Origin of the sequence: Streptomyces sp. NPDC020489 (assembly GCF_044386545.1) — a bacterium.
In the GTDB taxonomy this organism is placed as follows: domain Bacteria; phylum Actinomycetota; class Actinomycetes; order Streptomycetales; family Streptomycetaceae; genus Streptomyces.
The window spans coordinates 1-56412 of the sequence record NZ_JBIRUZ010000012.1 but is presented as its reverse complement, the minus strand read 5'-3'; the positions used below and the strand labels follow the sequence as shown (position 1 = coordinate 56412).

General features: G+C 72.0%; 50 protein-coding genes. 29 read left to right on the top strand and 21 right to left on the bottom strand.

Annotated elements, in window-relative coordinates; translation table 11 throughout:
• Positions 1-25: 25 nt before the first annotated feature.
• On the top strand, positions 26-919 hold the full coding sequence (locus ACH41F_RS29170) for an endonuclease/exonuclease/phosphatase family protein (protein WP_391242965.1): 894 nt from the start codon (positions 26-28) through the stop codon (positions 917-919).
• 63 nt (positions 920-982) lie between these two features.
• Here ACH41F_RS29170 and ACH41F_RS29165 read toward each other — a convergent pair whose 3' ends face one another.
• From ACH41F_RS29165 to ACH41F_RS29150, 4 genes are all read right to left on the bottom strand, one after another.
• Positions 983-1945: an FAD-binding protein gene (locus ACH41F_RS29165; RefSeq protein WP_391242962.1), complete on the bottom strand. Its 963-nt coding sequence runs from the start codon at positions 1943-1945 to the stop codon at positions 983-985.
• A gap of 57 nt (positions 1946-2002) precedes the next feature.
• A complete protein-coding gene (locus ACH41F_RS29160; RefSeq protein WP_391242959.1) occupies positions 2003-2791 on the bottom strand; it encodes an electron transfer flavoprotein subunit beta/FixA family protein in 789 nt (262 codons plus the stop codon).
• 211 nt (positions 2792-3002) lie between these two features.
• On the bottom strand, positions 3003-3512 hold the full coding sequence (locus ACH41F_RS29155; RefSeq protein WP_391242956.1) for a flavin reductase: 510 nt from the start codon (positions 3510-3512) through the stop codon (positions 3003-3005).
• A 208-nt stretch (positions 3513-3720) separates the two neighbouring features.
• Complete coding sequence (locus ACH41F_RS29150) at positions 3721-4134, bottom strand: thioredoxin domain-containing protein (RefSeq protein ID WP_391243073.1); 414 nt, start codon at positions 4132-4134, stop codon at positions 3721-3723.
• A 76-nt stretch (positions 4135-4210) separates the two neighbouring features.
• Here ACH41F_RS29150 and ACH41F_RS29145 point away from each other — a divergent pair, with 76 nt between their 5' ends.
• From ACH41F_RS29145 to ACH41F_RS29135, 3 genes are all read left to right on the top strand, one after another.
• Positions 4211-4627, top strand: a complete 417-nt coding sequence (locus ACH41F_RS29145) for a DUF4395 family protein (RefSeq protein ID WP_391242953.1) — start codon at positions 4211-4213, stop codon at positions 4625-4627.
• Positions 4628-4816: 189 nt separating this feature from the next.
• The gene (locus ACH41F_RS29140; RefSeq protein ID WP_398838167.1) at positions 4817-5545 is read left to right on the top strand and encodes a lysophospholipid acyltransferase family protein; all 729 of its coding nucleotides are present in this window, start codon (positions 4817-4819) and stop codon (positions 5543-5545) included.
• A gap of 124 nt (positions 5546-5669) precedes the next feature.
• On the top strand, positions 5670-8573 hold the full coding sequence (locus tag ACH41F_RS29135; protein ID WP_398838166.1) for an NACHT domain-containing protein: 2904 nt from the start codon (positions 5670-5672) through the stop codon (positions 8571-8573).
• Between the two features lie 4 nt (positions 8574-8577).
• Here the strand turns inward: ACH41F_RS29135 and ACH41F_RS29130 are convergent, their stop codons facing one another.
• Together ACH41F_RS29130 and ACH41F_RS29125 are read right to left on the bottom strand one after the other, a co-directional pair.
• Positions 8578-9279 (bottom strand): B3/4 domain-containing protein, encoded by a 702-nt coding sequence (locus ACH41F_RS29130; protein WP_398838165.1) that lies wholly within the window; start codon positions 9277-9279, stop codon positions 8578-8580.
• An 8-nt stretch (positions 9280-9287) separates the two neighbouring features.
• Complete coding sequence (locus ACH41F_RS29125; protein ID WP_398838164.1) at positions 9288-9881, bottom strand: transglutaminase domain-containing protein; 594 nt, start codon at positions 9879-9881, stop codon at positions 9288-9290.
• A 197-nt stretch (positions 9882-10078) separates the two neighbouring features.
• Here ACH41F_RS29125 and ACH41F_RS29120 point away from each other — a divergent pair, with 197 nt between their 5' ends.
• The gene (locus ACH41F_RS29120; RefSeq protein WP_398838162.1) at positions 10079-11446 is read left to right on the top strand and encodes a hypothetical protein; all 1368 of its coding nucleotides are present in this window, start codon (positions 10079-10081) and stop codon (positions 11444-11446) included.
• A 77-nt stretch (positions 11447-11523) separates the two neighbouring features.
• On the opposite strand, the gene ACH41F_RS29115 is transcribed toward ACH41F_RS29120, so the two are convergent.
• Genes ACH41F_RS29115 through ACH41F_RS29105 form a run of 3 tightly spaced genes read right to left on the bottom strand, consistent with a single transcriptional unit; the run spans position 11524 to position 14788 of the window.
• Positions 11524-12594 carry a threonine aldolase family protein gene (locus tag ACH41F_RS29115; RefSeq protein ID WP_398838161.1) on the bottom strand — a complete coding sequence of 357 codons (1071 nt, stop codon included), beginning with the start codon at positions 12592-12594 and terminating at the stop codon, positions 11524-11526.
• Positions 12591-13340, bottom strand: coding sequence for an SDR family NAD(P)-dependent oxidoreductase (locus tag ACH41F_RS29110; RefSeq protein ID WP_391242932.1), 750 nt, complete (start codon positions 13338-13340; stop codon positions 12591-12593). The genes ACH41F_RS29115 and ACH41F_RS29110 overlap by 4 nt, the downstream gene beginning before the upstream one ends.
• Before the next feature lie 50 nt (positions 13341-13390).
• Positions 13391-14788, bottom strand: a complete 1398-nt coding sequence (locus tag ACH41F_RS29105; RefSeq protein WP_398838159.1) for a DUF6421 family protein — start codon at positions 14786-14788, stop codon at positions 13391-13393.
• A 381-nt stretch (positions 14789-15169) separates the two neighbouring features.
• Between ACH41F_RS29105 and ACH41F_RS29100 the strand changes: the two genes are divergently transcribed.
• On the top strand, positions 15170-15853 hold the full coding sequence (locus tag ACH41F_RS29100) for a glycerophosphodiester phosphodiesterase family protein (RefSeq protein ID WP_391242926.1): 684 nt from the start codon (positions 15170-15172) through the stop codon (positions 15851-15853).
• Between the two features lie 15 nt (positions 15854-15868).
• Here the strand turns inward: ACH41F_RS29100 and ACH41F_RS29095 are convergent, their stop codons facing one another.
• On the bottom strand, positions 15869-16399 hold the full coding sequence (locus ACH41F_RS29095; protein ID WP_398838158.1) for a GNAT family N-acetyltransferase: 531 nt from the start codon (positions 16397-16399) through the stop codon (positions 15869-15871).
• Between the two features lie 71 nt (positions 16400-16470).
• On the opposite strand from ACH41F_RS29095, the gene ACH41F_RS29090 reads away from it, so the two are divergent.
• Positions 16471-16863, top strand: coding sequence for a VOC family protein (locus ACH41F_RS29090; protein WP_391242920.1), 393 nt, complete (start codon positions 16471-16473; stop codon positions 16861-16863).
• Between the two features lie 132 nt (positions 16864-16995).
• Here ACH41F_RS29090 and ACH41F_RS29085 read toward each other — a convergent pair whose 3' ends face one another.
• Together ACH41F_RS29085 and ACH41F_RS29080 are read right to left on the bottom strand one after the other, a co-directional pair.
• A complete protein-coding gene (locus ACH41F_RS29085; protein ID WP_398838156.1) occupies positions 16996-17532 on the bottom strand; it encodes a MarR family winged helix-turn-helix transcriptional regulator in 537 nt (178 codons plus the stop codon).
• The gene (locus tag ACH41F_RS29080; protein WP_391242915.1) at positions 17529-19139 is read right to left on the bottom strand and encodes an FUSC family protein; all 1611 of its coding nucleotides are present in this window, start codon (positions 19137-19139) and stop codon (positions 17529-17531) included. The genes ACH41F_RS29085 and ACH41F_RS29080 overlap by 4 nt, the downstream gene beginning before the upstream one ends.
• Positions 19140-19314: 175 nt before the next feature.
• Here ACH41F_RS29080 and ACH41F_RS29075 point away from each other — a divergent pair, with 175 nt between their 5' ends.
• The 5 genes from ACH41F_RS29075 (at position 19315) to ACH41F_RS29055 (ending at position 23246) form a co-directional block, all read left to right on the top strand.
• On the top strand, positions 19315-19845 hold the full coding sequence (locus ACH41F_RS29075; protein ID WP_398838154.1) for a DUF5134 domain-containing protein: 531 nt from the start codon (positions 19315-19317) through the stop codon (positions 19843-19845).
• Positions 19846-19920: 75 nt separating this feature from the next.
• Positions 19921-20856 (top strand): M56 family metallopeptidase, encoded by a 936-nt coding sequence (locus tag ACH41F_RS29070; RefSeq protein ID WP_398838153.1) that lies wholly within the window; start codon positions 19921-19923, stop codon positions 20854-20856.
• A 52-nt stretch (positions 20857-20908) separates the two neighbouring features.
• Positions 20909-21595 (top strand): phosphatase PAP2 family protein, encoded by a 687-nt coding sequence (locus ACH41F_RS29065; RefSeq protein ID WP_398838151.1) that lies wholly within the window; start codon positions 20909-20911, stop codon positions 21593-21595.
• Positions 21596-21720: 125 nt separating this feature from the next.
• Entirely contained in the window at positions 21721-22437 is a 717-nt protein-coding gene (locus ACH41F_RS29060; protein ID WP_398838150.1) for an HAD family hydrolase, read from the top strand.
• A gap of 152 nt (positions 22438-22589) precedes the next feature.
• On the top strand, positions 22590-23246 hold the full coding sequence (locus ACH41F_RS29055; RefSeq protein WP_391242901.1) for a TetR family transcriptional regulator: 657 nt from the start codon (positions 22590-22592) through the stop codon (positions 23244-23246).
• 113 nt (positions 23247-23359) lie between these two features.
• Here the strand turns inward: ACH41F_RS29055 and ACH41F_RS29050 are convergent, their stop codons facing one another.
• The gene (locus ACH41F_RS29050; protein WP_391242898.1) at positions 23360-24859 is read right to left on the bottom strand and encodes an LVIVD repeat-containing protein; all 1500 of its coding nucleotides are present in this window, start codon (positions 24857-24859) and stop codon (positions 23360-23362) included.
• A 64-nt stretch (positions 24860-24923) separates the two neighbouring features.
• Between ACH41F_RS29050 and ACH41F_RS29045 the strand changes: the two genes are divergently transcribed.
• Positions 24924-25586: a DUF305 domain-containing protein gene (locus ACH41F_RS29045; RefSeq protein ID WP_398838149.1), complete on the top strand. Its 663-nt coding sequence runs from the start codon at positions 24924-24926 to the stop codon at positions 25584-25586.
• A 25-nt stretch (positions 25587-25611) separates the two neighbouring features.
• On the opposite strand, the gene ACH41F_RS29040 is transcribed toward ACH41F_RS29045, so the two are convergent.
• Complete coding sequence (locus ACH41F_RS29040) at positions 25612-26076, bottom strand: DUF6214 family protein (RefSeq protein WP_391242893.1); 465 nt, start codon at positions 26074-26076, stop codon at positions 25612-25614.
• Positions 26077-26276: 200 nt separating this feature from the next.
• Between ACH41F_RS29040 and ACH41F_RS29035 the strand changes: the two genes are divergently transcribed.
• Both ACH41F_RS29035 and ACH41F_RS29030 read left to right on the top strand, forming a co-directional pair.
• Positions 26277-27620, top strand: a complete 1344-nt coding sequence (locus ACH41F_RS29035; RefSeq protein WP_391242890.1) for an FAD-dependent oxidoreductase — start codon at positions 26277-26279, stop codon at positions 27618-27620.
• Between the two features lie 89 nt (positions 27621-27709).
• Positions 27710-29086, top strand: coding sequence for a nucleobase:cation symporter-2 family protein (locus ACH41F_RS29030; RefSeq protein WP_398838147.1), 1377 nt, complete (start codon positions 27710-27712; stop codon positions 29084-29086).
• On the opposite strand, the gene ACH41F_RS29025 is transcribed toward ACH41F_RS29030, so the two are convergent.
• The gene (locus ACH41F_RS29025) at positions 29006-29359 is read right to left on the bottom strand and encodes a helix-turn-helix domain-containing protein (protein ID WP_391242885.1); all 354 of its coding nucleotides are present in this window, start codon (positions 29357-29359) and stop codon (positions 29006-29008) included. The genes ACH41F_RS29030 and ACH41F_RS29025 overlap by 81 nt on opposite strands.
• Positions 29360-29480: 121 nt before the next feature.
• Between ACH41F_RS29025 and ACH41F_RS29020 the strand changes: the two genes are divergently transcribed.
• Complete coding sequence (locus ACH41F_RS29020) at positions 29481-30560, top strand: tRNA-dihydrouridine synthase (protein WP_391242883.1); 1080 nt, start codon at positions 29481-29483, stop codon at positions 30558-30560.
• Positions 30561-31036: 476 nt separating this feature from the next.
• Here the strand turns inward: ACH41F_RS29020 and ACH41F_RS29015 are convergent, their stop codons facing one another.
• Complete coding sequence (locus ACH41F_RS29015) at positions 31037-32287, bottom strand: PHB depolymerase family esterase (protein WP_391243070.1); 1251 nt, start codon at positions 32285-32287, stop codon at positions 31037-31039.
• Positions 32288-32714: 427 nt separating this feature from the next.
• On the opposite strand from ACH41F_RS29015, the gene ACH41F_RS29010 reads away from it, so the two are divergent.
• A complete protein-coding gene (locus ACH41F_RS29010) occupies positions 32715-33695 on the top strand; it encodes a polysaccharide lyase family 1 protein (RefSeq protein ID WP_398838144.1) in 981 nt (326 codons plus the stop codon).
• Positions 33696-33736: 41 nt separating this feature from the next.
• Positions 33737-34540, top strand: coding sequence for a pectate lyase (locus ACH41F_RS29005; RefSeq protein WP_391242877.1), 804 nt, complete (start codon positions 33737-33739; stop codon positions 34538-34540).
• Between the two features lie 73 nt (positions 34541-34613).
• Here the strand turns inward: ACH41F_RS29005 and ACH41F_RS29000 are convergent, their stop codons facing one another.
• Positions 34614-35354 (bottom strand): PaaX family transcriptional regulator C-terminal domain-containing protein, encoded by a 741-nt coding sequence (locus ACH41F_RS29000; RefSeq protein ID WP_398838143.1) that lies wholly within the window; start codon positions 35352-35354, stop codon positions 34614-34616.
• A 65-nt stretch (positions 35355-35419) separates the two neighbouring features.
• Here ACH41F_RS29000 and ACH41F_RS28995 point away from each other — a divergent pair, with 65 nt between their 5' ends.
• A complete protein-coding gene (locus ACH41F_RS28995; protein WP_398838142.1) occupies positions 35420-37060 on the top strand; it encodes a DNA alkylation response protein in 1641 nt (546 codons plus the stop codon).
• Positions 37061-37177: 117 nt separating this feature from the next.
• On the top strand, positions 37178-39328 hold the full coding sequence (locus ACH41F_RS28990; protein WP_398838141.1) for a HEAT repeat domain-containing protein: 2151 nt from the start codon (positions 37178-37180) through the stop codon (positions 39326-39328).
• A gap of 542 nt (positions 39329-39870) precedes the next feature.
• On the opposite strand, the gene ACH41F_RS28985 is transcribed toward ACH41F_RS28990, so the two are convergent.
• Positions 39871-40452, bottom strand: a complete 582-nt coding sequence (locus ACH41F_RS28985; protein ID WP_391242866.1) for a hypothetical protein — start codon at positions 40450-40452, stop codon at positions 39871-39873.
• Positions 40453-40721: 269 nt separating this feature from the next.
• Between ACH41F_RS28985 and ACH41F_RS28980 the strand changes: the two genes are divergently transcribed.
• The 4 genes from ACH41F_RS28980 to ACH41F_RS28965 all read left to right on the top strand — a co-directional run bounded on the left by ACH41F_RS28980 (position 40722) and on the right by ACH41F_RS28965 (position 44778).
• Positions 40722-41807 (top strand): WD40/YVTN/BNR-like repeat-containing protein, encoded by a 1086-nt coding sequence (locus ACH41F_RS28980; RefSeq protein WP_398838138.1) that lies wholly within the window; start codon positions 40722-40724, stop codon positions 41805-41807.
• 72 nt (positions 41808-41879) lie between these two features.
• Positions 41880-42557, top strand: a complete 678-nt coding sequence (locus ACH41F_RS28975) for a uracil-DNA glycosylase (protein WP_391242860.1) — start codon at positions 41880-41882, stop codon at positions 42555-42557.
• Positions 42558-42778: 221 nt separating this feature from the next.
• Positions 42779-43738, top strand: coding sequence for an N-acetylglucosamine kinase (locus ACH41F_RS28970; RefSeq protein ID WP_398838314.1), 960 nt, complete (start codon positions 42779-42781; stop codon positions 43736-43738).
• Positions 43739-43857: 119 nt separating this feature from the next.
• Positions 43858-44778, top strand: a complete 921-nt coding sequence (locus ACH41F_RS28965; protein ID WP_391242857.1) for a sirohydrochlorin chelatase — start codon at positions 43858-43860, stop codon at positions 44776-44778.
• A gap of 336 nt (positions 44779-45114) precedes the next feature.
• Here the strand turns inward: ACH41F_RS28965 and ACH41F_RS28960 are convergent, their stop codons facing one another.
• Both ACH41F_RS28960 and ACH41F_RS28955 read right to left on the bottom strand, forming a co-directional pair.
• Positions 45115-46146, bottom strand: coding sequence for a beta-propeller fold lactonase family protein (locus tag ACH41F_RS28960; RefSeq protein WP_391242854.1), 1032 nt, complete (start codon positions 46144-46146; stop codon positions 45115-45117).
• A 582-nt stretch (positions 46147-46728) separates the two neighbouring features.
• Positions 46729-48222, bottom strand: a complete 1494-nt coding sequence (locus tag ACH41F_RS28955) for an FUSC family protein (protein ID WP_391242851.1) — start codon at positions 48220-48222, stop codon at positions 46729-46731.
• Between the two features lie 204 nt (positions 48223-48426).
• On the opposite strand from ACH41F_RS28955, the gene ACH41F_RS28950 reads away from it, so the two are divergent.
• Positions 48427-48903 (top strand): Lrp/AsnC family transcriptional regulator, encoded by a 477-nt coding sequence (locus tag ACH41F_RS28950; protein ID WP_398838136.1) that lies wholly within the window; start codon positions 48427-48429, stop codon positions 48901-48903.
• Positions 48904-48916: 13 nt separating this feature from the next.
• Positions 48917-49612, top strand: a complete 696-nt coding sequence (locus ACH41F_RS28945; RefSeq protein WP_398838134.1) for an HAD family hydrolase — start codon at positions 48917-48919, stop codon at positions 49610-49612.
• Between the two features lie 110 nt (positions 49613-49722).
• On the opposite strand, the gene ACH41F_RS28940 is transcribed toward ACH41F_RS28945, so the two are convergent.
• Positions 49723-50490 carry a LysR substrate-binding domain-containing protein gene (locus ACH41F_RS28940; RefSeq protein WP_398838132.1) on the bottom strand — a complete coding sequence of 256 codons (768 nt, stop codon included), beginning with the start codon at positions 50488-50490 and terminating at the stop codon, positions 49723-49725.
• Positions 50491-50548: 58 nt separating this feature from the next.
• Here ACH41F_RS28940 and ACH41F_RS28935 point away from each other — a divergent pair, with 58 nt between their 5' ends.
• From ACH41F_RS28935 to ACH41F_RS28925, 3 genes are all read left to right on the top strand, one after another.
• Positions 50549-50947, top strand: a complete 399-nt coding sequence (locus tag ACH41F_RS28935; protein WP_391242839.1) for a DUF5997 family protein — start codon at positions 50549-50551, stop codon at positions 50945-50947.
• A gap of 304 nt (positions 50948-51251) precedes the next feature.
• Entirely contained in the window at positions 51252-53033 is a 1782-nt protein-coding gene (locus ACH41F_RS28930) for an Ig-like domain repeat protein (protein ID WP_391242836.1), read from the top strand.
• A gap of 369 nt (positions 53034-53402) precedes the next feature.
• Complete coding sequence (locus ACH41F_RS28925; protein WP_398838312.1) at positions 53403-56321, top strand: glycosyl hydrolase 115 family protein; 2919 nt, start codon at positions 53403-53405, stop codon at positions 56319-56321.
• Positions 56322-56412: the final 91 nt, after the last annotated feature.

Below are 56412 nucleotides of genomic sequence, written 5' to 3'. Positions count from 1 at the left end.
TCCTGACCCGACGGGAGGAGATCACATGTCGCACACCAACAGGATGACGCGCCGCGTGGGGCTGAGAACCGCGGCGGCCGCCGCGCTCGCCGTGCCGCTGATGGCCACGCTGCCTGCCTCCGCCGCCCGGTCGGGCAAGCGCCGCCTCGACGTCATGACGTTCAACCTGCGCTTCGCGAGTACCTCCGAACCCAACAGCTGGGCCGCCCGCCGCCCGGTGATGCGCGAGCTCCTGCGCCGCGAAGCCCCCACCCTCATCGGCACCCAGGAAGGCCTCTACCGGCAACTGCGCGACATCCACGCCGACCTCGGCCCGCACTACGACTGGATCGGCACCGGCCGCGAGGGCGGCAGCCACGACGAGTCCACGGCGATCTTCTACGACGTCCGCCGGCTGTCCCCCCTCGAACACGACACGTACTGGCTGTCCGACACCCCCAGGGTCATCGGCTCCAACACCTGGGGAGCGGCGCTGCCGCGGATCGTCACCTGGGTCCGGTTTCGCGAACGGGTCCGGGGCGGGCGGGAGTTCCACGTCCTCAACACCCACTTCGACCATGTGAGCCAGTACGCGCGCGAGCGCTCCGCGTCCTTCGTGGCCGAGCGGATCGCCGAACTCGCCCGCTTCTCACCGGTCGTCGTGACGGGTGACTTCAACGCGGCGGCCGGGGACAACCGGGCCTACGACACCCTGCTCGGCGCCGGTCTCGTCGACACCTGGGACGCGGCGGCCGAGCGGGGCGAGCTGTACGGGACCTTCCACGGCTACCAGCCGCTGACGCCCGGCGGCGAGCGCATCGACTGGATCCTCGCCACGCCCGGCGCCACCGTCCATCGCGCGTCGATCAACACCTTCGCACGGGCCGGGCAGTTCCCGAGCGACCATCTGCCGGTGCAGGCGTCCTTGACCCTGACATGAGGGAAGGCCCCCGCGAACCGCCAGGACAGCGGTCGCGGGGGCCTTCGTCACGCCTGGGTGCGATCAGCCCTTGCGGGTGTTGATCTCCTCGGTGAGCTGGGGGACGACGTCGAAGAGGTCGCCGACGACGCCGTAGTCGACGAGGTCGAAGATCGGGGCCTCGGCGTCCTTGTTGATCGCCACGATCGTCTTCGAGGTCTGCATGCCCGCGCGGTGCTGGATCGCGCCGGAGATGCCGGAGGCGATGTACAGCTGCGGCGAGACGGACTTGCCGGTCTGGCCGACCTGGTTGGTGTGCGGATACCAGCCGGCGTCCACCGCGGCACGCGAGGCACCCACGGCCGCGCCGAGCGAGTCGGCGAGGGACTCGATGAGCGCGAAGTTGTCCGCGCCGTTCACCCCGCGGCCGCCGGAGACCACGATCGCGGCCTCGGTCAGCTCCGGGCGGCCGGTCGACTCACGCGGGGTGCGGCCGGTGACCTTGGTGCCGGTGGCCAGCGCGCCGAAGGACACCGACAGGGCCTCCACGGTGCCGGCGGCCGGGGCGGGCTCCACGGCGGCGGAGTTGGGCTTGACGGTGATGACCGGGGTGCCCTTGACGACACGGGTCTTGGTGGAGAAGGACGCGGCGAACACCGACTGGGTGGCCACCGGGCCCTCGGCGCCGGCCTCGAGGTCGACGGCGTCGGTGATGACGCCGGAGCCGATGCGCAGCGCGAGGCGGGCGGCGATCTCCTTGCCCTCCGCGGAGGAGGGGACCAGCACGGCGGCCGGCGAGACGGCCTCGTGGGCGGCCTGGAGGGCGTCCACCTTCGGGACGACCAGGTAGTCGGCGTACTCGGACGCCTCGTGGGTGAGGACCTTGACCGCGCCGTGCTCGGCGAGCACGGCGGCGGTGTCGGCGGCACCCGCGCCCAGCGCGACGGCGACCGGCTCACCGATCCGGCGGGCCAGCGTCAGCAGCTCCAGCGTGGGCTTGCGGACGGCACCGTCCACGTGGTCGACATAGACGAGAACTTCAGCCATGGGAATGCTCTCCTGCGGATTACGAGGGCTTGAGGGGCGGTGAGGGGGGGATGAGCCTCAGATGAACTTCTGGCTCGCGAGGTACTCGGCGAGCTGCTTGCCGCCCTCGCCCTCGTCCTTGACGATCGTGCCCGCGGTACGCGCCGGACGCTGCGCCGCGGAGTCGACCTTGGTGAAGGCACCCTCCAGGCCGACTTCCTCGGCCTCGATGTCGAGGTCGGACAGGTCCCAGGACTCCACCGGCTTCTTCTTCGCGGCCATGATGCCCTTGAAGGACGGGTAACGCGCCTCGCCCGACTGGTCGGTGACCGACACGACCGCCGGCAGGGACGCCTCCAGCTGCTCCGAGGCGGCGTCGCCGTCACGACGGCCCTTGACCGTGCCGTCCGCCACGGAGACCTCGGACAGCAGCGTCACCTGCGGCACGCCCAGCCGCTCGGCGACCAGCGCGGGCAGCACACCCATGGTGCCGTCGGTGGAGGCCATACCGGAGATCACCAGGTCGTAGCCGGCCTTCTCGATCGCCTTGGCCAGCACCAGCGAGGTACCGATGGCGTCGGTGCCGTGCAGGTCGTCGTCCTCGACGTGGATGGCCTTGTCGGCACCCATCGACAGCGCCTTGCGCAGCGCGTCCTTGGCGTCCTCGGGGCCCACGGTCAGGACGGTGACCTCGACGTCGTCGTCGGAGTTCTCCGAGATCTGCAGCGCCTGTTCGACCGCGTACTCGTCCAGCTCGGAGAGCAGACCGTCCACATCGTCCCGGTCGACGGTCAGGTCATCGGCGAAGTGCCGGTCGCCGGTGGCGTCGGGCACGTACTTCACGGTGACAACGATCCTCAAGCTCACGCCGGCTCTCCTACTGCTGCGTCGACATTTCCATGCTGCCTGCTTGCAGGCAGCATAGGCGCCCCAAGCGGCCGATCCCGATCGGGGCGACCCGCGCTCCGACCGAAATATTACTCGTCAGTACACCCAGTTCGTTCCCGCTAAGCAAGCGCTTTGAACTGTGACCTTCGCAACGCAGCGTAATCGGAACTCGACGGCTCCGCAGAAGGACTCAGTCCCGCAGGCCGCCGAACCGGCCCTGGTGGTACAGCAGCGGACGGCCGGGGCCCGCGGGGTCGCCGAGGACCACCTCGGCCAGGACGATGCGATGGTCACCGGCGGGCACGCGCGCGACGACCCGGCACACCAGCCAGGCCAGGACGTCGTCGAGGACCGGAACACCCTCGGGACCCTCGCGCCAGGCGGTGGGCGCGCCGAAGCGGTCGGCGCCGCTGCGGGCGAAGGTGGCGGCCAGCTCCTGCTGGTGCTCGCCGAGTATGTGCACGCCGACATGGTCGGCCTCGGAGATCACCGGCCAGCTGGAGGCGCCGGTTCCGATCCCGAAGGACAGCATCGGGGGCTCCACGGAGACCGAGGTGAGGGAGGTGGCGGTGAAGCCGACCGGGCCCGTCTCACCACCGGCGGTGATCACGGCCACCCCCGCCGCGTGCCGCCGGAAGACGGAGCGCAGGAGGTCGGCGGAGCCGCGCTGGGGAGTACGGAGGTCCGGGGAGGTCGTCATGGAGGGGTCCTTCGGCAAGGAGGGGCGAGGGTGGCCGTGGCTGCTCAACAACCCGGACAGCGCGCGCTCGCCGTGTGGGCGAGGTCGACGTGGACCCGCCCGAAGAGAAGAAGTTCCGAAGGCATACGGTCAGGCTGACGATAGGTGGTGCGCACAGTCAAGTGGGTCCCGGCATATGGGAGATGCCTCACCGTCCGTGCGAGCGGCGTCAAACCGCCTCCCCCAGTGCCGCGATGACGTCCGCCTTGCGCGGCTGTCCGGTGGCGCGCCGCACGACCCGGCCGTCGGCGTCAAGGACGAGCACCGTGGGCGTCTTGAGGATGTCGAGTTCACGGACGAGGTCGAGACGGGCCTCGGCGTCGATCTCGATGTGCGCGACGCCGGGGACGATCCCGACCACCTCACCGAGGACCCGCCGGGTGGCCCGGCAGGGGGCGCAGAAGGCGCTGGAGAACTGGACCAGGGTGGCGCGCTCGCCCAGCTCCCCGCCCAACTCGGCCGCGCCCAGCCGCTTGCCGTCGTCCCGTCCGCGCACCCGTACCCTCCCGCTCCGCCGCTTGTGCAGCACTCCATAGGCGCTCGCGATCACGAGCACCACCACGCACACCACGTATCCGGCCATCACCCGGCTCCAGCGTTCACAGGACTGCAAAGATTCCCGGCGCCACGCCGAGACCTGCTTGCGGAATGCTTGCTTCATGGACATCGACGTGCGGGGGCCGCGCTTCGGCGCGGCTGTGACGACCCTGGTACTGGCGGTCGTACTGATCACCGGCAGCGTGTGGCTGCTGGCCTGGCAGACGCTGGCGTTCGCGCTGGGCGCGGCCGGCGGGGTGGGGCGTTCGCCGTACGGCGTGCTGTTCCGCAGGGTCGTACGGCCCCGGATCGGTCCGCCCAACGCGTTCGAGGCGCCGGAGCCGCCGCGGTTCGCGCAGTCCGTGGGGCTCGCCTTCGCGCTCGTGGGACTTCTCGGCTACACGCTCGGGCCGCAGTGGCTGGGACTCGCCGCGACCGGGGCGGCGCTCGCGGCCGCGTTTCTCAACTCCGCCTTCGGGTACTGCCTGGGGTGCGAGATGTACCTGCTCGTACGGCGACTGGCGGTGCGCGCACGGTAAAGGCGCCGTAAAAGCACGAGGTGGATCAAGCAGCCGACGTGACAAGGATCTCGCCGTTCCCGGCCACCAGGACTGGCCACCGGTCCGTTCTTGGGGCACGATCTGCGACGTGCCGTAAACCTACGGCGCCGTAACTTTCCCCCCGGGAACCTCCTTTCCAGGGCAGAGAAGGAAGGGTCCACTCCGTCCATGGCAGAGCTTGTCTACCGCCCCGTCGTCGGTCTCGCCCTCACGTTGTTCAAGGCGTGGGACCTCAAGATCGACTGCCAGGGGTCGGAGAACATCCCGCGCTCGGGCGGCGCCGTGCTGGTGAGCAACCACATCAGCTACCTGGACTTCATCTTCGACGGCATGGCGGCGCTCCCGCAGAAGCGTCTCGTCCGCTTCATGGCGAAGGAGTCGGTCTTCCGGCACAAGATCTCCGGTCCGCTGATGCGCGGGATGAAGCACATCCCCGTGGACCGCAAGCAGGGCGAGACGGCCTACCAGCACGCGCTGGAGTCGCTGCGTTCCGGTGAGATCGTCGGGGTCTTCCCGGAGGCCACCATCTCGCAGTCCTTCACGCTGAAGAGCTTCAAGTCGGGCGCGGCGCGCATGGCGCAGGAGGCGGGCGTCCCGCTGATCCCGATGGCGCTGTGGGGCACCCAGCGGCTGTGGACCAAGGGCCGGCCGCGCAACTTCAAGCGCAGCCACATCCCGGTCACGATCCGGGTCGGCGAGGCGATCGAGGCGCCGAAGGACAAGTACGCGGGTGCCATCACCCGCCAGCTGCGCGACAGCGTCCAGCAGTTGCTGGAGGCCGCCCAGCGCGCCTACCCGGTCCGACCGAAGGACGCCGACGACACGTGGTGGATGCCGGCACACCTGGGCGGTACGGCGCCGACGCCGGAGGAAGTCCGCGCGTCCGAGGCCCGCTGAGACCGCCGACCTGAATTCCCGTCCGACGGACAGAAGTTCCTCTTTCCTGCCATCTGGACGCTCGGTCTGCCCATGGCTACCTTCGCCGTACCGGGCGATGCCCGGGAAAGGGGGACCGAGCCGCGTGCTTGCCGAGGTTGCGGCCGGCGTGCTCGTCGAGGCCATCGCCGGTACGGTTCGGTGGCTGCGGCGGGAGTCGGCGGGGGGTGGCGCCGCTGAACAGGCGCTGATCCGCTGGTTCGACACCTATGAGCTGACGCCAGTACGGGACGGTCTCGCGCTGCCGGACGGCGTGCCGGGCGAGCCTGTGGCGGAGTTCTTCCGCTGCGACGACAGTCAGGCGGTGCTGCATGAGCTGCTTGCGGCGCGCTTGACGGACGTGCCGGAGGCCGTGATCGGGCAGCTTCGGCAGGCGTACGTGGCCTGTGCACGGGCCGCCCTGCCGCCCCTCTTCGCATCCGCCGGACTTCAGGATCCCGACGTGGCTGCGGAAGGGCTCGCGGAGGAGTTCTTCGACCACTGCGATCTGGAGATCGCCACGCTCGTGGGCCAACTAGCCGGAGCAGAACCGGCGTTGGTTAACCAGGTCCGCCAGGATGCCTTCTCGGCCCGCATCACCACCGTACTCAGCGCGATCGAGCGGCACACTCGGGCGCTGTCCCTGCGCGACTCCGAGTGCCTCGCCGCGGACCGGGCCTTCGTCGGAGCGTACCGGCGGCAGGCGGTGTTCGCGCACGGGGCACTGGAGCCGCCGGATTTCGAGCGGCGGCGGAGGGTGCCGATCGAGGCGCTCCATGTGAGTCCGCGAATCCAGAGGCACGAGGATCGCGACGCACCGACGCTCGACATCAAGGACCTGAACGGTGTGTTGGACCGGACCGTGCTGCTGGGCGATCCAGGATGCGGCAAGTCCACCACCTGTCAGGTCCTGATGCACAGAAGAGCGTCCGACCCGAGCTCTCCGCTCCCGTTCCTCGTCGTCCTCCGTGACTTCGCCGTCGATGACGGGGAGCGACGCTCGGTCGTCGACCACATCGAGCACCGTCTCAAGACCCACTACCAGTGCACCGCACCGCCCGGCGCCGTCGACCGGCTGCTGCTGAGCGGTGCGGTCTCTGTCGTCTTCGACGGACTGGACGAACTGCTCGACCCCACCCGGCGGCGGGAAGTGACCGAGGTCGTCGAGTTGTTCAGCGCCAAGTACCCGCTGGCGCAGGTCCTGGTGAGCTCCCGAGTCGTGGGCTACGACGAGGCACGCCTCGACGACCGCTTCTTCGAGTGCTACCAGCTCGGCTCGTTCGGCCCGAAGCAGACGGAGGAGTACGTCACAAAGTGGTTCGCGCAGGAGGAGGGAACCCCCGAGGAGGCCGGGCGCAGCGCGCGTGACTTTCTGGCGGACAGCGCGGACCTCACCGATCTGCGCAGCAACCCCTTGACGCTGGCCCTGATGTGCATCCTCTACCGCGGCACGGGCTTCATCCCTCGCAGCCGTCCGGAGGTCTACGAACAGTGCGCCGCGCTGCTGTTCCACAAGTGGGACGTACGGCGCCGCATTCATGTGGAAGTGACGATGTCACGGCTGGTCGAGCCCGCACTGCGCCATGTCGCCCTCTGGCTCCTGACAGAGGAGGGCGAAAGCCCGGCCGTGACCGAGCGCGAACTCGTGGACAGAGTCGCGGAGTTTCTGGACGGCCGCGGTTATGAGGCTCGCGCGGAGGCCGAGGCGGCTGCACGCCAGTTCGTCGGCTTCTGCCGTGGACGCGCCTGGGTGTTCAGCGAGATGGGCACGACTGCGCGCGGAGAGAGCCTCTACACCTTCACGCACCGCACGTTCCTGGAGTACTTTGCCGCCGCTCAGCTCGCCGGCCTCAGCGACACCCCGGAGGCACTGGCCCGCCGCCTAGCACCTCAAGTGGCCCGACAGCAGTGGGACGTCGTAGGCCAGTTGGCCGTACAGATGAAGGACCGCTCGACGGTCGACGGAGCGGAACGCGTCTTCACCACACTGCTCGACGAACGGCGCCGCCGGTCGGCCGCCGGTCGCGGGAACGTGGTCGCGTTCCTGTCACGCTGCTTGAGCTGTGTGGATCCATCTCCTCGCATCGTGCGCCGGCTGACCAGGGAGGCAGTCGAGCACCTCCTGCTGGGGAATCCCATGGGTGCCGAGTTCAGCGGTCCCGCCATCGCCCTGCTCACCAACTGCCGGTACAGCCGAGACCTGGTCGCAGACGAACTGTCCGCGGCGATCGCCGACGCCGTGGCGTCCGAGGACGAATCCCGGCGCCGAACCGGACTGCTGTTGGCCGCATACGCCGCCCACGGCGTCGGCTCGATCCACGCGCAGGACCTGTTCGACTACTGGTGGGGCTTCGCTCGCGGGAAGATCACCGAATACGCGGCACAGTTTCGCGCAACGGCCCGCGACGACATCGGTGCTCTGGACGTCTGTCTGGGCCACGGACTGGCCGAACTGAGCGACTACCTCCACAGCGGCGACCTCACGCTGAGCTCGTTGTTCGACAGGTGGAGCTTGAACATCTTCACCCCGGAACACATGTGGTCGCCGTACGCCTTCCGCTGCATTTTCGTGCTCCTGGGCAACGAGCCGGACTCGCGGCCGCCGTGGGACACCACCCCACGGGACTGCTCCACGGTCGGCGCTTGGGTGCGGGAGCGTGCCCATCCTCCTTGGGCGGAGCACCCCTACGACGTGTCCCGCCCCCTGGACGGCATGGTCGGTGCCCTCAGTTCGGCATCCCTGGAACCTGCGGCCCCCGACGTGCTGAACGCCGACGGGTATCTGGGAGCCGCTGTGCTGCTCCTGACCTCGCTGGAGGCGTGCAGCGAGCCCCCCGAGACCGAACAACTGCTGACGGTGCTAGGCCCCCTCACCGACCTCGGCCCCTACATCAAGGCCCGTCGCACCGGCAACGACACCACCTTCCCCGACCTCCCCGTCCCCGACGGCTACGGCGACCTCCTGCGTGCCTGGGCCCGCCATGAAGTCGACTTCGTATGCCGCCCCTGACCTGTCAGCTCGCCGATTCCGGAGCCCGAACCTCGATCCGCGCGCCCGGGCTGAACTTCTCCAGCAGCTCGGCGAGTTCGGCCGCCGCCGCCTCGACCTCGGGGACCGGCATCGGGGCGAGGCTCTCCAGCAGGAAGATCCCGGAGACGGTCTCCTCGGTGAGGCGGGTGCGCGGGCCCTGGCGCCAGTTCCAGCGGCGGCAGGTCACGCCCCGTTCGTCGCACCACACCACCTCACCGGCGTCGGGGTGTTCGACGACCTCCTCGCCGCCGGCGACGGTGACGAACTCCTCGTCCCCGGCCGCTCGCACGAGTCGCATCCCGCCCTCGACGCGGTCGATGTCCTCGCCGCCCACCGGGATCAGACGGGCGACGCTGACGGCGTTGTAGAGGTCGACGAGCAGGTTGATCCGGGGCAGGCCGCCGTCCGCCAGCGCCCTCCTGGCCAGCGCCTCCGCCGAGTTGCGGGTGCGCGACGGCTTCGACCCGAACGCCGTGTAGACCTCGCGCCACGCGGCCATGTGCGGGTCCTCGTGCGGCGCGCGCCCGTCCAGGCGTACGGCCAGGCGCCGGGCCGCGTCGTCGAGGAGGGCCGAACTCGCCGCAGTGCTGGGCCCGTTGACGAGGCCGTACGCCTCGATCGCGACGTGCGTGAAGCCGGGCGCGAGGGCGCGGACGTCGTCGGAGACGGACAGGGAGAAGGTCATCGGCTGCCTCAGAGTGCGGTGGGGAGCGCCTTCCAGAGGTGCGGCCGGTCGGGGGCCGCCTTGAGGGCGCTCAGCACGGTCGGGTGAGGTTCAGCATACAGGACCGGGTAGTCCACCTCATTGGACTGCGGGTCCGGGACCCACGCCAGCCGCTCCCCGTCGAGGGAGAACTGCGCGTCCACGCCCGCCTTGTTGCCGCGGGGGTCCTGCCGGTGCCAGGCCCCGTTGAACCGCACCGCGACCAGCCCGTGCAGGGCATGCCCGCTCCCGTCGTCGTGCGCCAGCCGCTGATAGCAGAGCGCCGTCGGGATGTCCTCGGCCCGCAGCAACGCGGCCAGTGCGTGCGCCTTGGCGTAGCAGATGCCGGTGCCCTGTTCGAGCACGTCGGAGGCCCGCCAGGTGACCCGCATGTCGCCGGAGTCCTGCGAGTGAGGGATCGCGTCGCGCACGAATTCGAAGGCGGCCCGCGCATAGTCATACGAATCCGCCGCACCCTCGGCGAGCCTGGCGGCGGTTTCGCGCACCACTGGACGGTGATGGTCGATCACCTCGTCAGCGGCCAAGTAGGCGGAGAGGTCGACGGTTTCCTGGATCATCTGCATGACAGCAGAGCGTAGGTGGCGCCGCGACCACGAGTCAATCAACTTTCCGACCAACGTATATCTATGCATTCGAATCCGCGAGCTGCTCTGTCGTTCCGAGAACGGCTCAACATCGCCGCAACCCGGCGACCGTCTACAACCCCTCCCCCGCCCCGCAGGTCTCGACCGCCGACCGAACACCGACATAGGGGGAACTCATGAAGCATCGTCTGCTCGGAGCCGCGGTCGCCGCCGGCTGTGCGCTGGCCGCGGTCGGGACCGGGCCCGTGCACGCCGCGGCCGACGAACTGCGGATCCAGGCGCCGTACGGGACCGTGCTGCCGGCGCCGGACGCGAACGGCAGCGCGCGCGAACGCACACTCGATGTCCAGATCAGTCACGACGACCTCGACAACGCCGTGCCCGCGGGCCGGCTGACCGTGGACGCGAGCGAGATCGCCTCCTTCGCGCAGGTGTCGTGGCCCGCCAACTGCGCACCGGAGTCGGCGACGAGGGCGGTGTGCGACGTCCCGGCGATGCCCGCGGGCACGCGGGACGTCTCGGCCGCCCTGATCGGCCTGCGCGCCCTGCCGGACGCGGGCCTCGACGCCTCCGGGAACGTGCGGTACTCGGCCACCGCCGGAGAACTGTCCGCGTCCGACGCCGAGACCCGGATCACCGTGGGCAACGGGCCGGACCTCGGCCTGAGCCAGGCCCCGTGGCAGCAGGGTCTCACGCCGGGCACGGACCACACGGTCCGGTCGACCGTCACCAACAACGGCAACCGGGCCGTGGAGCGGACGCTGCTGTGGGTCAACGCGTCCTACGGACTGCATTTCAAGGAGCGGCACGCCAACTGTGAGTACCGCGACAACGCCATCGGTACGGGCGCGCTGTGCGTGCTCGACGAGAAGGTGTCTCCCGGGCAGCGCTACGACCTCGTGACCAGGCTCCGTATCGGCCGCCAGGCGCTGTACGACCGGCTCGACCACTCGGTGGTGCCGTACTCGGACGCGGCGCTGGAGGAGGCCCGCGGCGGCCTCGAGTGGACCCGTGGTGAGGGCCCCGAGCTGAACCTCCGGCCGGTGGCCGGGCAGCGGGCGGCGGCCGGGGAGGACGACGTCGATCTGTCCGACAACTACCGGATCGTCGCCCTCGACGCCAAGAACACCGCCGACTTCAAGGTCACCGGCAGCAGGGTGCGCGGGGCGGCAGGGGACACGGTCACCGCCCGGATGACCGTGTTCAACCGGGGCCCGGCCTGGGTGGCGTCGCTGGGCGCGGGCTCACCGGTCGCCACACTGCGGTTCCAGGCACCCGCGGGCACCTCGGTCGTCGGACTTCCGGAGGACTGCTGGACCCAGCTGCCGTCCGACGAGGGCCCGTCCGCGGTGACCTACTACTGCTCGTCGCCGATCCACCTGCACGACAGGGCGTCGTTCACCGTCGACGTCCAGCTGCGGATCGACGAGGTGGTGCGCGGGGCGCGCGCGGTCGTGGAGACGGCCGAGGACACCGAGCTTCCCGTGGGGAGGTTCGACCCGAACCTGCGGAACAACGTCTCGTCGATCGTCGTGAACGGCTGACCGGCTGACCGGCGCGGAGAACGCCGGTACGGCGGTCGGAAGGGCCCGGGGACCCGCCGGCCCTTCCGGCCGCCGTACTAGCCGGCCATCTCCTCCTTGAGCGCCGCGACGAACGCGTCCACGTCGTCCTCGGTGGTGTCGAAGGCGCACATCCAGCGCACCACCCCGGCGGCCTCGTCCCAGAAGTAGAACCGGAACCGCTTCTGAAGGCGCACGCTCACGTCGTGCGGCAGCTTGGCGAAGACGCCGTTGGCCTGCACCGGGTAAAGGATCTCCACGCCGTGCACGGCCCGGACGCCCTCGGCGAGCCGCTGGGCCATCTCGTTGGCGTGGCGGGCGTTGCGCAGCCACAGGTCCTTGGCGAGGAGCGCCTCCAACTGCACCGACACGAAGCGCATCTTGGAGGCGAGCTGCATGGACAGCTTGCGCAGGTGCTTCATGTGGCTGACGGCGTCCTGGTTGATGACGACGACGGCCTCGCCGAACAGCGCGCCGTTCTTCGTCCCGCCGAGCGAGAGGATGTCCACGCCCACCGTGTTGGTGAACGTCCGCATCGGGACGTCCAGGGAGGCGGCCGCGTTGGCTATCCGGGAGCCGTCCAGGTGCACCTTCATACCGTGCGCGTGGGCGTGGTCGCAGATCGCGCGGATCTCGTCCGGCGTGTAGAGGGTGCCCAGCTCGGTGCTCTGGGTGATCGAGACGACCTGTGGCATCGCGCGGTGCTCGTCGTCCCAGCCGTACGCCTGCCGGTCGATCAGCTCGGGCGTGAGCTTGCCGTCCGGCGTGGGCACGGTGAGCAGCTTGAGGCCGCCCATGCGCTCGGGGGCGCCGCCCTCGTCGACGTTGATGTGCGCGCTCTCGGCGCAGATCACCGCTCCCCAGCGGTCGGTGACCGCCTGGAGCGCGACGACGTTGGCGCCGGTGCCGTTGAAGACCGGGAAGGCCTCCGCGGTGGCGCCGAAGTGGCTGCGGATGATCGCCTGGAGGTTCTCGGTGTAGTCGTCCTCGCCGTAGGCGACCTGGTGCCCGCCGTTGGCCAGGGCCAGGGCGGCGAGGACCTCCGGGTGGGCACCGGCGTAGTTGTCGCTGGCGAAGCCCCGGGTGTCCGGGTCGTGGTGCCGGCGGGCGTCGGTCCTCGGAGGGTTCACGGCTTCTCGGTGAGCCACAGACGGTTTCCGTTCACTTCTCCGGCGGGCTTGTCCCAGACGTCGACGATGGCCCCGGCGAGGTCCTTGACGTCCGTGAAGCCCGCGAACTTCGCGTTGGGGCGCTCGGCGCGCATCGCGTCGTGCACCAACGCCTTCACCACCAGGATCGTGGCCGCCGAGGTGAGCTCCTCACCGGCCCCCGCCTTGCGGAAGAAGTCGGCCATCGCGAGCGTCCAGGCCTCGGAGGCCGCCTTGGCGGCGGCGTACGCGGCGTTGCCCGCGGTGGGCTTGGTCGCGCCGGCGGCGCTGATCAGCACGTAGCGGCCGCGGTCGCTGCGCTGGAGCGCCTCGGAGAAGGCGAGCGAGGTGTGCTGCACGGTGCGGATGAGCAGCAGTTCCAGGAAGTCCCAGTCGTCCAGGCTCGTCTTGATGAAGGTCTCGCTGCCGCGCCAGCCGCCGACGAGGTGGACCAGGCCGTCGACCCGGCCGAACTCCTTCTCGATGCCCGCGGCCCAGTCCCGGGTGGACTCCAGGTCGAGCAGGTCGACGGGCTCACCGGTGACGGTGGCGCCGCCGCCCGCGTCCCGCGCCGCGGCCACCGCCTCCGCGAGGCGCTCGGGGTCGTTGTCGGCACCGACGACGGTCGCGCCGGCCTCGGCGAGCCGCAGCAGCGTCGCGCGGCCCGCGGGTCCGCCCGCGCCGGCCACCGCGATCACCGCACCGCTGAGAGCTCCGTTCCCCGCCATGTTCTTCGCCTCCTGAGGTTGCCGTGCAGTGTTCTCGGTACCACGCTCGTTCACGCGGCGACCTGCTCGGCGCTCTCCGCACGGATGCCCTTGGTGCTGGCGATCACGTTCTTGAGCTTCTTGGAGAGGGCCTCATAGAACATGCTCAGCGGAAACTCGTCCGGAAGCACGTCATCGACGAGCTTGCGCGGCGGCTGCGTCAGGTCCAGGGCGTCCGGACCCTTGGCCCACTTGGAGCCGGGGTGCGGGGCGAGGTAGGTGGAGACCAGCTCGTACCCGGCGAACCAGTGGACGAGCTTGGGGCGGTCGATGCCGTCCCGGTAGAGCTGCTCGATGTCGGCGCAGAGCTGGTTGGTGACCTGCGGGGCGCGCTGCCAGTCGATGTGCAGCTTGTTGTCGGTCCAGCGGACGACGTCGTGCTTGTGCAGGTAGGCGAAGAGCAGCTGGCCGCCGAGGCCGTCGTAGTTGCGCACCCGCTCGCCGGTGACGGGGAAGCGGAACATGCGGTCGAAGAGGACCGCGAACTGCACGTCACGGGCCTGCGAGACGCCTTCCGCCTCCAGCTTCACGGCCTCCTTGAAGGCGGTGAGGTCGCAGCGCAGCTCCTCCAGGCCGTACATCCAGAACGGCTGGCGCTGCTTGATCATGAAGGGGTCGAACGGCAGATCGCCGTGGCTGTGGGTGCGGTCGTGGACCATGTCCCACAGAACGAAGGCCTCCTCGCAGCGCTTCTGGTCATGGACCATGGCGGCGACGTCCTCGGGCAGCTCCAGGCCCAGGATGCCGACCGCGGCGTCGGTGACCCTGCGGAAGCGGGCGGCCTCGCGGTCGCAGAAGATGCCACCCCAGGAGAATCGTTCCGGCGCCTCGCGCACGGCGATGGTCTCGGGGAAGAGGACGGCGGAGTTGGTGTCGTAACCGGCCGTGAAGTCCTCGAACTTGATGCCGCAGAACAGCGGGTTGTCGTAGCGCGTGCGCTCCAGCTCGGCCAGCCAGTCGGGCCAGACCATGCGCAGCACGACCGCCTCGAGGTTGCGGTCGGGGTTGCCGTTCTGGGTGTACATGGGGAAGACGACCAGGTGCTGAAGGCCGTCCGCGCGGCTCGCGGCGGGCTGGAAGGCCAGCAGCGAGTCGAGGAAGTCGGGCGCCTCGAAGCCGCCCTCGGCCCAGCGGCGGAGGTCCTTCGCCAGGGCCCCGTGGTAGGCCGCGTCGTGCGGGAGCAGCGGGGACAGCTCCTCCACGGCACCGACGACCTGCTGTACGACGGCCTCGGCCTCGGCGCGCCCGGGGGCACCCTCGGCGGTGAAGTCGATCGACCCGTCCTTGGACTGCCAGGGGCGGATCCGCTCCACGGCATCCTTGAGCACGGGCCATGCCGGGTGCTCCACCACCCTGGTCACGGGAGGAACCTGCTCCCCCGTCGCCGCCTGCACAAGAATTTCCGTCATGTCCCATCCTCCGCTGGAGAACCTCGCGTCAGGACACCGTATGCGTAGGTGCTTCCTTCCAGCAAGGGGAGCCTCAGGAAATTATCCTGCCCACCCTCATGGTCACGGAACTTTTTCCTGTCGGATGCCTTGAAGGCCACGCGGATGGGTATAGGTGATCCTCTTGGGGCGGCGGAACGGTCAATGCGCGCGCAACTCGCCCACCCCAGGGTGACCGCCCGGGGCCCTGCCGGGCAGCTCCACCCCCGGCGTCGGCCTGATCCCCCGTGTACGCGCGGGACATCACCGGCCGGGCGCACTAGGCTGCGGATCTGTCCGTGCGAGCCGTCCGCTCCGGTGCGCGCGGAGGCCGAGCCGCCGTCGACGGAAGCGAGTTGAACCTTGAACTTCCTTACCATCGGTCATCGCGGGGTCATGGGTCTCGAACCCGAGAACACTCTCCGCTCCTTCGTCGCCGCCGAGCAGGCCGGCCTGGACGTCATCGAACTCGACCTGCACCTCAGCAAGGACGGCGCCCTCGTCGTCATGCACGACACCGACGTGGACCGCACGACCGACGGGTCCGGAGCGATCGCCGAGAAGACCCTGGAGGAGCTGCGCGCGCTGGACGCGGGCCGCGGGGAACGCGTCCCCGTCTTCGAGGAGGTGCTGGACGCGGTGCGCACCCCGCTCCAGGCCGAGATCAAGGACCTCCAGGCCGCGCGGGCGCTCGCCGAGGTCATGCACCGGCGGGACCTGGTGGGCCGCGTCGAGGTGTCCTCGTTCCACGACGAGGCGATCGCCGAGATCTCCCGTCTGGTGCCGGGCGTACGGACCGCCCTGATCGGCAGCCGCTACGGCACCGACATCGTGGAGCGCGCGGTCGAGGCCGGCGCCGCGACGGTGTGCCTGAACATCCGCCGGATCACGCTGGAGGTCGTCGAGCACGCCCGCAAGGCGGACCTGCGGATCATCGGCTGGGTCGTGAACACCCAGGACCACCTGCGGATCGTACGGGCCCTTCAGCTGGACGGCGCGACCACGGACTACCCGGAGATCAAGCGCACCGCCCGCTTCACCGCCTGACGCTCCGCATGAACGTCACACCAGCGGCTTGACCAGCAGCTCGAACCGCAGGTCGTCCCGCTGCGGGATGCCGAAACGCTCGTCGCCGTACGGGAACGGGGTCATCCGGCCCGTACGGCGGTAGCCGCGCCGCTCGTACCAGGCGATGAGGTCCTCGCGCACGGAGATCACCGTCATGTGCATCTCCGTGGCGCCCCACTCCTCGCGCACCACGCGCTCGGCCTCGGCGATGATCACCTTGCCGAGGCCGCCGCCCTGGAGCTTCGGGCTGACCGCGAACATCCCGAAGTAGGCGTGGGACCCCCGGTGTTCGAGCTGACAGCAGGCGACGACCTCGCCGTCGCGCTCGACGGTGAGCAGCCGGCTGTCGGGCGACTTGATCACCTCCAGGACACCGTCGGGGTCGGTCCGCTGCCCCTGGAGGATGTCCGCCTCGGTGGTCCACCCCGCTCGGCTGGAGTCACCGCGGTACGCCGACTCGATCAGGGCGACCAGGGTGTCCACGTCGGCGTCGGTCGCGTCACGGAAGGTGAGGCCAGCGGTCATGGGGCGTTCTCTCCGCTCTCGGGCACGGCACGGGCAGGGACGAGCGTAACGCTCCCACTAGGCTCCGCCGCATGGTGCATGTACTGAGCGGCCGGACCCTCCTCCGCCCCACCGACCCCGAGCGTTCCCGGACCTTCTACGGCGAGCAGCTGGGCCTCGCCGTCTACCGCGAGTTCGGCACGGGACCCGAGCGCGGCACCGTCTACTTCCTCGGCGGCGGCTTCCTGGAGGTCTCGGGGCGCTCCGAGACACCCGCCTCCGCGGCCGTACGGCTGTGGATGCAGGTCGAGGACGTGGCCGCCGCGCACGAGGAGCTGGTGGCCAAGGGAGTGGCGATCGTCCGGCCGCCGGTGCGGGAGCCGTGGGGCCTGATCGAGATGTGGATCGCCGATCCGGACGGCACGCCGATCGTGCTGGTGGAGGTGCCGGCCGACCATCCGATCCGCTACCGGCCCGGCATCTGAGCGCCCCCGGGCACGGCTGTCAGGACCGGTGCCCCGCCGCGGGTCAACTCGGGGCCGAGGTGATCCGGTTGATCGCGGTCCGGTCCGTAACCCCCCTCGGTAAGCCGCTCGACGAACCCGGACCGCTGCCGTTCAGGTGCGGAGCGCGCCGAGTCGCCCCTCCAGCCGGGTCAGCAACTCGCCGAGCAGCGAGGCGAGTTCGGCCTGCCGCCCCCCGTCCAGGACGGACAGCACGGCGGTCTCGTACGCCAGTTGCTCGGGCAGGATGCCGTCGACGAGGTCGCGCCCGGCGTCGGTGAGGCGGAGGTGGGCCACCCGGCGGTCGCGGCTGTCGGCGCGGCGCTCGACCAGGCCCCGCTCGGTGAGCTGCTTGACGCGCTTGGTGACGGCGGCACCCGAGGAGAAGGTCTCGCGGGCCAGCTCGCCGGGAGTGAGTTCATGGCCCGTGCGGCGCAGCGCGCCCAGCAGGTCGAACTCGGGGCGGCTCAGGCCCGCCCGGCGCAGCGGGGCGTCCTCGGCCTGCTGGAGGAGGGCCGCGCAGCGGTTGACCCGGCCGATGATCTCCATGGGTGCGGTGTCCAGGCCGGGATGCACGGCCTGCCACTGCCGGACGACCGCCGCGACGGTGTCCGTCCCCGGGCCGCTTCCCCCGCTGTTCTGCGCCGTCATGGCCGTACGTCCTCCGTCGTCGCGCTGGTCCGGTGTCGGGTCGTCGCGGCGAGCGTACGGTGTCCCGCCTGCTCGGCGAGTACGACCCGCTCCTGGGGCAGGGCCCGCTGCCACCACTCGCCGGACGCGGCGTCCACGGTGGCGCGCAGCTCGACGAGCGCGGAGGCCAGGGTGCGGCGCGCCGACTCCAGGGCCGCCGGGGCGTGGCCCGGCTCGGCGAGGAGGCGGGCGACGTCTTCGCGGGCGCGGTCGACGACGGCCAGGGCGTGTTCGACCCGGTCGGCCGCGCGCCGGTCGGTGACGACGAGCGCGGCGACGAAGCCGACCAGGGCGCCGACGAGGGTGTCCGCGACGCGCTCGGCCATCAGCCTGCCGGGCTCCTGGAAGCCGGCGAACTCGGTGACGAGCAGGGCCATCGGGGTCACGCAGACGCTGCCGAGCCAGTAGTTGCGGCTGATCAGCGCCTCGGCGCCGAAGTTGAAGGCGAGGCAGGTCAGGACGAGGGCGGCCGGGCCGAGATGCGCGAGCGGGACGACGGCGGCGAAGAGCAGGACCCCGGCGAGATTGCCGACCACGCGCTGGACGCCGCGGCTCCAGGTGAGGGTGAGGTTGGCCTGGTAGAGGGAGGCGGCGGTGACCAGGGCCCAGTAGGGGCGGCCCACACCGAGGGCGAGGGAGGCGTACCCGGCGAGGCCGCAGCCGAGCGCGGTGCGCAGGGCGAGCGGGGCGAGGGCGCCCAGCCTGCGCCGGGCGGGTGTGCGGCCGAGGTCGAGTTCGGCGTCGATGCCCAGCAGCTCGCCGTGGTCCTCGGTGCGCGGGACCGGCCCGTTGCCGCGCAGGTCGCGGGCCCAGGTCCGCAGGCGCCGCGGGTCCGTGTCGGCGGGGGCGGCCAGGGCGACCTCGGCGCGTACGAGAAGGCGGTCGAGGGCGCGGCGGGGCGCGGTGCGGGCGCCGGCGGACAGCAGCGCCTGCCAGGCGGCCTGGACGGCGGCGGCCGCCGCGGCCCTGGCGCGGGGGTCGTCGGGGTGCTCGGCGTGGGCGGCGGCGGTCCGCAGGGCGTGGGCCGTCGCCCGGCGTTCCGGGCCGTGCGGGCGGATCAGGCCGGGCGCCATGCCGACCAGCCAGGCCCAGACGCCCGCCGCGACGGCGAGGGCGAGGTGGCCGGGGACCTGGGTGAGGGTCTGCGGGGCGAAGAGGGCGGCGGAGCTGATGAAGGTGAAGATCACGTTACCGGGCGGGCCGATGCGGGTCGCGTCGCACAGCGCCTTCTGCGCCGCGGCCAGCACAGCGCCGACGGTGACCAGCGCGACGGCACTGGTGGTGAGCGAGGCGGCGACGAGAGCGACGCCGAGTCCGGTGACCATGCCGAGCACCACCCACGCCAGGGCGCGGACCCTGGCGGCGTACGGGCGGCTGTGGGCGTACAGCGCGCACAGGGACCCGGCCATCGTGTACATCGCCAGGTCGAGGCGGTCGAGGGCCAGCAGGGTCAGGTTGGGCGGGGCGACCGCGACGACCACGCTCAGGGCGGGCTTGAACCAGATGTCCGAGGGCCGGCCGACGCGCAGGACGCCGGCGAGGGGAAGGCGGGGGGTGGCGCTGCTCATACGAAAGACCTTAACAGGTGTTTTACTCGTAAACGAATTCCACAGCGACAGGGGCCGTCGACGCTGACCTGCCGCGCTCCGTCGAATGCTCCCCGTGTACACCCTTGCGCCCGTATGCGCACCACGGGGGTTGGGCATCGCATCCCTGACCGACCGTCGAGCGGGGGAGGCGCGTGTGCACGGACCGGCTTCGCCCGGCTGGCTGCTGGTGGCGCTGTGCGCGGCGACCGGGGCGTACTGCCTGCTGCGGATGCGCAGCGACGTCGAGGAGCAGCGCCGCGCGGCGGGCGGCGAGGCACTCATGGGTTTCGGCATGGCCGCGATGGCCGTACCCGCGGCCGTCTTCACTCCCCCGTCGTGGGCCTGGTCGGCCTACGTCGTCGTGTTCGGCGCGGCCGCCGTGCGGGCCCTGTGGGCCGCGCGGACCGGCCCTCACCATCTGCATCACCTGGTGGGGGCCTCGGCCATGGTCTACATGGCCCTCGTGATGGCCGCCTCGCCGGGGCATCACGCGGGTTCCGGGATCCCCCTCCTGACCGGGGTGCTGCTGCTCTACTTCGTGGGCTACGTCCTGCTGTCCGGCGTCCGGCTGGTGCCCGCGACCGCCGGGGGCGCCGCGCTCGGCTGGGGTGACCGGCCGGAGCTGGCGCGGGCCTGCCGGCTGTCGATGGGGATCGCGATGGTGGCGATGCTGGCGACGCTGTGAACTCCCGCGTGTCCTGCGTCACTTTGCCGTGACCGGCCGTACCCCCGCGCGGCACGCCCCTCATAGGCTGCCCCCATGATGGTCCCCGCGGCACTGCTGCTGCTCGGCGCGCTGACCGCCGTCGTCGCCCCACGGCTGCTCGCCCGGGTCGACTGGGCGGACCGGGAACCGGTGGTCGCGCTGTGGGTCTGGCAGTGCGCGGTGGCGGCCGTGCTGCTGTGCTGCGCGCTGTCGATGACGCTCAGCGCCGCGGCGGCCTGGCAGGCGGTGCGCGGCCATGTCTTCGCGCCCGCCCCGACCGCGGTCGTGGAGGCGTACGCACTCGGTGCGGGCGGCACCTGGGCGGCGACGACCGCGGTGACACTGGCCCTCGGCGGGGCGTGGACCGCGGCGATGCTGGTCCGTGAGGTCGTACGCGCGCGGGCGCGGCGCCGGCGGCGCAGGGCCGAACTCCTGGTGCGGGCCCCGCTGTTGCCCGGCGAGGAGAAGGGTGCCGGGCCTCTGGTGGTCCTGGAGGGCGGACGCCCCGACGCCTGGTGGCTGCCCGGGTCGACCCCCCGGCTGGTCATCACCACGGCCGCGTTGCGCCGCCTGAAGGGGCGGCAACTGGACGCCCTGCTGGCCCACGAGGAAGGGCACGCGCAGGCCCGGCACGACTGGCTGCTGCACTGCTCCGGCGCGCTGGCGGGCGGCTTCCCGCAGGTCCCGGTGTTCGCCGCGTTCCGTGCCGAGATGCACCGGCTCGTCGAGCTGGCCGCGGACGACATGGCCTCCCGGCGCTTCGGACGGCTGACGACCGCGCTGGCGCTCGTGGAACTGAACGAGGACCGGGGCGTGTTCGGCCCCTGCCCGACCCCGCAGGGCCAGGTGCCGCAGCGGGTGAACCGGCTGCTCACTCCCCCGGACCGGCTCACGGCCGCGCGGCGGCTCGGCCTGACGGCGACGGCGGCGCTGGTGCCGGTGGTCCCGGTGCTGGTGACGTTCGTCCCCGCACTGCGGGCACTCGGCTGACGATCCGCGGCGGAATTGGCCTCCGGCCCCGTCGGTCGGCGAGGATCGCAGTATGCACTCGCCGCCCGTCGACGCCCCGCCCCGCCCGAAGGACCAGCGCATCGCCCTGCGCTCGGCCGGTGTCCTGACCGCGTGCTCCGCGGTGCTGCTCACCCTGGTCGCGATCCGGTGGCAGCCTCTGCTGAGCTTCGACGACGACATCGCGTCCACCACGCACCGCTGGGCGGTGGACGAGTCCGGTGTCACCCACGCCTTCCGGATCCTCACGGACTGGGTGTGGGACCCGTGGACCATGCGGCTGCTGTGCGCGGCGGTCGCGGTGTGGCTGATCTGGCGGCGAGCGGCCTGGTGGACGGCCCTGTGGCTGGGGACGACGTGTCTGCTGAGCGCCCTGGTCCAACAGGGCCTCAAGGCCGCCGTCGGTCGCCCCCGCCCGGTCTGGCCGGACCCCGTCGACTCGGCGCACTACGCGGCCTACCCCTCCGGGCACGCCATGACGGCCGTGGTCGTCTGCGGCCTGCTGCTGTGGCTCCTGCACCACCACGGCGCCGGCCGCCCCCTGTTCCGTACGGCCCTGGCCGTGTCGGCGCTCTCCGTCGCGGGCGTGGGCCTGACCCGTGTCTGGCTGGGCGTCCACTGGGCCTCGGACGTGGTCGGCGGCTGGCTGCTGGGCGCCCTGGTGGTGGCCCTGGCGGTGCTCGTCCACGCGCGACGGCCCACGCCCGCCGAGGACGAGTGAGGCTCACGCCCGCCGGTCACGGGTGAGACGGTTCCGGCACCTCGCGGCGGCTGGAGGCGATCGATGTCGGCCATCCGGGCGGCGATCCGCCACGGAAGCGGAACGTCGGCTCGTAGGATCTCCCCATGATCGCCGTGCTGTTCGACTTCTCCGGGACCCTGTTCCGCATCGAGTCCACCGAGTCCTGGCTGCGCGGCGCCCTCGCCGCCGACGGGATCGCCCTCTCCGAGGCCGAGATCGTGCGGACCGCGGAGGCGCTGGAGGCGGCGGGGGCACTGCCGGGCGGCACCCACCCGGTGCGGGTGCCGCAGGAGTTGATCGGACTGTGGGCGCGGCGGGACGAGAGTGCCGAACTGCACCGCGCCACCTACACCGGGCTCTCCCGGCAGGTGCCGCTGCCCGACCCCCTGCTGCACGACCGGCTCTACGACCGCCACCGCTCCCCCGCCGCCTGGCAGCCCTATCCCGACGCCGCCGAGGTGTTGCGCGGGCTGCGCGAGCGCGGGATCGGCGTGGGCGTGGTGAGCAACATCGGCTGGGACCTGCGCCCGGTGTTCCGGGAGCACGGCCTCGACGCGTACGTGGACACCTACGTGCTGTCGTACGAGCACGGTGTGCAGAAGCCGGACCCGAAACTGTTCGCCACGGCCTGCGAGGCGCTCGGGGCAGGCCCGCACGAGACGCTGATGGTCGGCGACGACCGCCGCGCGGACGGTGGCGCGGCCGTGGTGGGCTGCGAGGTGCACTTCGTGGACCATCTGCCGGTGACCGAGCGGCCCAAGGGGCTGCTGCCGGTGCTGGATCTGGTCGACGGGGCCCGCCAGGAGACCTCTGATCAGTAGCCTCAGGCCACCAGTAGGGCGGGAGAACCGCCCGCCTCGGGCGATCCCCCGCGTCGCCCGAGGCAGACGGCAGCCCTGACCGGCCGTTTCAGCGGCCGGTCCGGACGTCCTGAGTATAGTTGGTTGGCAACCAGTCAACGCAGGAGTACAGCATGTCCCCGCGCAGCGCCTCGGTCAATGAAGAGTTGCGCCGCCGTTCCCGGGAACGGCTGCTCCAGGCGGCGGTCGAGCTGGTCTCCGAGCACGGCTACGAGGCGACGACGCTCGGCGCCATAGCGGACCGGGCGGGCTCGGCGCGCGGGCTGACCTCGTACTACTTCCCCGGGAAGCGCCAGTTGGTGCAGTCCGCCGTGCACCGGCTGATGCACCGCACGCTGGAGGAGGCCCTGGAGCGCGAGCCGCGCACCGAGGACGGCAGGGAGCGGATGGCGCGGGCCATCGACGCGATCCTGGGCCTGGCCCGCGACCGGCCCGTGCTGATGCGCCAGCACATGGCCGGGCTGCTCCAGGCCGAGGGCTTCCTGCCCTGCCCGGAACAGCGCCGCCTGGCGGAACTGCTGCGGGACACCGTCGCCCGCCACGGCTCGCGGGACGCCGACGCCGACTATCCGATGCTGCGCGCTCTGCTCATGGGCTCGGTCTACGCGGCCCTCGTACCCGGCGTCCCGATGCCGATCCCGGTGCTGCGCGCCGAGTTGTTCGCCCGGTACCGCCTGGACTGGGAGCTGGGCGTCCCGCCGGACACCGACGAGGGGTCCGGCGGGACGCACGAGACCGATCTGTCACGCTTCTTCGCCACCGGCGACTGAGCGACCGGCTACGGAGCTACCGGCTGCGGAGCGACCGGCGGTGGTGCGACCGGCTGCGGGGCCACCAGTGACTCAGCGACCTGCGGTGGTGCGACCTGTGGTTGAGCGAGCCGTCAGCCGAAGTACTCCGGCTGCGTCTGGACGTTGAGCTCGCCCAGCCGCACCCGCTTGGCGGGATCGGTGCGCCGGTCCGAGATCTTCAGGACGTCGAAGCCCTTGGCGATGTCGTTGGCGTAGATGTAGCCGTTGTAGTAGTACGCCGACCAGGGGCCGGCCGTGGTGAGCTCCTCGGTGTCGACCGGGCCGCGCTCGAAGTAGCCGATCTCCTTCGGACGCGCGGAGTTGGTGAAGTCCCAGACGGAGACGCCGCCTTGGTACCAGGCCTGGACCATGATGTCGCGGCCCTTGACCGGGATCAGCGAGCCGTTGTGGGCCACGCAGACCTCGACGTCCGCCTGGTGGCGGGGGATCTTGAAGTAGCTGCGGAACACCAGCTTGCGCTTGTCGCCCTTGCCGGCGATGTCGTAGATGCCGTCGGCGCCGCGGTTCGGGCCGACCTCCGCGTTGCAGGTGGCCGCGCCGCCGCCGCCCAACTCGTCGGTGAAGACGACCTTGTTCGCACGCTGGTTGAACGTCGCCGAGTGCCAGAAGGCGAAGTTGACGTTGTCCTGCACCCGGTCGATGACCTTGGGGTGCTCGGGGTCCTTGATGGAGAACAGGATGCCGTCACCCATGCAGGCGCCCGCCGCGAGGTCCTTGGAGGGCAGCACCGTGATGTCGTGGCAGCCGGTGGTCTTCGACACGCCGGGGTTGGTGGGGCCGCCGGGGTTGCCCCCACCGTCCGGGCCCTCACCCGGGAACAGCACCGGGAAGCTCACGACCGCCGCGTTCTGCGGGGCGCCGCGCGGCACCTTGATGACGGAGATGCCGTCGTGCGGCGGCTGGCAGTCGGGGTAGGCGGCGTTCGGCGAGTACGAGGAGACGTAGACGTAGACGTTCTTGCGCTCGGGGACCAGCGTGTGGGTGTGCGAGCCGCACGCGGTCTCGACGGCGGCGACGTACTTCGGGTTCGTCTTGTCGCTGATGTCGAAGACCTTGATGCCCTCCCAGGAGGACTTCTCCGTCGCGGGCTGTGTGGTGCTGTTGCAACTGTTGTCGCTGCGCGAGGAGTCGGTGGACAGGAACAGCAGGTTGCCGGAGACCGAGATGTCGTTCTGGGAGCCGGGGCACAGGACCTGCGAGACGGTCCGGGGCGCCTTCGGGTTGCTGATGTCGTAGATGACGAAGCCGTCGAAGTTGCCGGAGAAGGCGTAGCGGCCCTGGAAGGCCAGGTCGGAGTTGAGACTGGCAAGCGCCTTGGGCGAGTTGGCGACGTGCTCGATGTTGGCCGAGTGGACGATCTCGTCCTGGCCCGGTATCTCACCGTCGGCTATCGCGGCCCGCACCTGGGCCTCGGTGCTCTTGGACACCTCCTTGCCCGTGACCGGCGCATCCCCGGGGTCGGGGGTGGCCGCCGCCGGTACCGCCGTCAGCAGCGCCGCGACCAGTCCGGTGGTGGCCGCGGCAACTCCCAGGCGCCGGTGGCGTCTTCGGGGAATGTTCAACAGGATCACTGCTTCCTCCCTAGTTCCGTTCCCGTCGGAACGGTTCACGCACCACCGAAGTATCGTCTTCGCCATGCACATACCAACAGGGGGCAACAAACCGGCACCGAAGTTTTTCGTCCCGGTGACCTTCGCCGCCGTCGCGGTGCTCGGACTCGGGGCCTGCGACTCCGGCTCGGACACCCGACCCGCCCCGAGCGGACCGTCGGTGATCGTGCCCGGCAAGCCCGGCGAGCAGAACCGCACGCTCTCCGCCGAGGAGGCCGCGGACCAGCGCGCGGAGGACGACTCCCCCAACTCCGCGGACGTCTCGTACGCCCGGATGATGATCGCGCACCACGCACAGGCACTGGACATGACCGAACTCGTCCCGAAACGCGCGGAGTCCGCGAAGGTCAGGAAACTGGCCGAGCGGATCGCGGCAGCCCAGGGGCCGGAGATCGCGTCCATGAAGAGCTGGCTGAAGACCCATCACAAGGACACCGACAGCGGGGAGCACGACCATGCCTCGATGCCCGGCATGGCCACCGAGGCACAGCTCAAGGACCTACGGGCGGCCCGGGGTGAGGACTTCGACCGGCTCTTCCTCACGTTGATGATCACGCATCACGAAGGGGCGATCACCATGGCCACCGAGGTGAAGGGGCAGGGCAACAACATCCGGATCGAGGAGATGGCCGACGACGTGGTCGCCCAGCAGACGGCCGAGATCTCCCGGATGCGGGACATGCTGTAGCGGACGGGGCCGGCAACTCGCTTGGTCAGCGGCGGGCGTGACGCGGTGTCAGGTAGCCCGCGTCACGAGCCTGCGCGATCATCCTCAGGGACTTGCGGCGGCTGTGTCCGGTCGCGCACATCACCGCGAGCACCGGGTCGACGCCCTCGTCCTGCGCGGCCCGGTACTCCTGGGCGATGAGCCACCGGCCCTCGGCACCGCGGGGCCAGGGCGGCCGGGCGCGCCGCGAGCCGGCCGGTTCGTCCTCCTCCGCCGGTCCGAGACCGCACGCGTCGAAGAGCGGCCCCTCGATCCAGTCGGCGAACAGCGCGAGGTCGTCGAGGGAGAGTGCCGGCTGCGCCCGCACGTCCTCGATCGAGAGCTGCCCGTCGGCCACCACGGCGAGCGCGTCGACCCGGGCACCGTCGGTGAACGCCAGCCGGACGTTGAACCACCGCGTCGACGCGGCGTCCCCGCCTTCCCGCACTTCCCACGCGGGCCACACGGACACGGCACCATCCGTCGGACAACGATCAGAAAGATTAAGAAACGATGCTTCTAGCACACACGCAACGTAACCGCATGATCACTTTCCATACCAACGGACACGCGTCCACGGGAACGCACAGCACACTGTCAGCCCAAGCGCGGCAGTGCGATGCTGGAGACAGCAGCGATCTGCTCTGATCCCCAGGGGTAAGGAGTACCGCCGTGCTTCGTGTCGCCGTCGTCGGCTCCGGGCCGAGCGGGTGCTACACCGCCCAGAGCCTCGTCCAGCTGGATCCCTCGGTCCATGTCGACGTCCTCGACCGGCTCCCGTGCCCGTATGGCCTGGTGCGCTACGGGGTGGCGCCGGACCACGAGAAGATCAAGTCGCTCCAGAGCAACCTGCGGACGGTCCTGGAGCACGAGCGGGTGCGCTTCCTCGGCGGTGTCCGGGTGGGTGAGGGCGGGGTGGCGGCCTCCCGGCTGCGCCGGCTGTACCACGCGGTCGTGTACTGCGTCGGTGCCGCCACCGACCGGCACCTGGGCGTGCCCGGGGAGGAGCTGCCGGGCAGCTGGTCGGCGACGGAGTTCGTGTCCTGGTACAGCGCCCATCCGGACGCCGTCGACGACGGGTTCGTCCGCGACGCCCGCTCGGCCGTGGTCATCGGCGTCGGGAACGTCGCCGTCGACGTGGCGCGGATGCTGGCCCGCGGCGCCGCCGAGCTGAGCCCCACTGACATGCCTCAGGCCGCCTTCAGCGCACTGGCCGCGAGCCGGGTGAGCGAGGTCCACATCGTGGGCCGCCGGGGGCCGTCGCAGGCCCGCTTCACCACCAAGGAGCTCCGGGAGCTGGGCGGTCTGCCGGACGTCGAAGTGAGCGTGGATCCGGAGGAGTTGGCGCTGGACCCGGCGTACCTCGACCCTTCCGCGCTGCCCGCCGCGCAGCGCCGCAACGTGGAGGTGCTGCGCGGCTGGGCCGCGGCTCCCCCACGCGAGAGCGCCCGCCGGCTCCGGCTGCGCTTCTTCCTCCGTCCGGTCGAACTGCTCCCCGAGGCGGGACGGGTGGGCGCGGTGCGTTTCGAGCGGACGGTGCCGGACGGGCGGGGCGGGGTGACGGGCACGGGACGGTACGAGGACATCCCGGCCCAGTTGGTGCTGCGCTCGGTGGGCTATCGCGGGGTGCCGCTGGAGGGCCTGCCGTTCGATCCGGCGACCGGCACGGTGCCGCATCTCGCGGGGCGCGTGCTGCGCGAGGGCGCCGTCGCCCGGGGCGAGTACGTGGCGGGCTGGATCAAGCGGGGTCCGACGGGTGTCATCGGCACGAACCGCCCGTGCGCGAAGGAGACGGTGACGTCACTGCTGGAGGACGCGGCCGATCTCGTACGCGAGGAACGTCCCGCCGATCCAGTGGCGGCGCTGCGGGCGCAGGGGGTCGAGCCGGTCGAGTGGGCGGGGTGGTGCGCCATCGAGCGGGCGGAGGCGGACCTGGGCGCGTCGCTGGGCAGGGGGGTCGTGAAACTCCCGGACTGGCAGTCACTCCTCGACGCGGCGCACGGGAACCCCGGCTAGGGACACGCGGCGGCCGGGGCCCGCACCAGGAAACGAGCTGGCAACTCGCCTGACATCAACAAACTGTGCAAGGAGCTTACGGTCCACGCATGACCACACACCCTGTCGACGACGTCCCGCCCGCACGCCAACTCGCCGCCTTCGGTCTCCAGCACGTCCTCGCGATGTACGCCGGCGCCGTGGCCGTTCCCCTCATCGTCGGCAGCGCAATGAGGCTCTCACCCGCGGATCTCGCGTATCTGATCACCGCGGACCTCCTGATATGCGGTGTCGCGACGCTCATCCAGTGCGTCGGCTTCTGGCGCTTCGGCGTCCGCCTGCCGATCATGCAGGGCTGCACCTTCGCCGCGGTCTCCCCCATGGTGCTGATCGGCACGACCGGTGGCGGACTCCCCGCGATCTACGGCTCCGTGATCGTCGCGGGCCTCGCGATCATGCTGCTGGCGCCCGTGTTCGGGAAGCTGCTGCGCTTCTTCCCACCGCTGGTCACCGGCACCGTGATCCTGATCATCGGTCTGTCACTGCTGCCGGTGGCGGGCAACTGGGCCGCGGGCGGCGCCGGTTCGGCGGAGTTCGGGGCGCCGAAGAACCTCGCGCTCGCCGGGTTCGTCCTGCTGGTCGTGCTGGGGGTGCAGCGCTTCGCGCCGACCTTCCTGAGCCGTGTCGCGGTGCTGATCGGCATCGTGGTGGGGCTGGCGGTGGCGGTGCCGTTCGGGTTCACGGACTTCGACGGCGTCGGCGAGGCGGACTGGCTCGGGATCAGCACCCCGTTCCACTTCGGGGCGCCCGTCTTCGAGTTCTCGGCGATCGTGTCCATGCTGGTGGTGGCGTTGGTGACGATGACCGAGACGACCGGTGACCTGATCGCGGTGGGCGAGCTGACCGGGCGCGAGGTCGAGCCGCGCTCGCTGGCGGACGGACTGCGCGCCGACGGCCTGTCCACGGTCCTCGGCGGGGTCTTCAACACCTTCCCCTACACGGCGTACGCGCAGAACGTGGGCCTCGTCGGCATGACCCGGGTCCGCAGCCGCTGGGTCGTCGCCGCCGCGGGCGGCATCCTGGTGCTGCTCGGCCTGCTGCCCAAGCTGGGCGCGGTGGTGGCCGCCATCCCGGCCCCGGTGCTGGGCGGCGCGGGTCTGGTGATGTTCGGGACCGTCGCGGCGAGCGGCCTCAAGACCCTCGCGCGGGTCGACTTCAAGGGCAACGACAACCTGACGGTGGTGGCCGTCTCGGTGGCGGTGGGCATGCTGCCGGTCGGCGTGCCGACGGTCTACGAGAGGTTCCCGGACTGGTTCCAGACGGTGATGAACAGCGGTATCAGCGCGGGCTGCCTGACGGCGATCGTGCTGAACCTGCTGTTCAACCACCGTCCGGGAACAGCCCGTTCAGCCACTGCCGAGGCGGACGGCCTGGCGGTCGGCGGCGATGAGGAGGCTGTCCAGCAGGCCAGGGAAAAGACCCTCTAGGTCCTCTCGGCGCAGACCGTTCATCTTGGCCGTGCCCCGGTAGATCTGCTGGATCACGCCGGCCTCGCGCAGCACCCGGAAGTGGTGGGTGGTGGTGGACTTGGTGACCGGCAGCTCGAACTGCGAACAGGAGAGCTCGTCGCTCGCGGCGGCCAGCTCGCGCACGATCCGCAGCCGCATCGGGTCGGAGAGCGCATGCAGGATCGACTCCAGCCGGATCTCCTCGCGTGCCGGGTGCGGAAGGTCTCGGCTGCTCACGGCGGGGGAGGTCACGGCGGCTCCAGACGTCTCGGGAGAGCCCATTGTACGAGACCTCTCGTAGTTTGACACTCTCCGTACTACGATGCCTATCGTAGTAGCCGACCGCCCGGTCCCGTGACGAATGGAGCCCGCCGTGAGTGCCCTCTTCGAGCCCTACACCCTGCGCGACGTGACGATCCCCAACCGGGTGTGGATGCCGCCGATGTGCCAGTACTCCGCGGCACCGGAGGGGCCGCAGACCGGCGCGCCGAACGACTGGCACTTCGCGCACTACGCGGCGCGCGCGGCGGGCGGTACCGGCCTGATCATCGTCGAGGCGACGGGCGTGAGCCCTGAGGGCCGGATCTCGCCGTACGACCTCGGCATCTGGAACAGCACGCAGGTCGAGGCGTTCCGCAGGATCACCCGCTTCCTGGTCTCACAGGGGACGGTGCCGGGCATCCAGCTCGCACACGCCGGCCGCAAGGCCTCCACGGACCGGCCCTGGACGGGCGGCGCGCCGATCGGGACGGACGGCCTCGGCTGGCAGCCGCTCGGACCGAGCCCGCTCGCCTTCGACGAACGGCACCCGGTGCCGATCGAGTTGACGGTCTCTCAGATCCAGGAAATCGTCGGGCAGTTCGCGGACGCCGCCCGGCGCGCCCTCGCCGCCGGGTTCGAGGTCGCCGAGATCCACGGCGCCCACGGCTATCTGATCAGCAACTTCCTCTCCCCGCACTCCAACCACCGCACGGACGCCTACGGCGGCTCCTACGAGAACCGCACCCGTTTCGCCCTGGAGGTCGTGGACGCCGTACGGGAGGTGTGGCCGGACGACAAGCCGCTGTTCTTCCGGATCTCGGCGACGGACTGGCTGGAGGAGGGCGGCTGGACGGCGGACGACACGGTCCGCTTCGCCACCGACCTCCAGGCCCATGGCGTCGACCTCCTCGACGTCTCCACCGGCGGCAACGCCTCCGGCGTCCGCATCCCCACCGGCCCCGGCTACCAGGTGCCCTTCGCCGCCCGGGTCAAGGAGGGCAGCACGCTCCCGGTGGCCGCGGTCGGGATGATCACCGAGCCCGAGCAGGCCGAGAAGATCCTGGTCAACGGCGAGGCGGACGCGGTGCTGCTCGGGCGCGAACTGCTCCGCGACCCCTTCTGGGCACGGCACGCGGCGCGGGAGCTGGGCGGGGAGGTGCACGTCCCGGACCAGTACCACCGGTCGGTCTGAGCCTCCGGCGTCGATCAGCGGGGCGCTGCTCGGGTCGCGGGGACCGACGAGTCCGCCGTGTCCCGCGGCGCCCCACCGCGGGCTGGAGCACGGGGCCGCCCGATACGCGGGCCGCGACGCCGACCAAGGCCCACCACCCACGGCCCGGCGGATCGCTCGCTCCACGGCCCCGGCCGGTCCGGCCCTGCGACGCCGTCCCGTGCTCCTCCCTCCGGAGTACGGCACCCCCGCCTCGTACTCCGGGAAGCTCGGGGTCGGTGTCTCCGTAAGAACGATGCGCCGGGGGTGCCGGGCGACAAGGCTGGCCGCATCGAACGTGAGGAGGGCGCCATGAACCGCCAGACCCGCATCCGCGTCAACCGTCGCCCCGCCGCGCCCCGCGACGAGAAGATCGACCGCAGGACACCCTCGGGGCGCCTGCTGCCGTACTGAGGCGTCAGGGGCGACCGGCGTCCCACCACCGGCCGCCCCAGAGGTCAACTGGTCGCGCAGACCTTGCCGTTGAGCGTGAAGGCGCCCGGCGCCGCACTGTTGCCGGTGTGGGTCGCCTGGTAGCCGATGCTGAGGCTCGCGTTCGGGGCGAGCGTCGCGTTGTACGGGACGTTGGTCGCCGTCACCGCGCCGGAGCTCGGCGCGTAGCCGGCGTTCCAGCCGTTGGTGATGGCCTGGCCGGCGGGCAGGGTGAAGCCGAGCTGCCAGCCGTTCAGCGTGGTCGTGCCGGTGTTGGTGATCGTGATCGTGGCGGTCAGGCCGGTGTTCCAGGTGTTGGTGGACGCCGTCACCTTGCAGGGTCCCGCCGGGGGCTGGGGCGCGGGGCCGTCGCCGTCGAGCCCGAAGAAGGTCAGGACGCGGGACGCCATGCCCCAGGCGTACAGGTTGTGGCCGACGCCCTGGAGGCTGATGGCCTCCACCGGGGCCCGGTCACCGGTGCCGCCGTAGCGGGTGCGGGTCCAGCCGGACTGCGGTGTGTCGGTGGCCGCGGGGGTCTGGCTGACACCGTGGACGTTCGTCCACTGCTTGATCTCCTCGCCGAAGTTGGGGTAGCGCAGCACGTCGTCCTCGGTGCCGTGCCACACCTGCATGCGCGGGCGCGGTCCGGTGTAGCCCGGGTACGCGCCGCGGACCAGGTCGCCCCACTGCTGCGGGGTGCGGATGACGGTGCCCTGGGCGCAGGCGCTGTTCCACTCGGAGCCGTCGGTGGTGGCGAAGCAGCCGAACGGGACTCCAGAGAAGGCGGCGCCCGCGGCGAACACGTCGGGGTAGTCGCCGAGCAGGACGTTGGTCATCATCGCGCCGGAGGAGATGCCGGTGGCGAAGATCCGGCTGGTGTCGGCGTCATAGGCGGCGACCGTCCAGTCGACCATGGACTTGATGCCGACCGGGTCGCTGCCTCCGCCGCGCTTCAGGGCCTGCGGGGAGGCGACGTCGAAGCACTTGCTGGCGCGGGTGACGGACGGGTAGACCACGATGAACCCGTACTGGTCGGCGAGCGAGGCGTATTCGGTGCCCGAGTACATGGCCGGCCCTGACCCGGTGCAGTAGTGCACGGCGACGACGATCGCCGGGTTCGGCCGGACACTGGCGGGGACGTACAGGTACATCTGCAGGTTGCTGGGGTTGGCGCCGAAGTTCGTGATCTCGGTGAGCGTCGCGGTCGGGGCGACCTCCTCGCGGGCGTGCGCCTGCGGGGCGGTGAGGAGGCCGGCGGCGAGCAACGCCACCAGCATTCCGTGGAGCGCGAGCAGGACCGCGCGCAGCGGTCTCCTCGCGGGAGTGCCGGGGGTGGCGGACACGGTGGATCCCTTCGTGATGACGGCTCGTGGGGGCATCGCTGAGGGGAGCACCAGGCATGGTGGCATGCGCATGCCCTTCATGGAAGCGCTCCCACAGCCACCCTTCCGATCGGCCGGACCGCCACCTTCCGATCGATCGGACCGTCACTTTCGGATCGATCAGATCGCCACCTGGAGCGCGCGAAGATGTTTTGCGCAAAGCGTTGACTAGAAAGCGCTTGCACTCTACGTTCCGTTCAGCAGTGTGACCGCTCGGCATGACTGTCGAGACAAACGGTGGCAATGCTGACGAAAAATGTTCTGCATGGCGCACGACGTTCAGATACATGATCGAGGAAGTTCGTCCAGAAGGGACGCACCCATGCGCGCTCACCCCCCACGTACACACGCGCAAAGGTCCACGCTGGTGACGGCCTGCGCGGCTGCCCTCGCCACGGTGACCGTGCTCGCCGTACCGCAGTCGGCCAGTGCGGCGGAGTCCTCCCCCGTCGGGTTCGGTGCCGGTACCACCGGCGGCGGGAGCGCCACGGCGGTCACCGTCTCGACCCTGGCGGCCTTCAAGACCGCCGTCACCGGCAGCACGGCCAAGGTGGTCCGGGTCAACGGCCTGATCTCGCTGAGCGGTCAGGTCGACATCGGCTCCAACACCACGGTGCTGGGCGTCGGTTCGTCGTCCGGCTTCACCGGGGGCGGGCTGCGGCTGAAGAAGGTCGGCAACGTCGTCATCCGCAACCTGAACATCAGCAAGCCGCTCGCACCGGCCGACGGTATCGAGGTGCAGGCGTCGACCAAGGTATGGATCGACCACAACTCCTTCTCGGCGGACCGCAGTCACGACAAGGACTACTACGACGGCCTGCTGGACATCAACCACGGTTCCGACAACGTCACGGTGTCGTGGAACACCTTCAAGGACCACTTCAAGGGCTCGCTCGTCGGACACAGCGACAACAACGCGAGCGAGGACACCGGGCACTTGAGGGTGACGTACCACCACAACAGCTTCCGCGACGTCTACTCCCGCATCCCCAGCCTGCGCTTCGGGACCGGGCACTTCTACAACAACTACGTGGACGGCGCGGAGACCGCCTGCCACTCGCGCATGGGCGCCCAGATGCTCGTGGAGAACAACGTCTTCCGCAACACCGGAGTCGCTGTCACCACGAACCGCAGCAGTGACGTGGACGGCTACGCGAATCTGCGCGGCAACGATCTCGGCGGGGCCGCCACCGAGATCTCCCGGACGGGCAGCTTCACCAGCCCTCCGTACGACTACACCGCGGAGCCCGCCTCGACGGTCGTCGCCTCGGTGACGTCCGGCGCGGGCGCCGGAAAGCTCTGACCTCCCCCCTCGACCGCTCGACGAACAGAAGGAATCGGGACATGACTTCTGGAACCCGCCCGCGTGCCTCACGGCGCGCGCTGACCGGCACGCTGGCCGCACTCAGCCTGTCGGTTGGCATGATCATGACTACGGGAGCCTCCCCCGCGAACGCCGCCACCTGGCCCACCGCCAACGGCAGCCAGGCGGTCTCCTCGACGATCTCGCTGTCCGGCACCAAGGACTACGGGATGAAGCGGCTCTACGGCACCGGCGACCTGGGCAGCGGCAGCCAGGACGAGGACCAGGGTCCGATCCTGTCACTGGCCGCCGGCACGGTCCTGAAGAACGTCATCATCGGCGCCCCCGCGGCCGACGGCATCCACTGCGCGGGCAGCTGCACGCTGCAGAACGTCTGGTGGGAGGACGTCGGCGAGGACGCGGCCACCTTCCGCGGCTCCTCGTCGTCGAACGTGTACACCGTCTCCGGCGGCGGCGCGCGCTCCGCGAGCGACAAGGTGTTCCAGTTCAACGGCGCCGGGACGCTGAACATCTCCAACTTCGCGGTGCAGAACTTCGGCACCTTCGTGCGCTCGTGCGGCAACTGCTCGACGCAGTACAAGCGGACGATCAACCTCAACACCGTCGAGGCGACCTACTCGGGCAACAAGCTCGTCGGCATCAACACCAACTACGGCGACAGCGCGACCCTGAGGAACATCACCATCGTCGGCGACAGCAGCAGGAAGATCATTCCCTGCCAGAAGTACATCGGCAACAACAGCGGCAAGGAGCCGACCACCAACGGCTCCGGCCCTGACGGCACGTACTGCAAGTACGCGACGTCGGACATCACCTACAAGTAGCCCCCAGCAGTCCCCCCACGGTGAAGGCGGCCGTGCGAAGCGCCCCCGCGCGGTGCTTCGCACGGCCGCCGCGTCATGTGCCCAGCGTCCGGCGGTAGTCGGCGTACGCGCCGCGCAGGGCCTCGCCCGGCCAGCCGTCCGGCAGGAGGGCCTCGGGCAGGACCGGGTCGGCGAGCAGGTGCCGTACGACCGCCGCGAAGGCGGTGAAGAGCTCCGCTGGCCGCTCCGCGCGGGACGCGTGGGCGAGCAGGGCCCGTCCCGTGGCGGCCCAGGTGTCGAGCGGCCACAGGGTCGCCGCGAGTTCCCTCGCGGGGCGGTCGGGGCGGGCCGTGCAGCGCTCGGCCACCTGGTCCAGTTCGGCCGGCAGCTGCCGGCGCAGGTTGGCGGGGCGCAGCCATACACCCTCGCGGAGCTCCGCGAGCCGCAGCGTGGTCAGCCGGGCGCGCAGATCGGCCCGTTCGGCGGGGCCGCGTCCGGTCGCGGTGATCACCAGCATCTCCCAGTCGCCGTCCCACGCGCGCGTGCGGGGCCGTACGGCGTCGTCCTGGCGCCGTTGGCGCTCCAGCAGCCGGTCGCTGAGGCGGTAGACGGTGTCCGTGCGCCTGAGGTCGCCGGCGGCCACCATCCGGCTGAGCGCGGCCCGCGCGGTGGAGCCACCGACCCCGAACGGCTCCACGCGGCGTACCAGCTCCTTCACCGGGAGCTCGGGCGGATGCGCGCCCAGCAGCAGGCTCAGGACGACCGAGCGCGCGGACAGCGGGCGCAGTGCCGGCTCGTCGGGGCCCGCCGTCGTGGCCGTCGTGTTCGTCCGCATGGTCACGTACTGTAGGTCGTATTGCAGCATTGCTACGACCGCAGCCAGAGTGCAACACTCGCTCCATGGTCTCCACACCCGCGACGCACGACGTCACCAATCAGCCCCCTCCCCTGGCCCCGTACGACGCGTCCGACGACGCGGCCCTGCTGGAGGGGCTGCGCCGGGAGGGTGCCGGCTGGGCCGAGGAGGACCTGCGCCGGCTCGGGCGGCTGGCCGGGAGCGCCGAGGCCCAGGAGTGGGCCGACCTCGCCAACCGACACGCGCCCGTACTGCGCACCCACGACCGGTACGGCCATCGCGTCGACGAGGTGGAGTTCCATCCGAGCTGGCACCACCTGATGCGGGTCGCGGTCGCCGAGGGACAGGCCGGCGCGCCCTGGGCCGACGACCGGCCGGGCGCCCATGTCGCCCGCACCGCGGGCGGCCTGGCCTGGGGCCACACGGACGCCGGGCATGGTTGCCCGGCGTCGATGACGTACGCCGCCGTCCCGGCCCTGCGCCACCAGCCGGAGCTCGCGAAGGTCTACGAAGCCCTGCTGACCGGCCGCGAGTACGACCCGGTGCTGCGGGTGCCGACCGAGAAGCGCGGCCTGCTGGCGGGCATGGGGATGACCGAGAAGCAGGGCGGATCCGACGTCCGGACCAACTCCACGACGGCCACGCCGACCGCCGAACCCGGCGTGTACACCCTGCGCGGGCACAAGTGGTTCACGTCGGCGCCGATGTGCGACGTCTTCCTGGTCCTCGCGCAGGCTCCCGAGGGACTGTCGTGCTTCCTGGTGCCGCGTGTGCTGCCCGACGGCAGCCGCAACACCTTCCGCATCCAGCGCCTCAAGGACAAGCTGGGCAACCGCTCCAACGCCTCCTCCGAGCCCGAGTTCGACGGGACCGTCGCCTGGCTCGTCGGGCCCGAGGGACGCGGCGTCAGGACCATCATCGACATGGTCAACTGCACGCGCCTGGACTGCGTGACGATGTCGGCGACGCTCATGCGCAAGACGCTGGTGGAGGCCGGCCACCACGCGCGGCACCGCAGCGCCTTCGGCGCCCGCCTGGTCGACCAGCCGCTGATGCGCAACGTGCTCGCCGATCTCGCCCTGGAGTCCGAGGCCGCGACCACCCTCACGCTGCGGCTGGCCGGGGCGGCCGACCGCGCGGTGCGCGGCGACGAGGGCGAGCAGGCCTTCCGGCGCATCGCCACCGCCGTCGGCAAGTACTGGGTCACCAAGCGCGGCCCGGCCTTCACCGCCGAGGCCCTGGAGTGCCTGGGCGGCAACGGCTACGTCGAGGACTCGGGGATGCCCCGCCACTACCGCGAGGCCCCCCTGCTGTCGATCTGGGAGGGCTCGGGGAACGTCAACGCCCTCGACGTCCTGCGGGCGTTGACGAAGGAACCGCGCACGGCGGACGCCCTGTTCGCCGAACTCGCCCTGGCGCAGGGGGCGGACGCACGTCTCGACGCGGCCGTGACCCGGTTGCGGGGCCTGCTGGCCTCGGCCTCCGAGACCGGCGCCCGCCGACTGGTCGAGCAGATGGCGCTCACCCTCCAGGCCTCCCTGCTGGTCCGGCACGCCCCGGCGCCCGTCGCCGACGCCTTCTGCGCGACCCGCCTCGGCGGCGACTGGGGGCACGCGTTCGGCACGCTTCCCGACTCGGCCGACGTCGGCGCGATCCTCGGACGGGCGCTGCCCGAAGGGGGCTGAGGGAGACTGACCGGCCAGCCGAGGCTCTGTTAACAGACAGTCACCCCTCGATGTCACATCGTTGTCAGTGCCGTGGTGCAGACTCCGATCAGATGGCACTCGCCTGGGGAGGACTGCGTGTTCACGGGGATCGACGAGGTCGACTGGGCTTCGATGCGGCATGCGTACGGCAGCGCGGAGGACGTGCCCGGCCTGCTGCGGGGGCTGGCCTCCGCGGACGCCGCCGAGCGGGAGATCGCGCTCGACGGGATGTACGGCGCGGTGCACCACCAGGGAGACGTGTACGACTCGACGCTGGCCTGTGTCCCGTTCCTCTTCACGCTCGCCGCGCAACAGGAGGTACGCGACCGGGGCGGGATCGTCGAGCTCCTCGTCAGCATCGGCGGGGACGGCGAACCGTCCGAGGGCGCCTACGGGATGGCGCGGGCCGCGGTGCGGTCGGGCGCCGAGGTCTTCGTCCGGCTGACCGGGGACCTGGACGCCGGGGTCCGCGGGGCGGCCGCCGGCGCTGTCGTACGGTTCCTCGACGAACCGGCGCGCGTGCTGGACCTGTTGCGGGAGCGGATCACCGTGGAGCGGGACGATCGGGTCCTGCTCGCGCTCACCGAGGCCCTCGGGCTGTTCGCCCGCCGCCACCCCGGCCACGCGCGGCCGGCCGTCGACCTCCTGGCGGCCCAGAGCGCACAGCCGTACGGCCCGGGGCTGCGGCTCGCCGCGCTCGGCCAGCTGGCGGGGTGCGCCCCCGACCGCCTCCCGGCCGACCTCGTCCCCACGGCCGTCGCCCTGCTGCGGAACCGCTCCGGACAGCGGTCCGCCCCCAGTTGCGCACCCGACGGGCCGGACACGGACACGCTCGTCGGCCGGCTGCGGCGCCTGCGCCCCTCGGACGAGGAGGGCTCCCAGCTCCTGCGGACCCTGCACATCGCGCTCGACGCACGGGTGGCCGACCGGATCGCGCTGCTGAACGGCCAGTTGACCAGCCCCGAACCCACCGACCGGTGCAACGCCGTATGGATGGCGCCCATGCTGTTCCGCGAATGGCGCGCCGACTACACCACACCCGTCACGCTGATCGGAGCCCAACTGAGCGCCGAAGACGACCGGTTGCGCGACGCCGCCGTCTCCGTCCTGGTCGACCTCTTCGACCTGGCCGCACCGGGCGCCGACGACCTCCACGCCCTGGTGGTCGCGCGCCCCGAACTGTGGGTGCGGCAGTGGGAGCATGGCGCGCCGACGCTGGGCGGGCCGCTCAAGGCCCTCGCCAGGAGCGGGGACCCGCGGGCGGTGCCGATCCTGGGCGAGGTGCTCGCGGGGACGGTCGCACCAGACGATCTCGGACAGGTCGCGCCCCATCTCGGCCCGGCCGCCGCCCCGTTGGCCCCGGCACTGCGAGCGAGGCTCGCCGCGCTCCCCCTCGACGCCCCCGACCTGTACGAGCGTGCGGTGCCGCTGCTGTCGGCCCTCCGGGCACTGGCCGACGACGAGTGCGCGCCGCTGATCGTCCGGCTGCTGCGCGGCATGCCGGAAGGGCTGAGGCTGCGGGACTTGGTCGTTTCCGCCGGGGCGCGGACGCTCGGCGCGCTCGGGGAGTCTGCGCGGGAGTCGGTACCGGTGCTGCGCGGACTGCTGGAGGAGGCGAGCGCGGTCGCGGCGGCGGAGGCCCTGTGGGCGGTGTCGGGAGATGTGGATGCCGTACTGCCGGTCCTCATACGGGAGTTGACCGACGAGGAGTCCCGGGAGCGCCGGTCCGCCGCCGAGGCGCTGGGACGGTTGGGGCACGCGGCGACGCCCGCACTGGAGGGGTTGCGGCGGCTGACCGAGGCGGAGTGCGTGTGGCAGCGGACGGCGGCCGCCTGCGCGGTGTGGCGCATCGCCGGGGAGACCGAGCGGGTGGTCCCGGTGTTACGGCGGGCGTGGACCGAGAACGCCCGGACCCGCCGCACGATCGTGGAGTGCGTCGCGGCGATGGGCCCGGCGGGGGCACCGCTGCACGACCTGGCCCGGGACGAACTGACCGCGCCTCGTCGGCATGGGGCGACTTCCGGGCGGTTCGGTGGCTACGGGAGCCATGACGTGCTCGAGGACGAGGAGTTGCTGCGGGCGTGCCGGGGGGTTGCGGCGGGGGGCGGGGACGATAGGGGTCGCGGGGACGGGGACGGGGACGGGGACGGGGACGGGGACGGGGACGGGGCGAGCATGCGTGGGGAGGGCGTGTCCTCCCCGCGTGGGGCTTCTCGCGGCTGTGGCGGGGCGGCGCCTGCGGTGTGAGGGGGTGGGCGGGTGGGTGCCTTGGCGGTCGGGGCCGTGCCTGCGCCTTGGCAGTCGGGGCCGTGGCCGCGCTTTGGCGGGTCGTCGCCTGTGCTGTGACGGTGCGGGCGGGCGGGTGGCGCGGGCGAGCGGGTGGCCGGGCGGGCTAGCTGGCGCCCTAGCAACCGCAATCCGTGCCCGTCGCGCCCGTGCCCACGCCCTCCGGCCGGGGCCGTGCCTGCCCCTTGGCGGGTCGTCGCCTGTGCTGTGACGGTACGGGCGGGTGGACGAGCGGGTGGCGCGGGCGAGCGAGCGGGGTGGCCGGGCGGGCGAGCCGGCGCCCTGCCAACCGCAATCCGTCCCGTCGCGCCCGTGCCCAGGCCTGGGCCGTCGGGGCCGTGGTCTATCGCCTCCACGCGTCCTCGGCGCACCGCGCCGACGGCGTAGGGGCCGCGCTGTACCGGCGGCCCCCTACCCATCCCGGTCGGACCCGCGCCCTGGCGGTACGGGGCCCTCCATCCCAGCCCTCCATCCCAGCCCTCACCCCGGTCCCCGCCCCGGCCTCACCTCGTCCGCCCCCACAGCGGTCCGAACCGTGCCCACTCCGTGTCCCAGTGGTCGATGCGTTGACGTTCCAGGCGTCCGCACAGCACGCGACCGGTGACGAAGGGGACGAAGGCGGCGCCGATGCCCACCAGGGCGCCGATCAGGGAGGCGCGGAGGGCTGCCTGGGACTCGGTGGCGGGGCGGGTGACCAGGCGGCCATCTGGGTCCGTCCAGACAGTGACTGGCGTGCCCGATGGGCTGCCGGGGCGGACACGGACCTGGCCGGTACGGGAGGAGCCGTCCGGGGCCGCCCAGCGGACCTTCGCCCACACCCGGTCACTGCTCGCCGTCCCGGACTCCCCGGCGAACGTCCCGGGCGCCTCCTCCACGAGCCGGGCCTGGACCGGCCGCCATTCGACCCGTTCTCTGGCCAGGCTCTGCTCCACGGACCGGGTCGCGCCCATCCCGGCGAGCACCCCCAGGAGGGCGGTGAGCAGCCAGGCTCCGAGCACGACCCAGGCCTCCACCTTGTCGGCACGGCGCTTGAGCGGATTGCGCCGCCAGCGCCACAGCCACACCTTCGGACCACGGAACGTCATCGAAGGCTTCCTCCTCATGAGCGCGCGAACATGCCGGACCGCCTTTCCATACGGGGGACGGCCCCGCCCTGCTCAGGACCGGCCCCCAGCCCGACCGTCGCACGGGTCGCACCCCGTCGGCCGGGTCATGCGGAAAGCGGCCCGCGGATTCCGGGAAGCCGTTAACATCCCGCCCTGACCTGCGGTGAAGCCCGTTCCGGGGGTGACTGTCAGTGCCGGGGTGCAGACTGGCCGGTATCTGAGACAACGACGTCACGGAGGTGGTCGGCATGACCGAGGTACTGCTCGCCGTGGGCACCCGCAAGGGCCTGTTCATCGGACGCAGGCGGGGTGGCACCTGGGAGTTCGACGAGAGTCCCTACTTCAACGCGCAGGCCGTGTACTCGGTCGCGATCGACACCCGCGGTGAGCGACCGCGGCTCCTGGCCGGCGGTGACAGCGCGCACTGGGGCCCGTCCGTGTTCCACTCCGACGACCTGGGCCGCACATGGACCGAGCCGGCGCAGCCCGCCGTCAAGTTCCCCAAGGACACGGGCGCGTCGCTGGAGCGGGTGTGGCAGCTGCACCCGGCGGCCGCGGAGCCGGACGTCGTGTACGCGGGCACGGAACCGGCCGCACTGTACCGCTCGGAGGACCGCGGCGAGACCTTCGAGCTGGTCCGCCCGCTGTGGGAGCACCCCACCCGCTCCAAGTGGGTGCCGGGCGGCGGCGGTGAGGGTCTGCACACGATCCTGACGGACAAGCGCGACCCCCAGGCCCTGACGGTCGCGGTCTCGACGGCCGGGGTGTTCCGGACCACCGACGGCGGCGCGAGCTGGTTCCCCTCCAACTCCGGTGTCTCCGCGGTGTTCCTGCCGGATACCGACCCGGAGTTCGGCCAGTGCGTGCACAAGGTGACCCGGGACGCAGCGACCCCGGACCGCCTGTACCTCCAGAACCACTGGGGTGTGTACCGCAGCGACGACGCGGGTGCCCACTGGACGGACATCGGCGAGGGGCTTCCGTCCACGTTCGGCTTCGCGGTGGCCGCCCATCCGCGTCGCGGCGACACGGCGTACGTGTTCCCGATCAACGCCGACGCGGACCGGGTCCCGGCCGACCGCCGGTGCCGGGTCTTCCGCACCGCGGACGCGGGCAAGAACTGGGAGCCGCTGTCGGCGGGACTGCCGCAGGGCGACCACTACGGGACCGTGCTGCGGGACGCGCTGTGCACCGACGACGCGGACCCGGCGGGCGTGTACTTCGGCAACCGCAACGGCGAGGTGTTCGCGTCGGGCGACGACGGCGACAGCTGGCGCGAACTCGCGTCCCATCTGCCGGACGTCCTGTGCGTGCGGGCCGCGGTCGTCGGATGAGCCACCAGGGGGGACCAACGGGCTTTGGCCACCGGTTGATCACCGCTGTCCTTACGGCAGTAGGGTGACGCCGTGGCTCCACGACCCTTGCATGAAATCGTCGAACCGGGCTGGGCGAAGGCCCTGGAACCCGTTGCCGGACGGATCGCCGAGATGGGTGACTTCCTGCGGGCGGAGATCGCCGCGGGACGCACCTATCTGCCGGCCGGACCGAACGTCCTGCGCGCCTTCCAACAGCCCTTCGACGACGTCCGCGTCCTGATCGTCGGACAGGATCCCTATCCGACGCCGGGGCACGCGGTGGGGCTGTCGTTCTCGGTCGCGCCCGAGGTGCGGCCGCTGCCCGGCAGCCTGATCAACATCTACCGGGAGCTCACCACCGACCTGGGGCTGCCCCAGCCGTCCAACGGCGACCTCACACCGTGGACCCAACAGGGCGTGCTGCTGCTCAACAGGGCGCTCACCACGGCCCCGCGCAAGCCTGCCGCGCACCGCGGCAAGGGCTGGGAGGACGTCACCGAACAGGCGATACGGGCGCTCGCCGCGCGCGGCAAGCCGCTGGTGTCCATCCTGTGGGGCCGCGACGCCCGCAACCTCCGCCCGCTGCTCGGGGACCTGCCGTCCGTGGAGTCCGCCCACCCGTCCCCGATGTCGGCCGACCGAGGCTTCTTCGGCTCCCGCCCCTTCAGCCGCGCCAACGACCTGCTGGTCAGGCAAGGGGGACAGCCGGTGGACTGGCGCCTGCCGTGACCGGAGCCGCGTCCGGTCCGGGGACGGGCGGGACGGGGTCGACCGGATCGGGGACCGGAGCAGCGGGCCCCGCTGCTGCGGCCAGACCTGCGGTGAACGCCGGGTTCGCGGCGTCTCCCGTCGGCAACTCCGGCGGTCCCGTCAATGACTTGGGCTCTGACGGCCCCGTCGCCTCCAGACTCCCCGGTGCCGAGCACGGGGAAAACGGTGGCGAGTCCGGGATCCTCGCTGTCGACTCCGGTGGTTCCGGTCTGCGGGTCGTCGTCGGGACCGTGCGGCGGGGGGCGTTGGCGCAGCGTGAGTCGCGCGAGCCGGTGCGGACCGGGGCCCGGGGGATCGACCCGGAGCACCTGATGCGGCAGCTGGTGCCGATGGTGCGGGCGTTGACCGAGGCGACGGGGGTCGATCGGCTCGGTACGGCCGTGGTCGGCGCCGCCGGGCTCACGACCCTGGGCGAGGCGTTGCGTGCCGAGCTTCCGGAGGCTCTGGGGCGGGAGTTCGGGGTCGGGCGGGTCGCTCTCGCCGCCGACGCCGTCACCGCGTACGCGGGCGCCCTCGGCGCGACACCCGGTGCGGTCGTCGCGGCCGGAACCGGTCTGATCGCGGTAGGCACGGACCTGACGCGATGGCACCGTGCGGACGGCTGGGGACATCTGCTCGGCGACTGCGGCGGCGGTGCCTGGATCGGGCGGGCGGGCCTGGAGTGCGCCCTGCGCGCCCACGACGGGCGGGCCGGCGGATCGAGGGCCCTGCTGGCACGGGCCGAGGAGTTGTTCGGGCCGATGCCCGGACTGCCCAGCCTCCTCTACCCGCGCCCGGACCGACCCGCCGTCCTGGCCTCCTTCGCCCCCCAGGTCGCCGTCTGCGCCCCGGACGACCCCGTCGCCGCGGACATCCTGCGTACCGCCGCCCGTCACATGGCCGAGTCCGCGGCCGCCGTCTGTCCCACCGAGGGGAGACCCCAAGTCGCGCTCACCGGTGGCCTCTTCAAGATCGGTGAGCCTCTCCTCGTACCGCTGGAGGAGGAGTTGGCGAGACGGCTGCCCCATGCGCGCCGGGTGGCGCCGGCCGGAGATCCGTTGCACGGGTCGGTACGGATCGCGACCGACCTCGCGGTGGGCGCGCTCACCCTGCCGAGCGACGGGGCGATGCTGCACGTGGTGACCGGAAAGAGCGACTGATCCCGATCCGACCGCCGCATCCGAAGCGTACGTAACTCATCAGACAAAACCGGACGGATACCGCTCACCTGCACCCTCCCCGAACAGGGAAGCCCAGTAAGCCAGTAACATGCGGCGCCATGAGCTCCCCCACTGGGCCCGCCGGCCTGCCAGTACGAATGCCGCGCCCCCGCCAGCCCGGACGACACCGCCGTCCCGAGCCGCTGGCGGCTCCCGAGGGCGCGCCCGCGCTCGTCCTCGCGGTGCCGGGCACGCCCAGCGCGGCCACGCGCGGCCTTGCCGAAGAGGTCGTGAGCATCGCCCGTTCCGAGCTCCCCGGCCTCGATGCGCGGATCGCGTACATCGACGGGGACGACGCGGAGTTCCCCACGCTCCAGTCGGTGCTCACGTACACCGCGCAGGAGCGCACCGCCCGGTACGAGCAGGCCAAGGCCGCCGGCGTGGAGGCCAGGGAGCCCGAGGGCCCCGTCGCCGTCGTCGTGCCGCTGCTGGCCGGCCCGGACAGCGCGCTGCTGCGGGTCATCCGGCAGGCCGTGATGGACAGCCGGGTCGCGGCCGACCTGACCGATGTGCTCGGCCCGCACCCGCTGCTCGCCGAGGCGCTGCACGTGCGGCTGTCGGAGGCCGGTCTGGCCCGCGCCGACCGGGCGCGGCTGTTCACCGTGGCGACCGCCGCGGACGGCATCATCCTGGCGTCCGTGGGTGGTGACGAGGCGGTGCAGGCGGCCGGGATCACCGGCATGCTGCTCGCCGCGCGCCTCGCCGTGCCCGTGATGGCGGCCGCGCTGGACCAGGACGGTTCGATCGCCTCCGTGGCCGAGCAACTGCGGTCCTCGGGCTCGCAGCAGCTGGCGCTGGCGCCGTACCTGATAGGGCCGGAGATCGAGGCGGCGCTGATCGAGGAGGCCGCCAAGGAGGCGGGATGCTCCGCCGCCGAGGCGCTGGGCGCCTACCCGGCCATCGGCAAGCTCGCGCTGGCCAAGTACACGACGGCCCTGGGCATCGCGCCGCAGCAGCCGCAGGGCGCACCGACCCGCTGACGCGTGGCCGCACCACGCCACGCACAGCCGTGAAACCGCCGAAGGGCCCCTTCCACTCCGGAAGCGGGCCCTTCGGCGTGCGTCCCGCACGCGGTGCAGCGAGACACCATCACAGCCAGCGAGCCGACAGGGCTGTCGAGGCGCCCCGAGCCGACCGATCCGGCGCTGGGCCGGTCGCGCCCCCGGTTGACTGAGTGAGACCGGCGGGCTGAGAGCGGGGGCACGGCGGGCCAGACCCAGCCTCCCGAACTACGGCGCCCGGCATCGGGTGCCCGGCACGACCGCTGCTCCTCGGACCCTCCGGTCCCGTGCCCCCGTGTCCAGCACCCGCCCCGGTCAGTCGAAGATCACGCAGGACGCCGCCGGGAGTTTCAGGGCGCCGGTGCGGGAGGGCAGGCCCGTGTGGGGGTCGGTCGCGAACCAGGTCACGTCGCCCGAGCGTTCGTTGGCGGCGTACAGGAAACCGGCCGACTCGGTGAGCGCCCGCGGCCAGTGGCCGCCGCAGGGCACGGTGCCGACGAGCCGCAGCCGGTCGTCCTCGACGGCGAGCGTGGAGAGGACGTCCTCGCCTCGGGTGGCGGTCCAGACGAAGCGGCCGTCGGGTGAGACCACCACACCCGAGGGATAGGCGTCGCCGGCCGGGGCGCCCGGCAGTACCTGGGCCTCCGTCAGCGGCTCCAGGAGGCCCTCGTCGGCGTCCCAGCGGCAGACGGTGACCGTCGGGGCGAGTTCGTTGACGACGTAGGCGCGGGTGCCGTCGGGGTGGAAGGCCAGGTGGCGTGGGCCGGAGCCGGGCCGCAGGGCGAACTCGCGGTGTACCTCGGGGCGGCCCTCGGGCACCGTGCACACTCGCACCGAGTCCGTGCCGAGGTCGACGCTGACCGCCCACCGCCCGCTGGGGTCGGCCTGCACCTGGTGGGCGTGCGGGGCCTGCTGGAACCGCGGGTGCGGTCCGGACCCGGCGTGCCGCAGGCTCCCGGACAGGGCGCTCGCGAGGGTGCCGTCGGGGCGCAGGGGGACGGCGGTGAGGCTGCCGGAACCGTAGTCGGCGGTCAGGACGTGACCGTCGTACAGCCCGAGGTGGGTGGGTCCGCCGCCGACCGGCACGGGACGGCCGAGGGGCTCGACCTTGTCGTCGGCGACCCGGTACGCGGCGACCGCGCCCTCGGCGGTCTCGCTCACCGCGTAGAGGGTGCGTCTGTCGGGTGACAGGGCCAGGTAGGAGGGGTCGGGCAGGCCGTTCACACTGCCCAGGGGCGTCAGCCCGCCGTCGTCCGGGGCCACGGCCGCGAGCACGATCCCCGGCCCTCCGGCCGCCGTGAAGGACCCGATGAAGGCCCGCCGCCGTCGCTCGCCGCCGTCTGCCACCGCAGTCCCCTCTCGGTTCTGTGCCGTCGAGGGCGACGGCTCCAGCCGATCATCGAAGGTCTAGACCTTACACCGCGAGCGTCGCCGCCCCGCAAGGGGACGCGGGACCCTTCGCCGTTCGGCCTCCCACGGTTCGGCCACCCGCCGTCCCCCCGCCCACGGTTCGGCCTTCCGCCGTTCCGCCACCCGCCGTTCGGCCTCCCGCCGTACCCCAACGCACCGTTCGGCCACGCGCCGTTCCCCCACGCACCGTTCGGCCACCCGCCGGTCGGCCACCCGCCATTCCGTCACCCGGCGTTCGGCCTCCCGCCGTTCCGCCGCCCACCGTCCGGGCACCCGCCGTTCCGCCGCCCACCGTCCGGGCACTCGCCGTTTCCCCGCCCGGCGCTCAGCCGACACACTCAGCCGGCGCCCAGCCACCCCCGCCGGAGTCCCGCCCCGGCTCCCAGCCCGCCGTTTTCCAGGCTTCGGCGTGGCGGACGTCCACCGGACAACGACGTCGCGGACGTCCACCGGGCAGCGCCCCCGAAGACCCGGCCCACGCCGGGAACGGAACGGGTCTCCCCGATCACCCCGGCAGGGTCACGCGCCGACGAGCGGCGACCCGGACGGTGACCGCAGCGGTGTCGCCAGCTCGGCGAGGGCGCGTTCCAGGCCGTGCAGGTGGGCCAGCGCGGGTTCGGACGCGGGCGGCTGGTCAGTGACGGCCAGCTCGTCGAGGCGGCCGTCGGTGAGTGCCTCCACCGCGGCCTCCACGCGCCAGCAGGCCGCGGCGAGGCGGGCGTCGTGGGAGGCCTCGGGGTCGGCGGCGACGGCGACCAGGCCGCGGATCTCGCGGGCGCAGTCGTCGAGGAGCGCCAGCACGCGGTGGGCGCGCCGCTTGCGGCCGAGCATCGGGTTGAGCGGGTGCACCAGCGGGGCGACCGAGAGCCGTACCCGGGCCAGCAGGTGTTCCAGTTCGGCCACCCGCGGGGCCGGGTCGGCGTCCGCGACCCCGCGCAGCCGGGCGGCGGTCTCGGCGGTGCAGGCGTGGACACAGCGCAGGGCGCGCTGGATCCAGGCGTCGGTGGTCGTGTGGGTGGTGACGGGCAGCACGAACAGCACGGCGAGCACGGCCCCGAGCGCCCCGACGCCGGTCTCCACCAGGCGCAGGGCGAGCAGGCCGGGGGTGAGCAGGCCCAGCAGGCCGTACAGCAGCTCGGCGAGGACGGTGACGCAGAGCATCATCCAGGTGTACGAGACCGCGGCCGTGTAGAAGATCCCGAAGACGCAGGCGGCGAGGAGCACGGCCGAGGGCACCGGGGCTCCCGCCAGCGGGACGGCGACGAGCAGTCCGAGGCCGATGCCGATCACCGTGCCGAGGACCCGGCGGAAGCCGCGGACGAGGGTCTCGCCGCGCGAGGTGGTGTTGACGAAGACCCACCAGGTGGCGCCGACGGCCCAGTACCAGCGCTCCGGGGAGACCAGCTGACCCACGACCAGCGCGAAGGCCGCGCCGGTGGTCGCCTGGACCGCCTGGCGGGTGGTCACCCGGGCGAGGCCCGTGCCGGGGGGCGGGGCGGGGACCGGGGCCGGGGGCAGCCGGCGCTCGTAGCACCACAGGCCGAAGCGGACCACGGCCGCGCTGAGCACGGACAGCAGGACGGCCGCGTACAGCTCGGGCAGCCGTTCCGGGGTGGCCCGCAGGAACTGGGCGACGAAGAACGTCATGAACGCGAACACGCCGAGGCTGTGTCCGCGTGGTCCCCAGCGGCGCGCGTACACGCCCGCGCCGATCACCGCGAGGAAGGTGAGGTCGCGGGCGACGGGGTGGTCGTGCAGGGTGGCCGCGGCGGCCAGCACGGGGAGGCCGACGACCGGGAGCAGCGCGGTGGTGACGGCCTGGGCGCGGACCGTGGCGTCGGTGACGGTGAAGAGCGCGAGCAGGGCGGCGAGGCCGCCGGTGACGGCGCCGACGAGGGAGTGTCCGGCGAGGCCGACGACGAGGACCGCGAGCCCGATGCCCAGTACGGCCCGGGCGGCGAAGCGCAGCCGTACGCGCCCCGGGTCCGGTGCCGTGAACATCCTCTTCAGCACTGCTGTCCGCCTCCTGCATCCCATCGAGTACCGGCATGAAAAAGGCGCCGCGGGGGTCCGCAGCGCCATCGACCGGCTCATTGGAGCACCACTGCCCCGACTGGCTCAAGCGACCCCGACTACGCTGGTCCATTGGCATAGACAAACCGGTCTCGGCCCCTCCAGTGGCGGGCCAACGGACCACGGACGACGAAAGGCCGCACCATGGCCGTGGACGAGCTCGACACCCGCATCCTGCGCCTGCTGCTGGAGCGGCCCCGCACCAGCGTGCGCGAGTACGCCCGGATCCTCGGCGTCGCGCGGGGCACGCTCCAGGCCCGCCTGGACCGGCTGGAGCGGGACGGTGTGATCACCGGCACCGGACCGACCCTCTCCCCCGCGGCCCTCGGCCACCCCGTGCTCGCGTTCGTGCACATCGAGGTCACCCAGGGGCGGCTGGACGACGTGGGCGACGCGTTGGCCTCGGTGCCGGAGATCGTCGAGGCCTTCTCGATCGCGGGCGGCGGAGATCTGCTGACCCGGGTCGTGGCGCGGGACAACGCGCATCTCGAGGACGTGATCCAGAAGGTGATCAGCCTGCCGGGGGTGGTGCGCACCCGCACGGAGGTGGCCCTGCGCGAGCGGGTGCCGCACCGGCTGCTGCCCCTGGTGGAGTCGATCGGCCGCGCCGTCCGCGCCTGACATCCTGGGCGCCATGAGCAATCTCGGCAGCCTCTCGGTCATCTTCGATCTCGATGGAACGCTCGTGGACAGCGAGCCGAACTACTACGAGGCGGGCCGCCAGATCCTCGCCGAGCACGGTGTCCCCGGCTTCACCTGGGAGGAGCACGAGCGCTACGTCGGCATCAGCACCCTGGAGACGGTCCGGCTGTGGAAGCGCCGCTACGACCTGGGGCCCTCCGTCGAGGAGTTGTTCGCCGCGACGGACCGCCGCTATCTGGAGCTGGCCCGCGCCAACACACCCGCCTACCCCGAGATGCGTGCGTTCGTGGCACTGCTGGCCTCCGAGGGCGTGCCGTTGGCCGTGGCCTCGGGTTCCTCGCCCCAGGCCATCGACGCGATCCTGGCCGGCACCGGCCTGGACGCGTATCTGCGCACCGTCGTCTCCGCCGACGAGGTCGAGCGCGGCAAGCCGGCGCCGGACGTCTTCCTGGAGGCGGCCCGCAGGCTTGGCGCCGCTCCGGCCGACTGTGTGGTCCTGGAGGACGCGGCCCCGGGCGCCGCCGCCGCGCACGCCGCCGGGATGCGCTGCATCGCGATCCCTTACGTCACTGCCCAGGCCGACGCCCCGGAGTTCACCACCGCGGACCTCCTGGTGCGCGGCGGTCAGCGGGAGTTCACGGCCCGGGCCGCGTACGACTGGCTCGCGCGCTCGGCGGCGGCATCCTGACCGCGCGGGTCACCCCGTCCCGTGCCGCCCCGCCCCGACCCACGGCTGAGGCGTTTCCGCGTGCGCCGGACGGTCCCCGCGCCTCGTGAAGGCGCTTCGCGCCAGAACGCCTAGGACCGGCGCTTGGGCTTGCCGCGCTTGGCGCCCTGGGGCTTCTTGCCGGCGGGCGGCTTGCGTCGGCCGCCGTTGCCACCGTTGCCGCCGGTGCCGGAGGCCCCCCTGGCCTGCTTCTTCGGCTGGGCCTGCGTCCCGGCGGTCCGGTCCGTGGAGCGGCCCCGAGTGCTGTTGACCGTGCGGCCTCGGACGATGCCGATGAAGTCCTCGACCATGTCCGTGGTCGCGTCCTCCCGCCACGACAGGGCGACCGCGGACACGGGGGCGTCCGTGACCGGCCGGTAGGTGAGGTCCTTGCGGTGGTGCAGCCGGGCCAGGGACTGCGGGACGATCAGCACGCCGATCCCGGCCGCGACCAGCTCGACGGCGTCCTCCGTGGTCGCCGGGCGCTCGAGGGCGGGACGGCCCGGCAGCCGGTCCCAGTCCAGGACGTCGTCGAGGGGGTGCAGCACGATCTCGTCGGCCAGGTCCTCCCTGGTCACCTCGTCGACCGCGGCGACGACGTGGTCCTTGGGGACGACGACGACCGTGGTCTCCTCGTACAGCGGGATCGCGCTGAACACCGTACGGTCGACCGGCAGTCGGACCAGACCGGCGTCCGCGGCGCCGTCCCGGAGCGCGTCGCGTGCCTCGGGGGCGGGGAGCTGGAGGAGGGTGAGCGGGATGTCGGGCAGCCGCTCGTTCCAGATCCGCACCCACTTCGAGGGGGTCACGCCCGGAACGTAGGCGAGCCGGAACTGCGGGGGTTCTTCCGAGCCTGTCACCTGGCCAGGTTACCGGCCGTGGTCAGCGGCGGTTCACCCAGTGGATACCCTGGACACCATGACGCAGCACCAGAGCACCCAGACGATGAAGCCCGCGACCGCGGCGAAGAAGCTGGGTGTGTACCTCGAGGCCACCCCCGCCGAGTTCCGTGAGGGTGTCGTCTCGCGGGCCGAGCTCAACCAGCTCCAGACCGAGCCGCCCCAGTGGCTCCAGGACCTCCGGGCCCACGGCCCGCACCCCCGGCCGGTGGTCGCGGCCAAGCTCGGCGTGTCCATCGCGGGCCTGGCGCGCGGCGGTGTCACCGAGGCGCTGACCACCGAGCAGATCGAGGCGCTGAAGCAGGAGCAGCCCGACTGGCTGGTGAAGGAGCGGGCCACGCAGGCCGAGGTCCGCAAGGAGACGGCCCGGATCAAGAAGAAGAACGCCGAGAAGGCCGACCGGCCCGACAGCGACTGACGTACGGCTGACGTGCGTCCGCGGTCCCCGGCCGCGCTACCGGCGTACGTCTGCGCTTCCCGTCCGCATCACCGATGCACGACCGCACTTCCCCGGCCGCACTTCCGACGTACGTCCGCGATGCCCGGCCGCGGTGCGGCGGCGTCGAGGGCCTCCCCCGCCCCGGCCGGCCCCGCGTCGGTGGGCCCCGCGCCGCCGCCCCGGCCGAGACTCTCGACGCGCGATCGAGCCCTATGGCGGAATCGTCCCCTCCCCACGCGCCCCCTTGATCACAGGATCTTCACCCCTGTTACATGGGGGGCACATGGGTCTCGCCGCTCCCGGCGAGGCCCAATTACGCCTGTGGGGGGCACAATTGAACACCGCACACCGTCCCAGACGTCTCGCGGCCGCCGTCGTCACCGCGGCGCTCGCCGCCACCGGGCTGACCGTCGCGGCCGCGCCCGCGGCCCACGCGGCGGCCTCCGACGCGGTGGCCAAGCTGCCGATCACGTCGTACTCGGCCCTGGCCGTGGACTCCGCACACCAACGGGTCTACGTCGCCGACGGCAACCTGGGCACCTACGCCACCGGTCTGATCGCCGTCTACAACTTCCAGGGCGAGCGGGTCACCACGATCAGCACCCAGCAGCACATCTCCGGGCTGGCGCTGAACGCGGACGGCTCCACCCTCTACGTCGGCGGACGCGAGGTGCTCTGGCGCTACGACACCAGCACCTACCAGGCGGACGGCCTGTACGTCTCCACCGACACCTGCGGCCGCAGCCTCGCCTTCTCCGGCGGTACGGCGTACTTCACCACGCCGTACGCGCCCTCCCCGTCGGGCTGCGACGCCACGCTCACCTACCTCGACTCCTACGCGCCCGCGAACAACACCGCGCCGCGCACCGACTGGCAGGACCACGGCAAGCTCCAGCTGGAGGCCGGGCCCGGCGATCGGATGCTGATGGGGCAGCCGCTGAACGCGCAGGCGGCCGACCCGTTCCTGACCGTGTACGACACCAGCGGCGGCACCCTGGTCCGGGGCGCGGCCCGGCGTTTCGCCGACGCCGACGGCCAAGGCGCCCTGAACCTCAAGGACATGGCGTTCTCCGCCGACGGCACCAAGGTCGCGGTCGCCGACTCCGCCCAGGGCACCCGGCTGCTGAACACCACCGATCTGTCCGACGCGGACACCGGCTACCCGGCCCTGCCCGCCGGGGCCAGTGCCAGCGCGGTCGCCTTCAGCGGGGACGGCAAGTACGTCGCCCGCGGTGCCTCCGCCTCCGGCGCGACCCCGGACCTGCTGGTGCAGCCCGCGGACCCGACCGACTCCACCGCACCGCTGGAGTTCGCCTTCGAGGGCAGCCTCGACGGCGACCGGGTCGCACCGCGCGGCATGGAGTGGTCCGCCGACGGCGCTCGGCTGTTCACGGTCACGACCAACGCGGCCGGCAACCAGTACTGGCTGCACGTCATCCAGCCCCCGGCCGTGCAGTACGACGTACGCCTCGGCAGCGCGCTCACCCACAGCCCCGCCCAGGCCGTCGTGGGCGAGCCGCTGTCGGTGCGGGGTCGGCTGGAGCACGACGGACCGGCGCCCGCCGAGCCGCTGCGGGTCAGGGCGACCCGTACGGACGCCGGCGGCAGCCATGACCTGGGCACCTTCACGGTCAAGGCGGACGGCTCCTACACCGTCCTGGACGAGCCCGAGCTGCTCGGGAACGCCACCTACACCGTCTCCTACCTCGGTGACCTCACCCACCGCCCGGCGACCGACGTCACCCACACGGTGTCCGTCGGCAAGGCGCCCACCTCGATCGCCCTCACCGCCCCGGCCGAGGCCTCCCTGGCGACAGGCGTCGAGATCACCGGCACCTTCACCGCCCGGGGCAGCGCGCTCCCGGAGCGGGCGGTGCTGAAGGTGGAGCGCACCGACCGGCTCGGCACCGGCACGCTGTCGTCGGTGACGGTCGCCGCGGACGGCACCTTCAAAATCAACGACATCCCGCGCACCCGGCGGGAGACCACCTACAAGGTGAGCTGGCCGGGCGACGACCTGCACACGGGCTCGACGGCGTCCGCGACGGTGTACATCACCCGCTGACCCCTCGCGCCCGCGTCCTCCCGGCGGCGATCCTGAATCCTCTGACGGCCGCCGCCGGGCTCCCGGCCCGCGTCCCTCCGGCGGCGGCCCTCAACCCCCTGACGGCCGCCGCCGGGTTCCCACCTCGCACCGTGGGCCATCCACATGGCCAACTCCCCCACGCATCACCCTGGACGCTCCGGTGGGCCCTGCCCTAGGCTGCGCAGCAAGCGCTTTCTAAGCCATAGGCCAATCCCGTCATGCGCCGAGCTCCGCCCACCGTCCGTGCGCGAGCCGACGCGGGCCGGCGCGGAAAGGTAGCGTCCCGTGCCGCACCCCGAACCGAACGGCCCGTCCCCCTCCTGGAGCCGCAAGTCCTTCCTGCGGGGCATGGCCGCGGCGGGGGTGGCTCCCCTGCTCCCGGGGCTGCTGCCCGCCGCCACCGCCCGGGCCGCGGAGTCCGGCCGGTCCCCCTTCCCGCTGGTGGCCGACGGCACCGGCGTCGACGTCTTCGTGGACGCCGGTGACGACCACGCCGTGATCCGCGCGGCCGGCGATCTCCGGGCCGACATCGAACGGGTCAGCGGGGTCCGGCCCGCCCTCGTCCACGCACCGCCCCGGAAGGCGGCCGGAGCGATCCTGGTCGGCACCCTCGGTGCGAGCCCGGTCATCGATCGCCTCGCCGAGGACGGGCGCCTCGACGTCTCCGGCGTGCAGGGGCGCTGGGAGGCCTCCGTGACCCAGGTCGTGGAGCGCCCGGTGCCCGGTGTCGAGCGCGCGCTGGTGATCGCGGGCAGCGACCGGCGGGGCACGGTCTACGGGATCTACGACACCTCCGAGCGCATCGGGGTCTCACCCTGGTACTGGTGGGCCGACGTACCGGTCGAGCACCGGGCCACGGTGACGGTCCCCGCGGCCACCTTCAAGCGCCGTGAGCCGTCCGTCCGTTACCGCGGCATCTTCATCAACGACGAGCAGAACCTGACCACGTGGTCGCAGCGCACCCAGGAGCCCGACAAGAACATCGGCCCCAGGACGTACGAGCGTGTCTTCGAGCTGCTGCTCCGCCTCAAGGCCAACTACCTGTGGCCGGCCATGCACCCGTACTCCGACTTCTTCAACAAGCACCGCGAGAACCCCGAACTGGCCGAGCGCTACGGCATCGTCGTCGGTTCCAGCCACCCCGAGGCGCTGCTGCGCAACGGCGTCCACGAGTGGGAGCCGTGGGCCGCGGAACACCCGAACGCGGACGGCACCCTGCCCGTGTACGACTACACGGTCAACCCCACCGTGATCTCCGCCTACTGGAGAGCCCGGGCCAGGCAGAACGCGCCCTACGAGAGCAGCTGGACCCTCGGTATGCGCGGACTGCACGACAGCGCGCTGGAGACGAAGTACGCCACGACGATCCCCGAGAGGGTCGTCGTGATGAACGACATCATCGCCGACCAGCGCCGGATCCTGGCCGAGGAGGTCGGGGCCGCGGCCGAGCCGCAGATCTTCATCCCGTACAAGGAGGTCCTGGAGCTGTACAACGCGGGCGTCCAGGTCCCCGAGGACGTGACATTGATCTGGCCGGACGACAACCACGGCAACATGCGCCAGCTGCCGAACGACGCGGAGCGCGCCCGCCCGGGCGGCAACGGCATCTACTACCACCTGTCCTACTGGGGCCGCCCGAAGAGCTACCTGTGGCTGGACACCACGCAACTGGCCAAGGTATGGCAGGAGTTGCGCCGGGTGTACGAGCACGGTGTGGACCGCATGTGGATCTTCAACGTGGGGGACGTCAAGTCCATCGAGACCGGGCTGTCCTTCTCCCTGGACATGGCCTGGGACGTCGACCGGTGGGACGCCGACGAGGTGGAGGACTTCCTCGCCGAGTGGGCCGGGCGGCAGTTCGGGCACCTGCACCGGCGGGAGATCGCGGCGATCCGCACCGAGTACTACCGTCTCGCGGCGGAGCTGCGGCCCGAGTTCATCGCGCGCGGCATCCTGTCGGTGATCCACCACGGGGACGAGGCGGGCCGTCGCCTGGGCGCGTACGAGCGGCTGCTGGAGCGGGTGCGGGCCGTGGGTGCCGAGTTGCCGGAGTCGTACCGGGACGCCTTCTTCGAGCTGGTCGAATACCCGGTGCACGGGGCGTACTTGATGAACCTCAAGTACTACTGGGCCGATCGCAACGGGCTGGCGGTGACGCAGGGACGCGGGGCCGGGGCCAACCGGTTCGCGGATCTGGCGGAGGCCGCGCACACCCACGAGGCGGCCCTCACCAAGCGCTACAACACGCAGGTGGCGGGCGGGAAGTGGGACGGGATCGTCAATCCGTACCCTTCGCAGATCCCCAAGGCGCCGGGGCGGCCGGGCGTCACGCGGGTCGCCCGTCGGGAGACCTCGGGGCTGGGGGTGGCGGCCGAGGGCAACGAGACGGGCGCGGCGCGTGCGCTGGCCTTCTCCTCCTACACCCGTGACCGGCGTTTCGTGGACGTCTTCAACACCGGTTTCCTGCCGCTGGACTGGGCCGCCGAGGCCGCCGCCCCCTGGCTCCGGCTCAGTTCGGCCGGCGGCTCACTGGCCGAGCAGATCCGGGTGTGGGTCGAGGTCGACTGGGCGCGGGCACCGCAGGGCACGCTCGACACGGCGGTCACCTTCACGGGTGCGGGACAGAGCGTCGACGTGCCGGTGCGGGTGGTCAACGACGGCCTGCGCGCGCTGCGGCGGGCCCGGGGGTTCGTCGAGGCCAACGGTTTCGTGTCGATCGACGCCGCGCACTTCGAGCGGCGGGTGGCCCGGGGCGGGATGCGCTGGCGGTTCGTCCGCGGCCTCGGACGCCGCAGCGGCGCGATGGAGGCGGGCCCGTCGACGGCCGCCCCGGTCACCGGTGACTTCGCCCGCCGGGCACCGGAGGTGAGGTACCGGGTGCGGTTCGCGAGCACCGGCACCTTCCCGGTCACCGTCTTCCGGCTGCCCTCCCTCGACGAGCGCGGGTACCGCCGGGTGGCCGTCGCCCTCGACGACCAGCCGCCCGCCGTACTGACCGGGCAGGCCGTCGCCACCGGCAACCGCGGGGACGCGTGGGCCCGGAACGTGGAGGACGGCATCGAGAAGCTCACCACCACCGTGAGCGTCGCCCGGGCCGGCGAGCATGTGCTGCGCCTGTTCATGGTGGACGCGGGCATCGCCGTGGACCAGATCGTCATCGACACCGGCGGACTGCCGGCCAGTTACCTGGCGGCTCCCGAGAGCTACCACCCGGAGTTCAATCCGGAGCCGGCGTACGCGCCAGGCCTGGACGTTCCGGAGGGCTAGGGCCTGTTGTGAAAGTGGCCTCGTCGCCCGGAGGGCGGCCGCGCGGCGTTCGGTGCGTGCTCTCGGCGTGCCGCCCGGAAGCCCTCGTACT

What these genes read in the sequence shown, in the direction of transcription:
- ACH41F_RS29005 (WP_391242877.1), top strand. Translation starts at nt 33,737, where the DNA reads ATGACTTCTGGAACCCGCCCGCGTGCCTCACGGCGCGCGCTGACCGGC.
- ACH41F_RS29170 (WP_391242965.1), top strand. Translation starts at nt 26, where the DNA reads ATGTCGCACACCAACAGGATGACGCGCCGCGTGGGGCTGAGAACCGCG.
- ACH41F_RS29165 (WP_391242962.1), bottom strand. Translation starts at nt 1,945, where the DNA reads ATGGCTGAAGTTCTCGTCTATGTCGACCACGTGGACGGTGCCGTCCGC.
- ACH41F_RS29145 (WP_391242953.1), top strand. Translation starts at nt 4,211, where the DNA reads ATGGACATCGACGTGCGGGGGCCGCGCTTCGGCGCGGCTGTGACGACC.
- ACH41F_RS28950 (WP_398838136.1), top strand. Translation starts at nt 48,427, where the DNA reads ATGGCCGTGGACGAGCTCGACACCCGCATCCTGCGCCTGCTGCTGGAG.
- ACH41F_RS29080 (WP_391242915.1), bottom strand. Translation starts at nt 19,139, where the DNA reads ATGAGCAGCGCCACCCCCCGCCTTCCCCTCGCCGGCGTCCTGCGCGTC.
- ACH41F_RS29090 (WP_391242920.1), top strand. Translation starts at nt 16,471, where the DNA reads ATGGTGCATGTACTGAGCGGCCGGACCCTCCTCCGCCCCACCGACCCC.
- ACH41F_RS28980 (WP_398838138.1), top strand. Translation starts at nt 40,722, where the DNA reads ATGACCGAGGTACTGCTCGCCGTGGGCACCCGCAAGGGCCTGTTCATC.
- ACH41F_RS29060 (WP_398838150.1), top strand. Translation starts at nt 21,721, where the DNA reads ATGATCGCCGTGCTGTTCGACTTCTCCGGGACCCTGTTCCGCATCGAG.
- ACH41F_RS29140 (WP_398838167.1), top strand. Translation starts at nt 4,817, where the DNA reads ATGGCAGAGCTTGTCTACCGCCCCGTCGTCGGTCTCGCCCTCACGTTG.
- ACH41F_RS29105 (WP_398838159.1), bottom strand. Translation starts at nt 14,788, where the DNA reads ATGACGGAAATTCTTGTGCAGGCGGCGACGGGGGAGCAGGTTCCTCCC.
- ACH41F_RS29155 (WP_391242956.1), bottom strand. Translation starts at nt 3,512, where the DNA reads ATGACGACCTCCCCGGACCTCCGTACTCCCCAGCGCGGCTCCGCCGAC.
- ACH41F_RS29055 (WP_391242901.1), top strand. Translation starts at nt 22,590, where the DNA reads ATGTCCCCGCGCAGCGCCTCGGTCAATGAAGAGTTGCGCCGCCGTTCC.
- ACH41F_RS28985 (WP_391242866.1), bottom strand. Translation starts at nt 40,452, where the DNA reads ATGACGTTCCGTGGTCCGAAGGTGTGGCTGTGGCGCTGGCGGCGCAAT.
- ACH41F_RS29120 (WP_398838162.1), top strand. Translation starts at nt 10,079, where the DNA reads ATGAAGCATCGTCTGCTCGGAGCCGCGGTCGCCGCCGGCTGTGCGCTG.
- ACH41F_RS29130 (WP_398838165.1), bottom strand. Translation starts at nt 9,279, where the DNA reads ATGACCTTCTCCCTGTCCGTCTCCGACGACGTCCGCGCCCTCGCGCCC.
- ACH41F_RS29085 (WP_398838156.1), bottom strand. Translation starts at nt 17,532, where the DNA reads ATGACGGCGCAGAACAGCGGGGGAAGCGGCCCGGGGACGGACACCGTC.
- ACH41F_RS29000 (WP_398838143.1), bottom strand. Translation starts at nt 35,354, where the DNA reads ATGCGGACGAACACGACGGCCACGACGGCGGGCCCCGACGAGCCGGCA.
- ACH41F_RS29095 (WP_398838158.1), bottom strand. Translation starts at nt 16,399, where the DNA reads ATGACCGCTGGCCTCACCTTCCGTGACGCGACCGACGCCGACGTGGAC.
- ACH41F_RS29125 (WP_398838164.1), bottom strand. Translation starts at nt 9,881, where the DNA reads ATGCAGATGATCCAGGAAACCGTCGACCTCTCCGCCTACTTGGCCGCT.
- ACH41F_RS29045 (WP_398838149.1), top strand. Translation starts at nt 24,924, where the DNA reads ATGCACATACCAACAGGGGGCAACAAACCGGCACCGAAGTTTTTCGTC.
- ACH41F_RS28930 (WP_391242836.1), top strand. Translation starts at nt 51,252, where the DNA reads ATGGGTCTCGCCGCTCCCGGCGAGGCCCAATTACGCCTGTGGGGGGCA.
- ACH41F_RS29010 (WP_398838144.1), top strand. Translation starts at nt 32,715, where the DNA reads ATGCGCGCTCACCCCCCACGTACACACGCGCAAAGGTCCACGCTGGTG.
- ACH41F_RS29065 (WP_398838151.1), top strand. Translation starts at nt 20,909, where the DNA reads ATGCACTCGCCGCCCGTCGACGCCCCGCCCCGCCCGAAGGACCAGCGC.
- ACH41F_RS29015 (WP_391243070.1), bottom strand. Translation starts at nt 32,287, where the DNA reads ATGCTGGTGGCGTTGCTCGCCGCCGGCCTCCTCACCGCCCCGCAGGCG.
- ACH41F_RS29070 (WP_398838153.1), top strand. Translation starts at nt 19,921, where the DNA reads ATGATGGTCCCCGCGGCACTGCTGCTGCTCGGCGCGCTGACCGCCGTC.
- ACH41F_RS28995 (WP_398838142.1), top strand. Translation starts at nt 35,420, where the DNA reads ATGGTCTCCACACCCGCGACGCACGACGTCACCAATCAGCCCCCTCCC.
- ACH41F_RS28925 (WP_398838312.1), top strand. Translation starts at nt 53,403, where the DNA reads ATGGCCGCGGCGGGGGTGGCTCCCCTGCTCCCGGGGCTGCTGCCCGCC.
- ACH41F_RS29030 (WP_398838147.1), top strand. Translation starts at nt 27,710, where the DNA reads ATGACCACACACCCTGTCGACGACGTCCCGCCCGCACGCCAACTCGCC.
- ACH41F_RS28935 (WP_391242839.1), top strand. Translation starts at nt 50,549, where the DNA reads ATGACGCAGCACCAGAGCACCCAGACGATGAAGCCCGCGACCGCGGCG.
- ACH41F_RS29150 (WP_391243073.1), bottom strand. Translation starts at nt 4,134, where the DNA reads ATGGCCGGATACGTGGTGTGCGTGGTGGTGCTCGTGATCGCGAGCGCC.
- ACH41F_RS28945 (WP_398838134.1), top strand. Translation starts at nt 48,917, where the DNA reads ATGAGCAATCTCGGCAGCCTCTCGGTCATCTTCGATCTCGATGGAACG.
- ACH41F_RS29110 (WP_391242932.1), bottom strand. Translation starts at nt 13,340, where the DNA reads ATGGCGGGGAACGGAGCTCTCAGCGGTGCGGTGATCGCGGTGGCCGGC.
- ACH41F_RS28965 (WP_391242857.1), top strand. Translation starts at nt 43,858, where the DNA reads ATGAGCTCCCCCACTGGGCCCGCCGGCCTGCCAGTACGAATGCCGCGC.